The organism is Amycolatopsis sp. VS8301801F10, assembly GCF_046195355.1.
Taxonomy (GTDB): domain Bacteria; phylum Actinomycetota; class Actinomycetes; order Mycobacteriales; family Pseudonocardiaceae; genus Amycolatopsis.
The window spans coordinates 3,623,414-3,681,084 of record NZ_CP176065.1 but is presented as its reverse complement, the minus strand read 5'-3'; the positions used below and the strand labels follow the sequence as shown (position 1 = coordinate 3,681,084).

Here is a 57,671-nt window from a genome sequence, read left to right as displayed (position 1 = left end):
CGCCAGTTTGGCAGCAGTCGCGCCAGCGCCGACAACACAGCGCGATCAGCCCAGCGCAGATGTGGCCGCGTCACCTGACGCCGCAACACAGCCAGCTGATGACGCAGCACGAGGATCTCCATGCCCTCAGCGGCCGCAGGCCGCGCACACAGCACCAGCCACCCGTCAACCACCCGCCCACACGCCACGAACCAGCCGGTCAGAACCTATGACAGCGTCCCCGGCACCCACAGGCACCGCAACATCGCCAAGCGGAATGGTCGCCGAATTTCTCAATGACCGAACACTTCATCATTTCGTTCCATTATTTCGCGCACAGCCTTCGCGCGCCGAACAACTTCCGGCCACTGTGCACTGTTGAGGTACTCGGCGTCGGGGACGTCCCCGAGTTCGTCGATCAGCGGGCCGAGAATTTCACCGAGCTGCGCGAGAGGTACTTCCTCGTCGGCGTAGATCAATTCTCCGACGCAGCCCGGAGCAGGGGAGGGAAGTATCGGCGAGTCGTCGAAGAGAGAGTGCACTGCCAAGTCGAATTCATCGTAGTAATCCGGGCGCGGGAGTTCGTGCCGGATCCACACTCGTTCCTGGTACGCACGGTCCGACAAGCTGACGATCGCGGAGACGATCTGCGTCCTGATACCAGGGAAGCGAACTTCTTTCATGGCCGATTCCAGTACCTCCACGTGATCCACTCGTCGAGCGGAATATGAGCCTGCTCCCAAACATCAGTCACTTTTGTTCCCGGCGGGAAAACTTCGCCTCCCCGTCCGATGATCTTGCCGTTCTCGGTGACTCTAACATGATCGACCTGCTGCGAGGGATACTTGTGCGCCGGGTTTCCCTTGTCGATCCTGAGGGTCGTCCCCTTAGGGTTCGCCGGATCGAACCACCGCGTGCCGACACCCTTTTGGTTCGGAATTCCCTCACCCCAGTGGCCGGGGACGTTCTTCAGCTTGCTCTGGTCGATCCACGAACTGGCCCCCTTGCTGCCCGGTCCGGCTACCTTTCCGAGCCCCTTCGCGAGGCGGCCCAAGCCGCCGCCGAGGACCGGCCCGTTTTCGGGCCCGACAACGACCTTCCCGGGGTAGCGGCTGCTCTGCACAGTCAAGGCGTAGCCGCAGGTCCGCGGATCGAACTTGCAGTACGCCTTCAGATAGAAGGCCGGCAAGTCTTTGTCGTCAAGACTCGGCTTGCCAATGAAGTAGTCGATATTCTCGATCCATCGATCGAATCCAGCCGCGAAAGCGGTGCACGAGCCGACACCCAACCCTCCGGGCAAGGCGATGCCGTTGAGGTAGCAGACTCCGTCCGCCGTGATCAGCTGCGTCCCGTTTTCATAGGTGGCGGCATCGACATATTCTTCATCGGCCGGGCCGCCGCTGACGCGGTTTGCGCTTTCGACGCGATGCCGGTCGAGAAAATACTGCGCGGCACGCGCGGCCGCCTCTCCTGCCTTCACCGCGTCCTGGCCGGCTTCGACAGCAGCACGCCGAGCCACCCGCGCCGCATCGGCTGCCGCAACGGCAGAGGCCCGAGCCCAAGCGGCCGAGGTCCTCGCGGCAGCGGCGGAAGCCTCCGCAGCGCGGGCTGCTTGCTGAGCGGTGGCCGAGGCGTCGCGCGCGACCTTGGCGGAGGCGACGGCGTTCTTGGCCGATTCCTGTGCCTCGCGAGCGGATCGGCCTGCCGCCTCGGCGTAGCCGGCGGCGGCCGACGCGTGCCGTTCGGCTTGCGCCGCGTATCCGGCCGCCTCTGCGGCGGCGTTGCGAGCCAGTGCGGCAGCTTTTGCCGCGTTTGCGGCGGCTTCCTGCGCTTGCTGCGCGGCTTCGGACCTGTTCCGTGGTCCACTCGCCGTCCGGGTGGGTGGTCGTGCCGAGAGCGTGGACGTAACGGCTGCCGACCTCCCACACGAACAACACGTAGATCCGCTTCAAGGTGACTGCACAGTCGACCTGGAAGACGTCGCGGGCCAGCATCGTCGAGCCCCGTGTGCGCAGAAACTGCCGCAAGGTCGCGTCGTTCTGCCGGTCCGGCGCGGGAGGTATCCGCGCCCGCCGGTTCGTCGAAGAACCGACCTGGCGCCCAAGCTTGAGCAACTCACCTTGAATCCTCTTGTACCCCCAGTGCTGGCTCTCAGTGGCTATCCCGTTCGATCAACTCGGTGAGCGCCTCACCAACAGACGGACGACCCGCTCGGTGTGGATATGCCCACTTCCCGGCGACCAGACGCCGGTGCCAGCGCAGGATCGTGTTCGGGGTGACCAACCGGTGCAGCCGCAGCCCCGTGGGGCAGCCAACGCAGCGATCACTGCCAGGTCGGCCGAGTCCAGGCGAGGTTTCGGGTTGTTCCTGCGCAGCAAGGCCACCTCGTGGCGAGGCGCCAGCACCTCGACGTCCTTCCACGCCAACGAGCGCCCGAGCCACACCAGCAGACCCACCAGCCGGAGAAAGATCAGATACAACGAACGCAGCGTCACGGCTGACGATCACGCCCCGCCCGCCCCGTGCCTGTTTCTGCAAGTCGGGCGCATCAACCGATTTCTGGAACCCCACAGGCCGCGCGAAAGGGCTCGGCTGCCCGTTCGACCTTGGCGTAGCGGGCTTCCCAGTAGCCTGTTCCGCGGTCGAGGTACTTAGCCGTCGCCACGTCCGCTCCCACTGAACCGTCCAATGTTTCGCGCAGGATGTCCAGGTGACCGGCGTGGCGGTTGGTCTCGGCGAGGACGTGCACCAAGATGTTGAACAGCTTGACGTCTGGGCGAGGCCAGTGCGCGACGTGGCCGAGCGCGTCTATGGGCAACCCGGTGATTGTTTCGTCCGAGTGCGCGCTCACCCGCCGGTACCGGTCGATGATCTCCGCACGTGACTCGTCCGCCGAAACCCACTTGTCCGCGTCTTGCCCGGCCCCATCATTGTGACCGAGTACCGGTTCTTGGAAGGGCCGTCCGAACACATCGCCGAAGTATTGTGCCTCGGTCCTCGTCAAGTGTTTGACCAGTCCCAGCAGGTTCGTTCCGGTAGGGGTAAGCGGACGGCGCACATCATACTCGCAAAGTCCGTCGAGTTTCCAGACAATCACCTCTCTCGCCTCGCGGAGGTCACCGTGAAGGTATTCTTTTGCGAACTCATCGATCATGACACCCAGCATCCCAGTCAGTCCGGCGCGCCTTCGGGCAGGTGCGCTCGGAACTGATGCCATGATCCGCCCGGTTCGCGAACGCCGCCTCAACCCCGGACAACCCGGGCAACTGCGTACCAAACACGTCGATGCACACAACGTTTCACTTTCTGTTCAAGTCGGCGATCTCGAGTGCCCATTGCGGGGCGTTCGGTTGGCTTTGCATTCGGAACTTGATGAAGGATTGGAATGACCCAAACTTAGTGGCACTGCGCCAGCCCCTGCACAGTCTGCTGTCCGCCGGCGGCAACGGGGATATTGCTGAGGGGTGCGTCCGGTTGCAAACTGACGCACTCCAAGAGCGCCGCCTCGTCGATTGACCTTCTCCCGGTCATCCAGCGGAATCTGCGCGACAAGCAAGTTCTAGGTTGGAATCATGTAAGATGGAAGTCGCGTTCGAAGATGTTTGCGAAGTTCCCCCATTGCTAGAAGGGCCCCGGTGCATAGCGCACTAGTTCGATCTGGCCGCCCGGTGTCGTGCTCGCTTCCACGACCACGTCCTCCACGCCGTCGTAGGCGCGAAGCGCGGACTCTGGCTCGGCAACGCGACCCGGTATCCACGAGTCGAGACGGCTCAGATGAACGTGGACCCCGGCCTCGTCGGCGACGCGGTCGCCCGTGCGGTACCAGGCGTCGGTGTCGACGAGCCCGCGCTTGTCGTCGGAGGTGGCTGGACCGGTGAACCGTCCCCGATTGGCTCGGGGGCACAGGTAGCTGTCGAACCGCTGCGGGCCGCGCACCACCAGTTCCCCGTCGGCCGCGTCGATCTGAAACTCCAGGTGCGGGTACAACTCGCCGATTGGTACGGCCCCGTTGGACGTGGTCGGCCAATCCTGTCGCCGCTTAGGGAGCCGGTAGGCGGTCATGGCAACGGTGACTTCTGTCGGCCCGTGCAAGTCCTCCACCCCGCTGCTGGGTGCTGCGTCGCTCCACACGGCCGCCTAGCCGAGCGTGAGCTGCTCACCGGCGAACAGGCTGAAGCGCAGCGACGGCATACTTCCGGGAGTCAACAGAAACATCTGTGTATGGCGGCAACCCGGGCCAGCGCGTAGCGGCGGATGTTGAACTCGATTAACGGGTCTAAGTTCCCGTGGCGAATTGGCACGCCCTTGGGGACAGCCCGTGGAGCCGGAGGTGAAGAGCAGGTAAGCAAGGTCGTCTGGTGCCGCCGCCTAACCCGGGACGCCCTCGCGCCCCTGTTCACAGCGCGGCCCAGGCCGTAAGTCGACCCGCGGCCGCAGCAGAGGGATCGCGCTTCCACTTAGGCAGTCAGTCTCGGCGTCCGTGTCCGCCACGATAGTTCAGATCCGCCGAGCTTGCGATCTCGGCCAGACGCTCGGCGGGCGTGCCGCATCCAGTGGCACAACGACACCACCGATACGCAGGATGGCGAGGTAAGCGGCGTAAGTCCCAGCAACCGGTATGCGGGATGAGCGGATCTTGGCGGATCAGCCGTACGCGAATCGAAAATCTTGACTCCAATAGACATCCAAGTGCGGTTCGCGGCGCTCAGGCCTTCCGGCGTGCTTGCCCAGGTTCGACCTGACACTCCATGAAGCCGCCGACTCGGGGGCCTGGTACTGCCGCAGATGCCTGCGGAAACGGGGAAAACTACTCAGGCACCGGCGATGGGGCACCGATAATCTGGGCACTGTGAAGGTTTCGCACGGTGTAGTGCTGCTCGGTTGCGCGGCCTTGGTCGCGTCCTTCTGGCTCAAGCCTTCGGTCGCGGGTAACGCCGAGACGGACCGGCAGTCGGACACGCTCGCCGACGCGATCGGCTATCCGCGCCAGGCGGACGCCGCCGGGTTCGCCCGCGCCGCGCTCGCCACGCCGCTGGGGCGCAGCAACGGCTTCGGCGTCCTGGAGATCACGGATCTGCCCCACGACGACCCCCGGGATCCGATGGCCCGGCTGGTCTGGCGGATCCACCACGAGGCGCCGGACACGGACTGGAACGTCGGCTCGGCTACCTTCGACGCCTGCTACCGCGTCGAGTTCGACTACTACGGGACGTCGTCGAGACCATCGCGGATCACCTGCCCGGCCAATGCCGCCGCGGTCACCCCGCCGCCCCTGCCCAGGCGGGACATCTCGCCCGGGTTCGCCCCGGCGCTCGAGGCCGTCCTGTGGCGCCTGCCGGCCACGGCCAGCCCTCAGGAGGTCCGCGCGGCGCTGACTTCAGGGATGCCCGCGCTCCCGGTGGATCCCGAGACCCACCTGGCCGGGGTCCCGCCGGAGGTCTTCGTTCAGGTTCACGGATCCGACGTCGGCGTGGCACTGTTCGCCCGGACGGGCGTCGAGGACACGGACTGCATGATGGGCCGCCGGGTCGGCGGCAAGGTGCGAGTGTGGTCGCTCAGCGCTCGCGATCAGCGGATGGAACTTCCCTGCAGCGCCGAAGCAGCCCTGGCCGCTCCCTAGCAGGCACCGGCTCAGTCCACTCAGATGACTCAGCCCGAGGCAATCGGTTCGTCCGTGGCTAGTGCACCCTCGCCGCATCAGCCAGCCGTCCGTCCGGATGACGACGCATCGATGCCGACACCCATTCCGGTCCGCGGAGAAGCCGCAGCCGTTGTCCGAGCCGGCCGAAGACTCTCGGGAGAAGCTCGACTTCTGCCTCGCGGCTGGCCGGATCCTCGTCGCGCTTCAAGAGAAGACGGTGACCGGCAACCTGCTGACGTCTTCCCCGCGCGTGCCGGGATACGCGGACGCGATCCCTTCAACCGACGACCGAACACCAACCTTCCTCATCACCCCAGGCTCCAGACGACACGTCCGCGCCGCGAGGCAATACGGATCGGCATGAACGCGTAATGCGCATTCATGCGGATTCTCCTGGAGCAGACATGGTTCCGACGACGCCAGCCACGCACCGTTCCCCATATGCGTCGACGGAACACGAAATACCGCAGGTTCACAATCAATGGAAAACCCGATAATATTAATATCGCCCAGTCAGTTCCGTTTAGGTATTCCCATTACTCGTCGCCGAGAATGTGAATAGTTCTGAATGCTGCCTCTTGAATGAAGTTCGCATAGTCCGGTCGAGCGTCGATCGGGTTGGCCGCCCGGGACAATAGTTCTTTGTGATCGACGGGCAGTACCGTACCGATGTCTCGCTCGACAGCATCCCAGGAGCAACCCGGCTTAACCTGGCCAGTCATTGAGCGACGCGAACTATATCGCGGATCGCTCAGCGTCCGCGAGCCGACTCATGAGTTCTCCTTGGTTCGCTGGTCCGCCGTCCCTATCAGTAGCAGAACTTGACATCAACGCCCTAGCGGTAGCTTCCTCGACTTTTTACGTCGGACCAATTTACTCGAATGTACTGGTTGACAATGTTGGCCACGTCGCTAGTTCCATGGAAGCGGGCGGGCCATGAGGTGGCTGGCCTGCATGACCCCGCGCTCGTCCCCAGGGGCCTCGGTCGGTCCTGACGCGCATCCGGAAGCAGTGTCGCGACACAGACGATTCCGCTGGCCGCTCGTAGCGCCGGGTCGCCGAGGCAAGTGAAAGGTTCCATGTCCTCGTACTTGGAATCGTCGGGGGTCGAGCCGGATTCCGGGTGGGGGGTCGACTCTGGGGGCGGGTTTGTTGAGTTCTGCTTCTTTGTCGACGACGGTGCAGGTCTCTGGCCCTCCGCCGACCAGAGCGGGTGCGCGGCATTCGATGAGACCGCGGCCCGCGCGCCGTGGCCAGCAGCCGTCGGTTCGGGCAGCCGGCCAGCAGTGCCTGGTGGAACGCCGTGTGCGGCCGACCACGCGTCGCTGGGACGATCGGCATCGTCGTCGCCGAGAAACGGGGTGCGTTCGAGCACGTGATGCGCGGCCACGGCCTGTGATTCCCAGTGCATGTCGCCGTGCAGCACCGAAAGCCGCAGTACGTGCGACTCGATCTCCACTCGTGCGCGGGGACCACCGCCTCTACAACCACTCGCTCGAGAAGCACACCATTGTCGCCGACTGGTTCGCCGACCGGCTGAAAGCCGGAAGTCCGGCGACCGGCCAGTGAAGGATCACGAACGCGGACGTGCCGACGAGCCCGAAAACTCCCTGCTTCTGCCCTGTCTGCCAGTCGCCGATTCTCCTGCTGCGGCAATTCCCGCTTCGCGAACCCGGAATTCTGCAGTTCGGCTTTGAGATATTGATCATGGCTGGTTCCCATGACCGCGAATTCGCCAGAACGCTTGAACGAATGCGCGTTCCACTGTCCATTGTGGTCGGTGGCGAGCCCGAGACTTCGCGCCGACTGCCGCGGGATGATCGCCGCCCTCGGTGAATTCGATGGGAAAGCGGAGCCATCAGCCGGTCGAGTCGAGGTACCAGGCGTAGTGCGCGTCCGTGCTCGACATCGGGGTCACGGCGCTCGGCTACGTCGGCCTCGTGCGGGTGAGCGAGTTGGCGAAGGCCAGGGTGGCGGCGGCGAAGCGGGCGGGTGATTCGACCGCTGGGCAGTGGCCGGCGCCTTCGACGGTGACGAGCCGGCTGCCGGGGACGGCGTCGAGGATCTGCTGGGCGGATTGCGGGGCGGAGAGGCGGTCTCGGGTTCCCCAGATCAGCAGCAGGGGGTGGCGCACGCGGTCGAGGTGGCAGGCGTCGCGCAGTTCGCGCAGGACCAGTTGGGCGGTGCCGAGGTAGCGGGCGAAGTTCGTGCTGAAGAAACCGGTGTAGGCGTTGAGGAACTCGGGGGTGACGGCGCCGCGGTCGGCGACGGCGATCGAGGTCCAGAAGGCCGCGATGAGCTTGCGGCGGACGCGGTCGGGCAGCAGCCGGATCGGGGCCAGTGGCCAGCGCGGGAGGCGGGCGCCGAGGGCGTGCAGTGCGGTCGCGGCGAGGCCGGCCGGTGGGGCGGCGACGACGCCGAGCAGTTCTTCGGGTGCGCGTTCGGCCAGCCGGAGGGCCAGCGTGCCGCCCGTCGAGTGGCCGACGACGACGGCCGCGCCGGTTTCGGCGAGCAGCTCGTCGAGGAACTTGTCGAGTTGCGGCAGGACCGGGCCGGGGCGCAGCGGGTCGGCGTGGCCGAAGCCGGGGAGGTCGACGGCGATCGCGCGCCGCCCGGCTGCGGCGAGGTGGGCGAAGACGGGTCGCCAGAAGTCGGCGCAGTCGGTGACGCCGTGCACGAACAGCAGGGTGGGCCCGGTGCCGGCCAATTCGAGCAGGCGGGTGCGGGTGCCGGCGACGGTGACGGTTCGTTCGGCGATCGTGGTGCCTGCTTTCGGGGTGAGGATGTGGTGTTCCGGCCGGAAATGGCGGGTGCGGGCGTCGAATCGCCAGGAGAAGTCCGGCCACAGGGTGCTGTTGCGGCCGGTGCGGTCGAGGTACCAGCTTTCGCATCCGCCCTGGAGCCAGACCGAGCCCGCGCTCCGCGTCTGGATGTCGGCGGTGTAGGCGGCCTGTGCCTCGGGCCGGGGTTCGATGGTCGCGGCCGAGCGCAATGCCCGCAGGGACGCGAGGACGTAGTCGATCTGCGACTCGGCCATCAGCACCACGGAGGTGGTGAGGTTGCCGGTGTTCGGGCCGAGCAGCAGGAACAGGTTGGGGAACCCGCTGACCGTGGTGCCGAGGTAGGCGTTGGGGCTGCCGTTCCACGCCTCGTCGAGGGTGCGGCCGTCGCGGCCGCGGATGAAGTGCTGGTGCGGCGCGTCGGTGACGTGGAAGCCGGTGGCGTAGACGATGACGTCGACGTCGCGTTCGGTGCCGTCGGCGGCGACGATCGAGTGCGGCCGGATCTCGGCGATGCCGTCGGTGATCAGGTCCACGGTGGAACAGGTGAACGCCGGGTAGTAGTCGTTGGAGGGGGTGGGGCGCTTGCAGCCCAGCCGGTAGTCGGGAGTGAGCTTGCGGCGCAGTTCCGGGTCGCGGATCTGCCGGCGCAGGTGCGCGCCGACCACGGCTTCCATGGCCCTGGCCTGCCGGCGCGAGCGGGTCCAGGCGCGCACGTACAGTTCGCGCTGGTAGTACACGCCGGCGCGAGGAAGTCGTTGCGCGAACGGGGCCATCCGGTAGAGGGCGCGTTCGAGGCGGCTGGTGCGGCGCCCGGTGTGGGGTGGCACCCATGCGGCGGAGCGCTGGTAGACGTCCAGCCTTCCGGCGATCTTGGCTGCCTCGGGCACGATCTGCACGGCCGTCGCGCCGGTGCCGATGACAGCCACCCGCTTGCCGGTCAGGTCGACGTCGTGGTCCCAGCGTGCGGAGTGGAACGCCGGGCCGGCGAACGTGTCCTTGCCGGGGAAATCGGGGATCTTCGGCGCGGACAGCGGTCCCATCGCGCCGATCAGGCAGGTCGCGGTGTACTCGCCGGAGCTGGTGGCGATCCGCCACCGCTGCTCGGTGTCGTCCCAGCGGGCGCCGGTGACGTCGGTGCCGAACCGGAGGTGGCCGAGCAGGTGCTCGCGTTCGGCGAGGCGGCGCAGGTAGGCGTGGATCTCGGGCTGGCGGGCGTAGGTTTCGGTCCAGTCCGGGTTGGGGGCGAAGGCGAACGAGTACAGCCGCGACGGGGTGTCGCAGCGGCAGCCGGGGTAGGTGTTGGCGAACCAGGTGCCGCCGACGTCGGTGGCGCGTTCGAGCACCGCGAAGTCGTGGATGCCGTCGCGTTTGAGCCGGATCGCCATGCCCAGCCCGGAAAACCCGGCGCCGACGATCAGCGTGTGGAAGTGGTGCCGCTCGTCCGGGATGGCCGAGGGGTTGCGGCGCGGCCCGAGCTTGGCGCCGAAGATCGTGGTGGGGACCGGGTTCCTGGGCGTGGTCATGTGCTGGCTCATTTCTGGGTCGCGGCGAGGTACGCGGTGCGCAGGAACGATCGGCCGGCAAGCCTGCCCGGGTGCCCAGCTGCTCGCTCAGCGCCGCCTTGGCAATGCGGTTGGGCAGCGCGGTTGGGCAGGATGAACTTCTCCCCGAGCATGCGCGGCCCCCTCGGCTAACGGGGAACGACGATCTGCGACGCGGCCGCCTTGGCGAGCGTGGCGATCGCGCGCAGCGCGGTGCCGTAGCCGGCCCGCACCTGGGGGGCGCGTCCGGCCGCGATCCGGTGGAACTGGTGGTTGTGGACCGCCAGCTGCACATAGCCGTCGATCGGGCGGTAGCCGGTCGGCTTCGGGCCGGCGGGCAGCAGCGGCTCGGGCTCGCCGGCCAGCAGCCGCGCCGGGTAGTCGGGCACGAACGCCATCGGCCGGGCGAGGCCGACGACGTCGATCCCGTCGGCGACGAGCCTTTCCATCGCCGCCCGCGTGCGCAGGCCGCCGGTGAGCATCAGCGGGATCGCCGCGCCGGCGCGGACCTTCTCGGCGTAGCGGGCGAAATACGCCTCCCCGTCGGCACGGCGGCCGGGGTGGTGCACGCCCTCCATGGCCGGTTCGGCGTAGGTGCCGCCGGAGATCTCCAGCAGGTCGATTCCCTCGTCGGCCAGCGCGCGGGCCACGTCCAGCGACTCGGCCTCGGACAGCCCGCCCCGCTGGAAGTCGGCCGAGTTCAGCTTCACCGACACCGGCGTCTCCGGGCCGGCCGCGGCGCGGGTGGCGGCGACGATCTCCAGCAGCAGACGGCGGCGCCCCGCGGCGTCGGCGCCGTAGTGATCGGTGCGCGTGTTGGCGAGCGGGGACAGGAACTGCGACAGCAGGAATCCGTGTGCGGCGTGGATCTGCACCCCGTCGAACCCGGCCGCGACGGCCAGCTCGGCGGTCCGGGCGTAGCGGGCGATCAGCTGCCGGATGTCGGTCCCGGACAGCTCGCGCGGCTTGCGCAGGTTGAACCCGGGCACCGGTTCGCGGGTCGCCGAGGGCGCCACCGGCCGCCGGTTCGCCGGCACGGTGCCGACCCGCCCGGGGTGGTTGACCTGCATCCAGATCCGCGCGCCAGTGGCGTGCACGGTGTCGGTCCAGGCACGGAATTCGCCCAGCGCCCGGTCGTCGTCGAGGATGACGTTGCGCGGCTCGACCAGGCTGCGCCGGTCGACCATGACGTTGCCGGTGATCAGCAGGCCCGCGCCGCTGCGTGCCCAGACGGCGTACAGCCGGCGCAGCGCGTCGGTCGGCGTGCCGTCGCGCGCGGCGAGCTGTTCGCTCGTCCCGGCCTTGGCGATCCGGTTCGGCAGCACCGCGCCGCAGGGAAGTTTTACTTGCTGGGAAAGGGTTTCCGACATCACTTCACCTTCTTGTACACGGTGCGCAGGATCGGCCCGGCCAGCCCGCGCGGGCCGTACAGGCCGCCGAGGGTCTGCACTTTCGCGAACGCGCCGGGCACCACCCGGCGCTTGTTCTGGGCCAGCCCCTCGACGGCCAGTTCCGCGGCGCGCTCGGCGGTCACCCACAACGGGCCCGGCACGAGCTTGTCGACGCCGGGTGCGTCCGCGACCGCGGTGAACTCAGTGCGCACCGGTCCGGGCGCGAGCAACGTGCAGCCGACCCCGGTGCCCTTCAGCTCCGCGTGCAGCGACTCGGCGAAGGTGTTGGCGAACGCCTTGCTCGCCGCGTAGGTGGCATTGCGCGGGCTCGGCTGATTGCCCGCGGTCGAGCCGGTGATCAGGATTCCGCCCGCCTTGCGCTCCAGCATCCCGGGCAGCACGGCCAGCGTCAGGTCCTGGACCGCCGTCGCGTTCAGCTCCAGCTGCTCCCGCTCCCGCGCCGGGTCCAAAGCAGACAGCAGGCCGTAGGTGGCGAACCCGGCGTTGTTGCACAGCACGGAGACGTCCCGCTCGGCCAGTTCGGCGGCCAGCTCCGCCCGCTCGCCCCGGTCGGCCAGGTCGCGGGCCCGCACCTCGACCTCGACCCGGCAGCTTTCGGACAGCTTTTCGGCCAGGGCCTTGAGCCGGCCCTCGCGGCGGGCCACCAGGACGAGGGCGTGGCCGCGGCGGGCGAGCGACTCGGCGAGCGCCTCGCCGATGCCGGAGGACGCGCCGGTGATCACCGCCCGGGTGCGGGGCGTGGGCGGGGGCAGGCTCATGCGACCTTCTCCTCGATCTCGCGGAGCGCTGACGGGACGGGGGCGGCGGCGCGGCGCGCGCTCCAGCCGGCGAGCCCGCCGCCCAGCAGCCGGGCCCGGCGGGCATGGCCGCGGACTACCCGGCGCAGCAGCCGGAGCCGGGCCAGCAGCTCGGCGTTCCCGGCCAGGATCGAGCTGCGGGCCGGGACCCGGCGGGCGACCAAAGCGGACAGCGGGACCGGGAACATCCGCTGCGCCGGAGCGATCTCGGCGAGCACGTCCGCCCCGAGCGAGATCATCTTTCCGGCGCCGGAGCGGGGCGCGACCAAGCCGAAGACGTAGATGTTGGCGTAGCCGGGAACCAGCGAGTGCTCCAGCAGCAGCGGCTGTCCGTGCTCCCAGACGAACATCGACTCGTCCAGGAACGGGAAGCGGGTGCGGAAACCGGTCGCCCACACGATGGTGTCGTACTCGCCCGAACTGCCCTCCACGAAGTGCACGGTGCGGCCGTCGAACCGGTCGATCTGCTTGCGCGGCCGGATTTTCCCGTGCCGCAGGTGGTACATCAGCGTCGAGTTGACGGTGACGTCCTTGGCGAACAGCTTGTGGTCCGGCTTCTCCAGCCCGTAGCGGCGGTAGTCGCCGTGGGACAGCCACAGCAGCACCCGGAACGCCGCCCGCTGCACCGGCAGCGGCACCCGCGCGCGGTCCCACTCGGAGCTGGGGATCCCGAAGATCGTCTTCGGGATGAACCAGTACCCGCGGCGCATCGAGATGTCCGCGCGGCCGAAGGTCGCCGCGGCCTCCACCGCGAGGTCGCTGGCCGAGTTGCCGCCGCCGACGACCAGGACCCGGCCGCCCTCGCCGAAGTCGGCCGGACGCCGGTAGTCCTTGGAATGCAGCTGTTTCCCGGCGAACGTGCCCGGATGCGCCGGGATGTTGCGCTCCCAGTAGTGGCCGTTGGCGACCACGACCCCGGCGTACTCGCGGACCTCGCCGCCGGACAGCGTCACCAGCCAGCCCGCCATCCCGGTGCGGTCCACCGGTTCCGCCCGGACGACCTCGGTGTCGAACTCGATGTTCTCGCGCAGCCCGAAGCAGTCGACGTAGTCGTTGAGGTAGGCCAGCATCTGCGCCCAGCTCGGGAACGTCGGATAGTCCGCGGGCATCGGGTGCTCGACGTACTGGGTCGAGTCCTTCGAACTGATCAGATGCGTGGAGTCGTAGACCCCGTGCGCCCAGTTGCCGCCGACGTGGCCGGTCGCCTCGAAGTGGTCGTACCCGATCCCCGCCTGCGCGAACGCCCGGGCCAGCCCATTGCCCGCGTATCCGGCGCCGATGATGCAGAACCTGCCTGAGGCCCCTGTCGCCATGCCCGCCTCCTCCGTGAAAGCTTCACTACTGTAGCTACACAAGTGAAGCTTTGGCAAGCTAGGATTGCCCCATGGCTTCGCCGACCACGCCCAAGCGGCCCTACGCACCGCGCCTGCCCCCGGCCGAGCGCCGGGAACAGCTGCTCGACACCGCGCTGGAGATCATCAACACCGACGGCGTGGCCGCCGTGTCCGTCGACGCCGTCGCCAGACTGGCCGGCGTCACCCGCCCGGTCGTCTACGGCCAGTTCACCGACTCCGACCACATCCTGCGCGAACTGCTCGACCGCGAGGGCCGGCGCGCACTCGCCCAGCTCGCCGCGGTGATCCCCGCCGACCTGACGACCGCCGACCCGGTCGAGACGTTCACCACCGTCGCCCGCGGCTTCTTCGACGCCGTGCTCGCCGAGCCCGCCCGGTGGCGCTCCATCCTGCTGCCGGTCGACGCCTCCCCGCCGCCGGTACGCAAGCACAAGGAACGCAGCGAAGCGCTCGTGCGCGCCCGCTTCGCCGACCTCACCCGCCACTTCCTCCGCGGCCGTCCTGGCGCCGAGGACATCGACGTCGACCTCCTGGCGCACCTCCTGCTCAACGCACTGGAAGAAGCCGGCCGCCTGCTCCTGCGCGCTCCAGGCCAGTACCCGCCGGAACGCCTCACCGCCATGGCCCGGTTCCTCGCCGAAACCCTGATCCACCGCTACCCGTAACGCGCTCCCGAAATCCGCGCCCGGCATCGTCAGGCGAGGCGTTGAAGCCGTCCCGCGGCTGGCCGTGGCTGACCGGTGCCGAACGCGGCACCTGCCGGCGCCCGCGTGGTCATGCTCGTGGACAGGTCCGCCGAGTCGATCTTCCCGGCGGAGGGCGAGGTGTTCGCCGCAGTCGGGCTGAAGGGGCCGAGGCCGGGTTCGCAGCGATGCCGCGGCAGCCAGTGCTCGGTGGTTCGGTGCCGGTTGCCATGCCGCCCGCACTCGCCAAGCGCGCAGCGGGTGGGTCTCGTTCCGGATCAGCGTGCGGTCTGGCAGTTCGGCGCAGTGCCTTCGCCCAGCGTCCGGTGATCGCGTTCCTCCGGGGCGTTCGGACCCGAGCAGCACCGCGGCTCGGGACACTGCTGCCGGAGCCGGTCGTCAGGTCCGCAACGCGGCGACGACGGCTTCGGCGACAGGGCGAGCGCTGCTAGGGTTCTGACCGGTGATCAGCCGGCCGTCGGTCACCACGTACGGATCGAACGGCTTGTCGGCGATGCTGTAGTTCGCTCCGCGCTTTTTCAGTTCGTCCTGCAAGCTGAACGGCACCGCGTCGGCGCGCTGCGCGGCTTCCTCCTCCGGCCAGGAGAACCCCGTCACGTTCTTGCCCTTCACCAGCGGGGCCCCGTCGTCCCGGACGACCTCCAGCAGGCCGGCCGGGCCGTGGCAGACCGCGGACACGATCCGCCCGCTGTCGTAGAAGCGGGCGGTCAGCTCGGCCAGTTCCTTGTCCCGGAAGTCGAACATGACCCCGTGGCCGCCGGTGAAGTAGATCGCGTCGTAGTCCTCGACGTTCACCTCACTGGCTTTCTTGGTGTTCACCAGCAGGTCCATGAACTCGCGATCGCGGTACCGCCGGTCCGTGCCCAGCTCGCCGAGGACGTCGTGGGCCAGGCTCTCGGGGTCGATCGGCACGTACCCGCCCGCCGGGCTGGCGAGGTCGAGGTCGAAGCCGCTTTCTTGGGCGCAGTCGTAGAAGTGGGTCAGCTCGCCCAGCCACAGCCCGGTCCGCATCCCGGCCTTCTCGTACTCCCGGGCGTTCGTGACGATGATCAACATCCTCTGGGTGGCCATGCTCGTTCTCCCACGATCCGTCGAACTGTCTGGCTTACCCCCGGCTACCCGCTGCGCCGCATCTCAATCGTGCGCCGCGGCGCCTGCGCGGACCGGCTCCGGAACCCCGCGGGCGCCAGCCTCCGGCTCGACCGCAAGAACGTCCAAGAAACCCCGCAGAAACGTCCTCCCTTCGCCGGGAGCCATCCCGCTACAGTTTCGGAAATCGCTGCTCAACCGGTTATTCGCGGTGCCGGCACAGTTCCCGCGCCACCTCTTTCGCGGGGGGGCCGGCGCGCTGACCGCGCACCGGATCGAATCGCCACACCGAAGGATGACGACTGTGACAACGACGTCCCACAGCGTTGAAGCCGATTACGACGCGATCGTGATCGGCGCCGGATTTTCCGGTCTCTACATCCTCAAACGACTGCGCGACCTGGGTCTGTCCGCCCGGCTCTACGAAGCCGGCAGCGGAGTAGGCGGCGCCTGGTACTGGAACCGCTATCCGGGAGCGCGGACCGACTCCGACAGCATGATCTACTGCTTCTCGGAATGGTTCGACGAGGATCTCGTGCGGGAGTGGGGCTGGCGGGAGCGCTACTCGAGCCAGCCCGAACTGGAACGTTACTTCAACTGGGTCGCCGACCGGCTGGACCTCCGGCGGGACATCGACTTCGACACGCGGCTGCGCTCCGCCGTCTACGACGAGCAGGCGGCGCTCTGGACGCTGACCACCGAGCAAGGCTCCGTCGCGACCGCGCGTTACTTCATCCCGGCCGTCGGCGCTCTGTCCGACCCGAACGTCCCGGACTTCCCCGGGCTCGCGGACTTCCAGGGGCCCTGCCACCATTCGGCACAGTTCCCGAAGGACGGCATCGACTTCGCCGGAAAACGGGTCGCGGTCATCGGAAACGGAGCCACCGGCGTCCAGATCGTGCCCGAGGTGGCGAAGACGGCGGACTCCGTCCGGCATTTCATCCGGAATCCCTGCCATCTCGTGCCGGGCCGCAACCATGTTCTCGCCGAGGCGGACGTCGAAGCGACGAAAGAGGCGATCACCGAGATCCTCGGCTATTCCCGGAACACCTTCGGCGGATTTCCCTACGATTTTCTCGGCACGGCGCTCGATACGTCCCCGGCCGAGCGGCAGGCGGCGTACCAGAAGAGCTGGGAGCAGGGCGGGTTCACCTTCCTGTTCCTGTTCGCCGACGTCCTGGCCAGCCGGGAGGCCAACGACACGACGATGGACTTCCTCCGGGAAAAGATCCGGACGCTGGTCCGCGACCCCGCGACCGCCGGACTCGTCACGCCGACCGACCCGTGGCTGACCAAGCGTCCTCCGCTGGAGCACGGCTACTACTCGGCGCTCAACCGGGACAACGTCCACGTCGTCGACATCAAGGCGAACCCGGTCGACGCCGTCACCTCGAACGCGATCCGGCTGGCCGACGGGACCGAGCACGAGGCCGACGTCATCCTGCTCGCCACCGGTTTCGACTCCTACACCGGTTCGCTGAGCAAGATCGCCATCCGGGGGCGCGACGAACTGCCGCTGACGGCCCGGTGGGCCGATCGGCCGCGCAACCACCTGGGCCTGATGAGCGCGAAGTTCCCCAACATGTTCATGCTCTACTGCGGCCCGTACAACCCCGCCCCGTTCACCAACGGCCCCACGCTGATCGAGCAGCAGGCCGAGTGGATCCTGGACTGGATCCAGTACCTCGACGCCAACGGCCACGTCGCCATGGAGCCGACCGAAGCGGCCGAGGAGGAGTTCTTCGCGCTGCATTCGGAGATCGCGAACTCGACGCTGATCCCCGAGACGTCGTCGTGGTGGACCCGCGCGGCCGGCGCGGACGAGCCGCGGCTGGTGATGTCCTGGGCTGGCGGCTTCCCCGAGTACCGGCGCTTGTGCGACGTGAACGCGGCCGGGAAGACGGACCATTTCGTGCTCCGCTGAGGATCCCGCCCCTTTCCCGTCTTCACTTCCGGCGCCCGTGCCCGCCGGACCGGACGGCGCGGCACGGCCGATCCGCACCCCCCGATGAACGGAGATGATCATGTCGCTCGACGCACGCACCGCGCAGTGGCTCGAAGGGCTCGCTGCCTCAGGTTTGCCGCCGCTGAACGAATTGCCGGTGCCCGCCGCCCGCGAGGCATTCGCCGGCGCGGTTTCGGCATACGGGATCGCGACTTCCGCAGCGGCCCGCATCGAAGAGCGGTCTGTCGAGACTCCGCACGGCGACGTGCCGGTGCGGCTGTACACGCCGGAGGGATCTGGTCCCTTCCCCGTGCTGGTTTACTTCCACGGCGGCGGGTGGGTGCTCGGGGACCTGGACACCGCGGACGGCGTCTGCTCCTACCTCGCCACGCACAGCCACGCGGTCGTCGCCTCGGTCGGGTACAGCCTTTCCCCGGAGGCCAGGGCACCCGTCGCCGCCGAGCAGTGCCACGCGGTGACCCAGTGGGTGGCCGACAACGCCGCGCTCGTCAACGCCGACCCGGAACGCATCGCCGTGGGCGGCGACAGCGCCGGGGCGAATCTCGCCGCCGTGGTAGCGCTCATGGCGCGGGAAGCCGCCGGACCGAGGCTCGTCCACCAGCTGCTGTTTTACCCGGTGGTGACCCGGCAAACCGACGCGGAATCCTATGCCGCGTACGGCGATGGCTACTTCCTGACCAAGGCCATGATGGAGTGGTTCTTCGACCACTACCTCGACGGCGGGGACGGCACGGACTGGCGGATTTCGCCGCTGGCCGCGAAATCGCTGGCGGAGCTGCCCGAAGCCCACGTGATCGTGGCCGAATGCGACCCCACCCGCGACGACGCGGAGAAGTTCGCCGCCGACCTCGCCGCAGCCGGGACCACGGTGACGTTGCAACGCTTCACCGGCCAGATCCACGGGTTCGTCTCGCTCGCCGAGGCGATGCCCGAGGGGAAGGCCGCGCTGGCGGACGCGGCGGCCCGGCTGCGCGGGACGTTCCGTCGCGGCTGGGAACCGCGGGTCTGGCTCGCCCGCTGAGATGGTCCGCTTCGCACCATCCCGTCCGACCCCCGACCACCAACCCCGGTGCCGCGCGCACCGGTCCGACGAAGAAAGGCCGTCATGGCAGCGGTAGCTACGATCGAGGGGGCCGGACCGGCACGCGTCCTGGTCCTGCACGGGTGGGCGTTGGACAGCACGGTCTGGGCGATGTCCCGCTCCTTCACCGACCTGGCGCGCTTCACCTACGCCTATCTCGACTTCCCCGGATACGGGGCGGCCAGCAAGGAAGCACCGGCCGCGGGTCTGGACGAGATGGCGCGGGACGCCCTGGCAGCCGCCGGCGAGCTGGGCTGGGACCGCTTTTCGGTCCTCGGCCACTCCATGGGCGGAGCCGCCGCGATCAGGCTCGCCACGCTGGCCCCGGACCGGGTGCAGGGCGTGGTCGCGCTGACGCCCGTGGCGGCGGGCGGAACCCCGCTCCCGCAGGACACCTACGCGGGATTCGACGCCTCGTTCCCCACTCCGGCACCGGTTCTGCAGCCCCTCGCCCCGAACCTCACCGACCGTCAGGTGGCGAACCTCGTCGCGAGGTGCCACCAAACGATGGACCAGGCGACGTGGTCGGCCTATCTGAAGAACTGGACCGGCGCCGACTTCGTGAAGGAACTCGGCGCTTTCCCGGGGCCGGTCCGGATCTGCTACGGCGCGGACGACGGGCTCGTGAACGCCGCCTACCTCGAGGAGACCGTCACCGGTCTCGCGCGGGCCGATCTGGTCCGGCTCGAGGGCGCCGGGCACTACCCGATGCTGGAGCAGCCGGAGGCCAGCGTGGCCCAGTGGGAGGATGCGCTGCGGCATCCTTAGTCCCCGGAATTCCCGGTCCCCTGGGCTGAGCCGGTCCACCGGGTCCCCGGTCGCTCGTTGCGGACGGCCGTCCGATGTGTGACGGTTGGACGTCGCCGTGCCGGGCCCCGGTGGACCGGCCGCATCGAAGCGACGGGTTCTCATCGTGGAGACGACGTGCACGCTGCCATCAAAGTCGATGAAGTGCCGCGCTGGGTGCCGGGAAAGCTGACCTTGCACAGTCCCGCGCGGGAGTGGCCCGGCCTCACGCTGCGCGGGTACTCCTATCCCGGTCATGTCGTCGACGTGCCGCCGCTGCGCGACTACCTGGTGATCGGCTACCGGCGAGGGTCGACCCTGATGCGCCGGCGGCTCGGGGGGCCGTGGAGCGAGGACGAGGTCCGCCCGGGGGACGTGACGCTGCTGACCTCCGGCGCGGAGACGCAGTGGGAATGGCCGGGCCGGATCGACGTGATCCACAGCTACGTCCGGGCCGCACACCTGGAACAGACCTGCCGCGACATGTTCGATCGCGAGATCTCCGGCATCGAGCTGACCGACACGCTCAGGGCCGGCGACCCGCATCTGTTCCAGACCCTGATGAACCTGGCCCGCGAGGCGCGCGAACCGCAGGCGGGCTGGCACCTCGTCGTGGACGCGCTCACGATCCAGCTGGGCGTGCAGCTGCTGCGCAACCACGCCAGGATCGCCTTCGCCCCGATCCGGGCCGCGCGAGGGCTGACGTCGCGCCAGCTCGACACGGTGACCGAGTACGTGGCCGCCAACCTGCACCGCAACGTGACCCTCGACGAGCTGGCCGGCTCGGTTTCGCTCAGCCGCTTCCATTTCTCCCGCCAGTTCCGCGCGGCCACTGGCAAGACTCCGCACGAATTCGTGCTGCGGCAGCGTCTCGACCGGGTGCGGCAGCTCCTCCGCCGCAGCGACCGCCCGATCTCGGCGATCGCGCACGAATGCGGATTCGCCGACCAGAGCCATCTCTCCCGGGTCTTCCGGAAGCACTTCGGCTTGACCCCGGGCGACTTCCGGGCCGGCGGGACCTGACCCCGCCCGGGCCGTTCTCCGGCGGCTAGCTGCGCCTGCCGGGGACAGGATGGTCGGCGAGGATGTCCGCGCTCGCCTTCTCGCTGGCCAAGTAGACGGCGCTGGCGATGAAAAAGCCTGGGATGTCGGGGAAGACCGAGGCGTCGACGACGCGCAGTCCCGAGACTCCGCGGACGCGGAACTGGCCGTCGAGCACGCCGTCCGGGTCGTCGCCGGCGCCGATCTTCGCCGTGCCGCAGGCGTGGTGTCCCCAGGCCTGGGTGCGGACGAACTCGGCGAGCCGGTCCCGGGTGCGGACGTCCGGGCCCGGAAGCAGTTCCCCGCGGACGATGTCGCCCGCGTGCCGTGCCACGTCCCGGGCGATCTCGATGCCTTCGACGACTCCGGCGAGGTCGTCCTCCCAGCCGGCCGAGCCGTCCTCGAAGTACCGGAAGCGGATGTCCGGGGCGTCCAGCGGGTCGGCGGAGACGAGAGCGACCGTGCCCGCGCGGTTGCGGGTGTGGCCCTTGAGCACCAGCACGGACATCCGGTTCTTGTGCGCGACGGCGTCCGGGGCATAGCCCGGGTAATAGCCGCGGAAGTCGATGGGCAGCGCGAAGACGATCAAATCCGGGTCGCCGTCCGAAACGCTCGACTTGGCGACGATGGCCGCGAGGGAACCGTTCGTGGTGTACGGCCCGTCGCGGTCGGTTTCCCATTCCGTGTACAGGGCGTCCGCGGCGGCGCTGTCCGGCGGGACGTCCAGCGGCGAATCGCCGAACACCGGGTAGTCGCGGGCCATTTCGCTCACGACCGACACCTCGTACCGGTCGTGGAGGTTCTTGCCCACGCCCGGGAGATCGGCGCGGACCTCGATCCCGAGCGACTCGAGGTGCGCACGCGGCCCGATGCCGGAGAGCATGAGCAATTGCGGTGTGTTGTAGGCGCCGCCGCTGAGGATGACTTCGCGCCGCGCGAACACCCGCCGAGGCGCCGGGTCGAACCGGGGAACGGAGTCTTCGTCCTTCCCGGTTCCTCGCTGCGCACACGTGCCGCCCGGCCGGTCGTCGGGGCCGCCGCTGGCCCGGTAGATCCTCTTGCCGGCGACGTATTCCACCCCGGTCGCGCGGTCGCCGTCGAACAGCACCCTCGTCGCGAGTGCGTTCAGCCGCACGGCGAGCCGATCCGGGAACTCCGCGAGCGTCGAGACGAGCCGTTCGCGGCTGCCGTTGCGTTCTCCGTCCCGCACGGCGACCGGGATGAAGGTCATGCCCGCGAAGCCGGCTTCGACCGTGTCGAGAGCGTTCGGGTCGCGGGGCAGCGAGACGTCCTCCGGGATGCCGAAGCGCTCCCGGGCGGTCTTCTCCATCGCCTCGATGATCCGCAGGAACATCGGTTCCCGGCCGCCGATGTCCGGCCGCGCGCGGGTGGTTCCCAGCCACCCGTCGCGGCCGTGGCCGGCCTTGCGGTCGCGGTCGGCGGGGGTGTCCCCGGGCATCGGCTCGGCGTCCTTGCCCCGCCACCGTTCCATCGCCCGGAAGTGCGCGCGCATGGCCTCCGGAGACCATCCGGGGTCTCCGGTGAGCGAGGCCAGCCGGGCCCAGTCGCTCGGATGGGGGTAGATGGTCACCATCGCGCTGATCGCGGTGCTGCCGCCCAGCGTGGCGCCGCGCGGGTACAGGATGCCGCCGCGGTGCGGAACGTACTTCTCGTCGCGGCGCTCGGCGGCGTCGTTTTCGTGGTGCCGGACGAAGAAGTTCCAGGCCATATCCGGATCTTCGCTGGCATACGCCTGCATGATCGGGATCGAGTAGTACGGGCAGGAATGGTCGTCGCCCGCTTCGAGCACCAGCACCGAATGACCCGCGCGCGCGAGGTTCGCCGCCAGCGGACCGCCGCCCGCGCCCGACCCGACGATCACGAAATCGTAGGTCTCCTCGACCTTTTCGTCCTGTCCCGCCACCCCGGGAACCGTACTGCCGCAGCCGTCCGCTCGCGACATTTCACACCGTCCGCAGGACGACCTTGCCGAGTTTGCCCGGCGAGCCCAGCCGGGCATAAGCGTCGGGCGCCCGCTCCAACGGATAAACGCTGTCGATCGGGACCGTGAGCTTTTGTGCCGCGAGGGCGGCGAAAAGCCCTTGGCGCACCCGGTGCGCGAGGACGGTCTTCTCGTGCGTGCTGCGGGACCGGATGCTCGAGCCGAGCACCCGGCCGCGGTTCTTCATCAGGTCGAACAACCGCAGCGACACCTCCTCCCCCGCGCCGACGCCGATGACCAGGATCCGGCCGTACGGCTTGAGCCACCGCACGCGCCGCAAGCAGTCCGGGCCCCCGACCAGCTCGACGATGACGTCGTAGGGCCCGTGGTCCTCTTCCTCGTCCGGAGTCACGACCGTCGCCCGCGGCGTCAGCTCGCGCACTCCCGCGTGCAGCTCCGCACGACGCACGCTCGCGACGACTTCGGCTCCCGCGAGACCGGCGACCTGCGCCATCGCGGTGCCGACCCCGCCCGCCGCGCCGGTGACCAGCACCCGCTCGCCGGGCCGCACGCCGGCCTGGTCGACGAGCCCGTCCCAGGCGGTGCTGAACGCCTCCGGAAACCCGGCCGCGTGGACGTCGTCGATCGCGTCCGGGACGGGCAGCAGCAGCCCCGCGGGGATCGCGAGCCGTTCGGCGTGCCCGCCGCCGCCCACCACCGCCATGACCCGGTCGCCCGGGCTCCATCCGGACACCTCGCGGCCGGTTTCTTCGACCACGCCGGCGATCTCCAGCCCGGGGATGTCCTCCGGCCAGCCCGGCGGGGCCGGGTAGGCGCCCCGCGCCTGCTGGAGATCCGCCGCGTTCAGCCCCGCGGCGTGCACCCGGACGACCACCTGGTCGTCCGCGGCGACGGGATCGGCCGCCTCGCCGAGGACGAACCGGCCGTCCTCGATCCTTGCTGCGCGCATGCGCGTTCGCTCCTTTCCCGTCGGCTCAGACGGCGTACACGTGCTCGACCTCGGGCGGCGCGGCGAAGTACTCGCCCACGAGTTCCCGCCACCGCTGGAAATCCGGGGATCCGCGGAATTTGACCGTGTGGTGTTCGACTGTCTCCCAGGTGACGACGAGCCGGTAGCGTGCCGGATTTTCGATACTGCGCCACAGCACGGCTGCCTGGCATCCGTCGGCGCGGTCGAAGATCGGCTTGGCCTCTGCCACTCCCTTCTCGAACTCCTGCTCCGTCCCGGGACGGACCTCGATCTGCGCGATTTCCCGGATCATCCGGATCTCCTTTTCCCTGGCTGGTTTCGGCTGGCTCGTCATCCGACGTAAGGACGCTCCCGGCGCAGTTCCTCGCGGGCGACGGAGCGGCGGTGCACGGCGTCGGGGCCGTCGACGATGCGCAAGACGCGTGCCCAGGAGTAGAAGTAGGCGAGCGGGAAGTCGTCGCTGACCCCCGCGCCGCCGAAGACTTCGATGGCCCGGTCGATGACGGCGGCGGCCATGTTCGGGGCGGCGACCTTGATCGCGCCGATCTCCGTGGCCGCCCCTTTCGCGCCGTGCCGGTCGATCAGCCAGGCTGTCTTGAGCACGAGCAGACGCGCCTGGTCGATCTCGATGCGGGACTGCGCGATCAGGTCGCGGACCACGCCCTGGTCCGCCAGCGGCCCGCCGAACGCGTGCCGGTTCCGGGCGCGATCGACCATCAGCGCCAGCGCCCGTTCGGCCATGCCGATCGCCCGCATGGCGTGGTGCACCCGGCCGGGCCCGAGCCGGGCCTGGGCGATCATGAAGCCGTCGCCCTCGGCGGCGATCCGGTTCCCGGCCGGGACGCGGACGTCGTCGAAGGCGATCTCGGAGTGCCCGTGCTGGTCCTGGTAGCCGAAGATCGGCAGGTGCCGGACGATGCGCACGCCGGGGGTGCCGCGGGGCACGAGCAGCATCGACTGCTGGCGGTGCGCGGGGGCGTCCGGGTCGGTCCGGCCCATCACGACGAAGATTTCGCAGCGTTCGTCGGCCGCGCCGGTGATCCACCATTTGCGCCCGTTGACGACGTAGTCGCCGCCGTCGCGGACGATCGAGGTGGCGATGTTGCGGGCGTCCGAGCCGGCGACTCCGGGTTCGGTCATCGCGAACGCGGAGCGGATCCTGCCCTCCAGCAGCGGTTCCAGCCATCGGCTCCGCTGTTCTTCGGTGCCGAACATCTGCAGGATCTCCATGTTCCCGGTGTCCGGGGCGGCGCAGTTCATCGCTTCCGGGGCCAGGACCGGCGACCAGCCGGAGATCTCGGCGAGAGTGGCGTAGTCGACGTTGTCCAGCCCGGACACGGCGGGCAGGAACAGGTTCCACAGGCCGCGCCGCCGCGCTTCCCGTTTGAGGTCGTCGAGCACGGGCGGCGTGGCGTGGTCGGGGTTCTCGGCCCGCCAGTCGCGGTAGGTCGCTTCGGCGGGGAAGACGTGCTCCCGCATGAAGTCCCACAGCCGTTCGGACAGCTCCGCGGCCCGGGGGGACAAACTGAAGTCCATTGTGGATTCTCCGTGGTGGTCAGTGACCGGACATGCCGCCGTCGACGGGGAGCGTGATCCCGGTGATGTAAGAGGAAGCGTCGCTGGCGAGGAACACGACGGCGGTGTCGAGTTCGCGCTGCCTGCCGAGCCGTTTCAGGCTCGCGGTGCGGTCGACGAACTCGGAGAGTTCCGCGCGGGGTATCGCCGCGGTCATCTCGCTGTCGAAATAGCCGGGGGCGACGGCGTTGACGCGGATGCCCCGCCGCCCGGACCACTGCTGCGAGAGGTCGCGGGTCAGCCCGATCAGCCCGGCCTTGCTCGCCGCGTAGGCGGCCTGCGGCGCGTAGGACTTGATCAGCCCGAGCACGCTGGCGATGTTGACGATGCTCGATCCCGGTTCCATCACCCGCGCGCAGGCCTGGGCCATCCAATACGCGCCGAAGAGGTTGACGTCGGCCACTGCGCGGAATTCTTCCGGTGTCTCCCGCAGCGCGGGCACCGCGGTGCCGAGCCCGGCGTTGTTCACCAGCACGTCGAGCCGTCCGAACTTGTCGACGACGGCTTCCGCCAACGCGGTGCAGCCGGCGGGATCGGTGACGTCGGTGCGCACGGCCAGCACCCGGCCTCCCGCCGCGGCGATCTCCCCGGCGAGCGCTTCCAGGGGCTCGGCCCGGCGGGCCGCGACGGCCACCGTCGCGCCGGCTTCGCTGAGCGCGCGGGCGAATCCGGCGCCGAGCCCGGAACTGGCCCCGGTGACGACGGCGACCCGTCCGTCGAGGCGGAAGCTGTCGAGAACGCCGGTCACCGCGCCGCCTCCAGGATGGCGAGCCCGGACTCGGCGAGCCGGACGACGTCCTCGTCGACCGTGCCGAAGTCCTGTCCGCCCATGGTTCCCGCGGCCGAGCGGGCGGCGACCCCTTGGATGATGACGGCGAACTTGAACCGGGCGAACGCCTCGTAGTACGCGACCGCGGACACGTCGCGGCCGGTGCGCCGCGCGTAGCGGTCGAGAAGGTACGACCGCGGCGGGAACCCGTCCGAGGCGGTGACGCCGGGCACGAGCGGGGTGGGCGGCTCGCCGGCTTCGGGCCAGTAGAACAACAGCATCCCGAGGTCGGTGAGCGGATCGCCGAGCGTGGACAGCTCCCAGTCGAGCACGGCGGCCACCCGGCCGGGATCGGCGGGATCGAGAAGGCAGTTGTCCAGCCGGAAATCGCCGTGCACCACGGTGGGGGCGGGGCTTTCGGGCAGCGCCTGCCGGAGTGCGAGCCCGAGCGCGTCGAGACCGGGCGTCTCCCGGGTGCGGCTCGCCTCGGACTGTGCTTGCCAGCGGCGCAGTTGCCGGGCCAGGAAGCCCTCGGGTCTGCCGAAATCCGCGAGGCCGACCGATTCCAGGGCGACGCCGTGCAGTTCCGCCAGCGTGTCGACGAGGGCGTCGGCGATCCGGTGCCGGTCGGCGGCCGTCCGCGCGTAGCCGGGCGGGAGCGCGTCGCGGATCACCCGGCCGGGAACCTTGCGCATGACGTAGAACGGCACGCCGAGCGGTTCGGGCGACGGTTCGAACAGCACGATCTCGGGAACCGGGACGCCGGTCGCCGCCAGCGCCCGCTGGACCCGCACCTCCCGCCCCATGTCGTGGGCGCTCGGCAGGAGGTCGCCCTCGGGCGGGCGCCGGAGGACCAGCGCCCCGGCGGGACAGGCCAGTTCGAAGGTGAGATTCGACTTGCCGCCCGCGATCAGCTCGGCCTCGAACGCGGTCCACCGGTCGTCGCCGAGGGCCGCGGCCAGCGCGGGCCCGAGCCGGTCCGGCCGGAGCAGGGCGCCGATCCCGCTCATCGCCGGTCCCTCAGCTCGCGGCGGAGGATCTTGCCGGAGGCGTTTTTCGGGATCTCGTCGAGGAATTCGACGAGCCGGGGGTACTTGTACGCCGCCATCCGCTCCTTCGCGTAGTCGACCAGGTCCTGCGCGGACGCCGAGGCGCCGGGGTTGAGCGAGACATACGCTTTGACCGTCTCGCCGCGGTAGGGGTCGGGAACTCCGACGACAGCCGTTTCGCGGACCGCGGGATGGGTGTAGAGCACGTCCTCGACCTCGCGCGGCCAGACCTTGTATCCGGCCGCGTTGATCATGTCCTTCTTGCGGTCCACCAAGTAGAACCAGCCGTGCTCGTCCATGAACCCGACGTCGCCGGTGCGCAGTTCTCCGCCGGGGAGCGATTCCTCGGTCGCGTCCGGCTTGTTCCAGTAGCCCGGCACCACTTGCGGTCCCGCGATCGCCAGCTCGCCGATCTGCCCGGGCGGCACCTCCGCGCCGCTTTCGTCGAGGACCCGCACCACGGTGTTGAACACCGGCACGCCAATGGAAAGCGCGCCGGAATCGGGATCGACCGGGGCGCGCACGCCGCGCGGGACACAGTGCGACGGCGAACTGGTTTCGGTGAGGCCGTAGGCGTTGTGCACCTGGATGCCGAGCTGGTTCTCGAGCGATTCCGCGACCGCGGGCGCGATGGCCGCGCCGCCGGAGTAGACCGTGGTCAGCGAGGTGAAGTCTTCCCGGCTCACTCCCGGAACGCCGGCCAGCGCGGTGAACGCGGTGATGGCGCCGATGGTGAAGGTCGGCCGGTGCTCGCGGATCGCGTCGACCATCACGGCCGGCTGGAAACGGTGTGCCAGCACCAGCGGAGCGGGCAGCAGCAGCGCGAGCAGCGCGTGCCCGACAAGGCCGGTGATGTGGAACAGCGGAGCGATGCCAAGGATCGTGTCGGCTTCGCTGATGCCCATCCAGTCTCGGTAGGTCTGTGCGTTGAAGGCCAGGTTGCGGTGGGTGTTGATCGCACCCTTGGGGACTCCGGTGGTGCCGGAGGTGTACGTCAGCACCGCCGGGTCGGAAGGCTGCGGCTTCGGTGCCGCGATCGCCCGTCCGGAGCGCTGCGCCACCAGTTGGACGAGATCGCGGACGCCCTCGTCGCGTCGCCGGGCCGCCTCGCCGAACAGGCGCGGATCGGCACGGGTCTGCCAGTCCAGCGCCGACGTGGTGACGACTGTGCGCACCGCGGTCCCGCCCTCGGCGATGACGTCGCGGGCGACCTCGGCGTACAGCTCGTCCAGGGCGAGCAGGGCGGTCGCGCCGGAGTCGGCGAGCAGGTAGCTCAGCTCGCGCGCCCGGTTCATCGGGTTGATCGACACGGCCGCGCCGCCGGCCTTCCACGCCGCGATCAATCCGATGAGGTACGCCGGGTTGTTCTGGGTGAACAGGGCCAGCCGGTCGCCGGGGGCGAATCCGTCGTCGATGAGCGCGGCCGCCAGCGCGTTCGCGGCCTCGTCCACCTCGCGCACAGTCAGCGTGCCGTCGAAGTAGCGGATCAGCACGGTGTCCGGGGCGCGGCGCACCGACGCGTCGAACAGGGCCAGCGCGGTGTCGTGCTCCGGGCGGATCTCGGCGGGGTTGCCCTCGCGGTAGAGCGAAAGCCAGGGCTTCGCGGTGTAGGCGCTCATTTCACCGCCATCGGGTTGACCGGCGAGCCGCTCGCCCGGTGGATCTTCAACGGGGCCGCGGCGTAGAAGAAGGCGTACTTGCCGTCCTCGGCGCAATCGGCGGCGAGCTTCTCCAGGTCGCAGATCTCGGTGAACACCACGCCGAGGTTGCGCATCAACGCGTTGTGCAGCACCAAAGCCACGCCGGTGTTCGGGTCGGTGGTGACCTCGTTGGCGATCGTGTCGGTGACCAGGTTCGGGATTTCCCGCCGCTGGAACCATTCGACGAGTTCCGGCGAGTAGACGAGCCCGGCTTCGCAGAACCCGTCGTAGAAGGCGTCGCCCTGTTCGAAGAACAGCCGCAGGTGGTTGGTGCGGATCAGCAGAATGTCCCGGTCCTCGATCGCCGTGCCCTGCGCCGCGGCGCACGCCTCCAGGTCCTCGTGGGTGAAGGTCTCGCCCGCGTCGAGGTAGTCCTTGCCGCGGAACCGCGCCATGTCCAGCAGCACCCCGCGGCCGGCCACGCCGCGCTCGGCGATCGGGGCGACGCTGGCCTTCTCCAGGCCGCCGACGGTGCTCCGCGCGTCGTAGCCGTTCCAGATCCGGCCGTCGTACCAGACGTGGCCCAGCGCGTCGTACTGCGTCGAGCCCTGCAGGAACGCTTCGATCTTGTCGTCGGCGTAGTGCAGGCCGCCGGGGAATTCCGGGCCGTCGCCGCCCTCGTCCCAGGCGGACTCGTCGATGACCTGCTCGCGCTCGGCGGGGCTGCGGCCCGGCCACACCGGCTCGCCCGCCGGGTCCCCGATCAGCCGCTGCAGCGTGAACACCTTGCCGGCCCCGATCTCCGCGACGCCGCGCAGGACCTGCTCCCCGGTCAGGTAGTTCAGCGCGCCGACCTCGTCGGCGGGACCCCACTTCCCCCAGTTCGACGGCGCGTTCGCCAGCAGGTCGGTCAGGGCAGGTGCGTCGCTCATCGATCATCCTCCACGTCGAGCCAATCGGTCTGAACAAAGCCGTACGAGCGTTCGGTCGTGTTCAATGCGAGGTCAGCGTGAGCCTGACCGCACGATTTGTCAATACCCTTCCCCGAAGTAGCGCAGACAACGGGACGCGCTTGAGGTACAGTGTTCAGAATGACTGAACATCTCGCGATCGAACCGGCGGTCGGCGAACCGGAGGCCGGCCCGCTGGTCCGGCAGGCCAGGACGCGGGCCGGGATGTCGCTGCGCGAGCTGGCGCGCCGGATCGGGGTCAGCGCCGGGACGCTGAGCGCGATCGAGACCGGGAAGACCGGCCTGACCGTGGAACGGCTGCGCCGGATCGCCGACGCGCTGGGCACGTCGGCGCTCGACCTGCTCGCCGCGCGGGCCGCGCCGGACGAGCGGCCCCCGGCGGCCGACCGGCCGTGGCGCACGTTCGAGCCGCTGGACCTCGACCCGGTGCTGCGCGCGGCGATCGCCACCTTCGTCCGCACCGGATACCACGGCGCGACCATGCGCCTGGTGGCGGCGAACGCCGGGATGAGCGTCCCCGGGGTCTATCACCACTACCCCAGCAAACAGCATCTGCTCGCCGCCATTCTCGACGTCGCCATGACCGAACTGCACTGGCGGATACCCGCCGCCCGCGCGGATGGCGCCACCGCGGTCGAACGCTTCGCGAACATGGTCGAGGCGCTCGCGCTGTTCCACGCCCAGCGCCGCGACCTCGCCTTCATCGGGGCCAGCGAGATGCGGAGTTTCGAGGAGCCGAACCGGTCGCGGATCGCCGCCAGCCGCACCGAAATCCAGCGGCTGCTCGATGCCGAGGTCGACGCCGCGATCCGGGACGGGGAGTTCGCCACGCGGCATCCGCGCGACGCCGCCCGGGCCGTGGCGACCATGTGCACCTCGCTCCCCCAATGGTTTCGCGCGGACGGGCCCACCTCCGCGGAACAGATCGCGGCCGAGTACGCGCGGTTCGCGGTCGACCTGATGCGCGCGAGCCGGTGAGCGCGCACCGGAGAGTCCGTTGTGGACAGTCCGGGGGCTTCCGGCCGCATCCGGAGGATCGCACCGCCCGCGGACGCGCGGCAACCAAGACTGTCGGGCAGGCCAATCCGGACTGTCCGCGGGCACAAGAGCCCGGTTCCCGGCCGAGGAGGCACCGGACATGAACACCGATCTCGACGAACTCGTCAAGCGGGCCGAGGCGCAGCTGCCCCGGCTCGTCGAGACCCACGTCGCGCGCGTGCGGGACGAGATCGACATCTACCGCCAGGACGGGCTGGTCCCGCCGGAGGACCTGCGCCGCTCGGTCGAGGCGAACCTGCGGTTCATGATCGCCGCGCTGCGCGATCCGCGGGCCGCCAACGACTTCTCCGCGCCGCGCGAGACCGGAGCCCGGCGAGCGCGGCAGGGCGCGCCGCTGCCCGAGGTGCTGCGGGCCTACCGGCTCGGGTTCACCGCGCTGTGGGACACGCTCGCCGCGTCGGCGGACTACCGGCGGCCCGCGCTGATGCGCGCCATGCTGGCCGCCGGGCGGAGCCTGTGGCTGCTCACCGACGAGTACGCGATCCAGCTGACCGAGGCGTACCGGGCGACGATGGCCGAACTGACCTTGGCGCGCGAGCGGCGCCGGTCCGCGCTCGCCGAGGCGTTGTTCACCGGGGAACCGGTCGCCGGGACGACGCACTGGGAAATCACCTCGCTGCTCGGCTTCCCGCCGGACGCCGGGCTGGTCGTGGTCATGGCCGAGACCCGCCGCGCCGACGAACCGCTGCCGGGCATCGAACAGCGGCTCGCCGAGCACGGCATGGTTTCGGTGTGGCGGCTCACGCCCGCCCTGCAGACCGGGATCGTCGCGCTCCCCGACAGCGACCCGGAGCGGCTCGTGGCGCTGCTGCGGCAGCTCGCCAAGGCCCGGGTCGGGGTGAGCCAGCCGTACCGGGCCATCGGCGAAACGCCGCGGGCGGTGCGCCTGGCCAGGATCGCGCTGGCGTCCGCGCCGGAAGGCAGCAAACAGGTCAGCACCTTCCGGGCCGGCCGGGTCGCCGGTCTCGTCGCGCACGCCCCCGCCGAAGGCGTCCGGGTGGCGCAGGCGGTGCTCGGGCCGGTCCTCGAACTGCCCGCCGAAGACCGCGACACCCTGCTCGCCACGATCCGGGCCTGGTTCGACAACGACGGCTCCGCCGAGCGAAGCGGCAAGCAGCTGCACTGCCACCGCAACACCGTCCGGTACCGGCTGCGGCGGATCCAGGAGCTCACCGGGCTTTCCTTCACCGCTCCGGCCGACATCGCCGAACTGGCTGTCGCGCTCGAAGCGGTGCCCCAGGACCGCTGAACTCGCCCGCGTTGTTCCCCGGCACAACGCGGGCAGTTCCCGGCGACAGCATTCCCCGGCGCCGGGATGCCCGGCCCGGCACGCCTCGTTCCCCCAGGCAGATGCCCGCGACGGAGGCGGGCGTCGGAACCACTGTCCGGCCTGGCGCATCGGCCGGGAAAGGAAGGCATCGTGGCACTGCCGAAGAAGGCCCTCATCGCCATTCCCGCAAAGCACTTCGAGTTCTACGACGACGGGTCGGAGACCGGCCTGTTCTACACCGAGGCGCTGCATCCGTACTCGGTCTTCGCCGAGGCCGGGTTCGAGGTCGACCTGGTCAGCGAGACCGGCAGCTTCGGGCTCGACGCGCACTCCACCGAGGACCAGTTCCTCACCGAGGAGGACAAAGCGGTCTACCACGATCCGGAGGCGCCGTTCAGCGTCAGCCTGAACAAGAACCTGAAGAAGGCCGCCGACGTCGACCCCGACGAGTACGGCGTCTTCTTCGCCGCCGCCGGGCACGCCGCCATCTACGACTACCCCAGCGCCACCGCGCTGCAGTCGGTCGCCCAGCGGATCTGGGACAACGGCGGGATCGTGTCCGCCATCTGCCACGGCCCGGCGATCCTGCCGTACGTGCGCGACAAGGAAACCGGCAAGCCGATCGTCGACGGCAAGCGGGTCACCGGGTTCACCACCCAAGGCGAGATCGACCTCGGGCTGCTCGACCGGATCAAGAAGGACGGCGCCCCGCTGATCGAGGACAGCGCGGCCGCGGCCGGAGCCGAGTACGTCGCTCCGGCACATCCGTTCGACGACCTCTCGATCGCCGACGGCCGGGTCGTCACCGGAGCCAACCCGGCCAGCGCGCACTCGGCCGCCCGCCGGGTCGTGGAGGCGTTCGGCCGGCTCTGATCCGGCGGCGGGCGGCGTCGGGCCAGCGCCGCCCGCCGGAGCGGGGTCATCCCGGGCGGCGGTCGCGCAGGGCTTGGGACACCGCGCGAGCGACCTCGGCGGTGCTCGCGGTTCCGCCGAGGTCGCGGGTGCGGACCGGCGTGTCCCGGAGCACGTCCTCGATCGCGCCGAGCACCGCCGACGCGGCTTCGGGGCGTCCGAGGTGCTCCAGCATCAAAGCGCCGGTCCAGATCTGGCCGAGCGGGTTGGCCACGCCCTCGCCCGCGATGTCCGGCGCCGAGCCGTGCACGGGCTCGAACATCGACGGAAAGCGGCCTTCCGGATTGAGGTTGGCCGACGGGGCCAGGCCCAGGCCGCCGGCGACCGCCGCGCCGAGGTCGCTCAGGATGTCGCCGAACAGGTTGGACCCTACGACGACGTCCAGGGTTTCGGGCCGCTGCACGAAGGTCGCCGCGAGCGCGTCGACGTGCTGCGAATCGACGCGCACCCCGGGGAAATCGGCAGCGACTTCCGCGCAGACGCGGTCCCAGAACGGCATCGTGTGCACGATGCCGTTCGACTTGGTCGCCGAAACCAGCCGCCCGCCCCGGCGCTCGGCCAGGCGGCAGGCGTAGCGCAGGACCCGCTCCACCCCGGTCCTGGTGAAGACGGATTCCTGGAGCACGGTCTCCCGCTCGGTCCCGCCCCACAGCACGCCACCGGCCTCGCTGTACTCCCCTTCGCTGTTCTCGCGGACGACAACGAAATCGATCGCGCCCCCGCGCCGGAGCGGGCTCTCGACCCCGGGGAGCAGCCGCACCGGACGCAGGTTCACGTACTGGTCGAACGCGCGCCGGACGGGATCAGCAGGCCCCACAACGACACGTGGTCCGGAACCGCCGGGTCCCCGACCGCGCCGAGGAAAATCGCGTCGGCGGGCCGAAGCTGGTCCAGTCCGTCGGCGGGCATCATGCTCCCGTGCCGCCGCCAGTGCTCGCAGCTCCACGGGTGCACGGTCCAGGAGAGGGCGAAATCCCCTTGCGCGGCGGCCTGGTCGAGGATTTCGATCGCCGGTTCCACGACCTCGCGGCCGATCCCGTCGCCGGGAATCGCGGCGATTTCGTAGCGAGGAACGGCCTGAGCGTTCACTTCCAGTCCATTCCGGACCGCACGGGCAGGGCGGCGCGGAGACTCTCCAGCACCGAAACGTCGTCGAGCGTGGAAGGAGCTTCGACGGCTTCCCCGTCGAGAAGCTGCCGGAGAACGCGCCGGAGGATCTTGCCCGACCGGGTCTTGGGCAATCCGGGCACCACGTCCGCTCCGGACAGCGTCGCGATCGGCCCGACCCGAGCGCGCACCAGCGTGGTCAGCTCCTGCTCGAGGCCCGCCGCGTCCGCGCCCTCCTTCACCACGACCAGTGCTCGCGGAAGCTGGCCCTTGAGCTCGTCGCGCACTCCGACGACCGCGCACTCGGCGACCGCCGGATGTTCGGAGACGGCGGCCTCGATCTGCCCGGACGACAACCGGTGCCCGGCCACGTTCATCACGTCGTCGGTCCGCCCGAGCACCACCAGCCGCCCGTCCTCTTCGAGACAGCCGCCGTCGCCGGTCTGGTAATACCCGGGGTACTCGCTGAGATATCCCTTCACGTAGCGCTCGTCGTCGCCCCACAGCCCGAGCAGAGTCCCGGGCGGCAACGGCAGCTTGATCGCGACCGCGCCCTCCCGCCCGGCTTCGAGAGGCGCGCCGTCGTCGTCCAGGACCTCCACCGCGTAGCCCGGCATCGGCACGGGGCCCGGCACGACCGGATCCGGCTCGATGCCTCGTGCTTGCGCGGTAATGGCCCATCCCGTCTCGGTCTGCCACCAGTGGTCGGTCACCGGCACGCCGAGGGTTCCGGCCGCCCACTCGCGAGTCGCCGGGTCGAGGCGTTCGCCCGCGAGGAAGAGCTGGCGGAGGCTGCTGGTGTCGTGCCGCCGGGCGTGCTCCCCGGCCGGGTCTTCCTTGCGGATCGCCCGGATCGCGGTCGGCGCGGTGAACAGCGTGCGCACTTTCAGCTCGGCCACGACCCGCCAGAACGCGCCCGCGTCCGGCGTGCCGACCGGCTTGCCCTCGTACAGCACTGTGGCCGCGCCGGCGAGCAGCGGCCCGTAGACGATGTACGAATGGCCCACCACCCATCCGACGTCGCTGGCCGTGAACATGACGTCGCCCGGCCCGATGTCGTAGATGTTCGCCATCGACCAGCTCAGCGCGACGGCATGCCCTCCGTTGTCCCGGACGATTCCCTTCGGTTTCCCGGTGGTGCCCGAGGTGTAGAGGATGTACAGCGGATCGGTCGCGGCGACCGGGACGCACTCGGCGGGCGGGATGTCCGCTGATGCCATCAAGTCCGCGTAGTCGAGCGCGCGGCCGCCGAAGTCCGCGGGTTTTTCCGGGCGCTGGACCGCGATCGTGGTTTCCGGCGGATGCGCGGCGAGCCCGAGCGCGGTGTCCACGAGAGGCTGGTACTCGACGATCCGGCCGGGTTCGATCCCGCAGGACGCGGTCACGAGCACCGCCGGGCGGGCGTCGTCGATCCGCGCCGCCAGCTCCGGTGCGGCGAAACCGCCGAACACCACCGAATGCACCGCGCCGATCCGCGCGCACGCCAGCATCGCGATCACCGCTTCGGGAATCATCGGCAGGTAGAGCAGCACCCGGTCCCCGCGCCGCACCCCGAGGTGCCGCAGCACCCCCGCGAACTTCGCCGTCGCCTCGGTCAGTTCCCGGTAGCTGAACCGCGTCCGCCCGCCGGTGACCGGCGATTCCCAGTGCAGCGCCGCCTGGTCGCCGCGGCCCGCTTCGACGTGCCGGTCCAGCGCGTTGTAACACGTGTTGAGCACGCCGTCGGGAAACCACCGGTACCGCGGCGCGGACGTCTCGTCCAGGATCCGTTCCGGCGGGCGGATCCAGTCGACCGCGCGAGCCGCTTCCGACCAGAACGCCGCCGGTTCGCGGATGCTGCGCTCGTAGGTGTCACGATAGGTCATTCGCTGCCTCCGCAACCCGGCCCGTCGGCCGGAACTCGAGATCTTTGGTCTCCGGTCCCCACAGGGCGCCGATGACGATCAGCACTCCGCCCAGCGCGATCAGCGGCACCGCGGTCAGCGATTCCGGCAGCAGCTGTCCCAGGCCGAGCAGGTAAAAACTGTAGAAACTGGGCAGCAGCAACGACAGGCTGTACCCCATCGCGAACCCGGACGAGCGGACGCTGGTGCCGAACCGTTCGTTGACGTACACCGTGGCGACGCCGAAAACGGAAGTGATCAGGACCTGCACCACGACCGAGGCCGCGAGCACCGAAAACGTCCCGGCGAGGTTCCCGGACATGAACACGTAGTAGGCCACGCTGCCGAGCACCGCGATCACCGCGCCCATCACCGCGAGGAACCGGCGCCGCCCGACGCGCTGGCTCACCACGCCGGAAGCCACGAAACCTCCGTACAGCACGATATTCGTCACCAGCAGCGTCCACGTCACGGTCGTCGCGTCGATCTGGTGGAAGTTCTTCAGCTTGTCCGGCACGACCGACGCGACCATCGACGAGGTGAGCCACAAGCCCGTCATGAGGACGAAAACCTGCCAGAACGACGCCCGGTCCCGGCCGAACATGACGGTGCGCAGCGGAGACCGGGTTTTCGCCGATTTCTCCCACAGATCGGATTCGGGCAGATGCTTGCGCCGGTACAGCAGGAAGGCGAATCCGCACGCCGCGCCGAAGAAGAACGAGACGCGCCAGCCCCACTGGGCATACGGGCTGCTGGTCCCGCCGGCGGGCGCGATCTTCAGCATGATCAGCGTCAGCACCGAGATGAGCACGAACGCGGCGCAGTACGCGCCGGCGAGCACGCCGCCCACCAAACCGCGTTTGCGCCGGTCGCAGTACTCGTAAGCCAGCGGAACCGCGGCCGTGTACTCGCCGCCGAGGAAAATCCCGTCCACGAACCGCAGCCCGATGAGCAGGACGATCGCCCACCCGCCCAGCGTCTGGTAGCCCGGCAGGAAGCCGATGAGCAGCGTGCACACCGAGAATCCGGTGACCGAGACCATCGTGATGCGCCGCCTCCCCACCCGGTCCGCCATCGAGCCGAACAGCAGTGCGCCGATCGGCCGTCCGATCAGCGTCGCCGCGTAGGTGACGAAATAGATCGTGGACTTGATCGCGGGCGACAGGTCGGCCGGCTGGAAATAGCCGATGGCCGGGACGAGGGCGATCACCGGCAGGTAGATGTCGATGAAATCGACCAGCAACCCTTGGTAAGCGCCGGCGATCGCCTTGCGCCGCCTGCTCGGATCCACTCTGCGCCCGGTGTCCCCGGAACTGGATACGGCTGTCATGACACGCTCCTTTGCGTGCTCAGGCCCCCGTTGACTGTTTCTTCACCCCCGGCGAAAACCCGAAACTCAGACAGTCACCAGCATCTTTCCGACGTTTTCCCCGCGCAACATCCCGAGGAACGCCGAAGGGGCTTTGCGCAGTCCGTCCACAGTGGTCTGCAGGTCCCGGATGCGGCCTTCTCGCAGCCAGGTTCCGACCTCGCGCACGAAGTCCGGCCGCAGTTCCGCGCTGTCGCTGACGATGAAGCCCTGCAGCCGCAGCCGTTTCGTCACCATCAGGAACATGTTGTGCGGACCGGGCGGCGGCTCGGTCGCGTTGTACTGCGAGATCGCGCCGCACGCGGCGATCCGCCCGCCCACGTTCAACGCGCCGATCGCGGCTTCGAGATGATCGCCGCCGACGTTGTCGAAGTACACGTCGATCCCGTCCGGCGCCGCGGCGGCCAATTGCTCCGCCACTGAGCCGTCCCGGTAGTTGAACGCGGCGTCGAAGCCCAGGGTGTCCACCAGATACCGCACCTTGTCCGCCGACCCCGCGCTGCCGATGACCCGGGGCGCGCCCCGCAGCTTCGCCATCTGGCCGACCAGGGAACCGACCGCGCCCGCCGCACCGGACACGAACACCGTGTCCCGGGGCCGGAAAGCCGCGTGCTCGAACAGGCCGACGTACGCGCTGAACCCGGTTCCTCCGAGAACTCCCAGATAGGCCGCCAGCGGTGCGTCCACTGTAGACACTGCGGTCGCGGCGGCCGCGTCGACCACAGCATACTCACGCCAGCCCAGAGAGTGCACGACTTTCTGTCCCGGCTCGAACCCTGGCGCTTCGCTGATCACCACCTCCCCCGCGGCGGCGCCGGTCAGCGTTTCGCCGACCGGGAACGGCGGCACGTAGGAGGCGCCGGCGTTCATCCGGCCCCGCATGTACGGATCGACGCTCATGATTTCGTTGCGCACCAGAATCTGTCCCGGACCGGGCCGGGCCACCGGCGCCTCGACGACCGCGAAGTTCTCCTCCGACGGCCAGCCCGAGGGCCGGGACGCGAGCCGGATCTCCGTCGCCGACCCGGGAACGTTCTTGCTCATCACCGTTTTCTCCCTGTCTTCCTCGCTCCGCTACGCGTGCGGAAGCACGACACCGCGGATGTTCTTGCCCTCGCGCAGATCCCGGTAGCCCTCGTTGATCTGGTCCAGCGGGTATTTCGCGGTGACGAGTTCGTCGAGCTTCAGCACGCCCGCCTCGTAGAGGCCGAGGAGCTTGCCGATGTCGTGCTGCGGGTTGGCCGAGCCGAACATCGAGCCCCGGATCGTCTTCTCGTACAACGTGATCATCTGCCCGGGGAGCCGGACGTTGACGTCCTCCCGCCCGGCCATCCCGGTCAGCACCATGGTTCCGCCCTTGCCGAGCGCCTCGAACGCGGCAGTCACCACCTCCGCGTCGACCACGCCCGGCGTCACCAGCGCCTCGTCGGCGCCCTGTCCGCGGGTGAGGTCCACAATGGCCGCGTGCGCCGCCTCGGCGGTCTCGAACGCGTGCGTGGCACCGAGTTTCAGCGCGGTGTCCCGTTTGAACGCGACCGGATCCACGGCCACCACGTTCTTCGCGCCGGCATGGGCCGCCCCTTGCACCGCGTTGATCCCGATGCCGCCGATCCCGTACACCACCACGGTGTCGCCGGGACGGACGCCGCCCGCGTAGACCGCGGTGCCCCACCCGGTCGGCACGCCACACCCGACCAGCACCGCGCTTTCCAGCGGCAGATGCGGTTCGACCTTCACCACCGAACTCTCCGAGACCGTGCCGTACTCGGCGAAGGTGCCGAGCATGCACATCGCTCCGTAGTCCTGTCCCCCGCGATGCAACCGGAACGAACCGTCGGGCATGCTCCCCTCGGTCAGCGTCGCGCCGAGATCGCACAGGCTCTGGCGTCCGGTCGAGCAGTAGCGGCAATGCCCGCAGCTGGGGATGAAACTGCACACGACGTGGTCGCCCGGCCGCACCTTGGTCACCGCCGGGCCGACTTCCTCCACGACGCCCGCGCCCTCGTGCCCGGGCACGATCGGGAACCGGGCGTCGATGATGCCGTCGGGCAGGTGCAGGTCCGAATGGCACAGCCCCGCCGCGGTGTAGCGAAGCAGCACCTCGCCCTCGCGCGGCCCGTCCAGGTCCAGTTCCATGACCTCGAACGGCCGCCCCGGCCCGGTCAGCACCGCTGCCTTGGTCTTCATGCTGGGTCTCCGTTTCCCGCGCCGCTCAGAGCGCGATGTTGACGGCTTTGGTCTGGGTGTAGAGGTCGATGGCGTCCGGCCCGAGTTCGCGGCCCCAGCCGGATTGCTTGTAGCCGCCGAACGGGAGCGCGAAATCGGTGGCGTTGTACTGGTTGACCCACACCGATCCGGCCTTGATCCGCTGGGCCATCCGGTGCGCGCGGGACAGATCGCGGGTCCACACCCCGGCGGCGAGCCCGTAGACAGTGTCGTTGGCAGCGCGGACAATCTCGTCCAGCCCGTCGCGGGTCGAGAACGGCAAGGCGCAGACGACCGGCCCGAAAATCTCTTCGCGGACCACGCTGAACTCCGGCCGGACGTCGACCAGGACAGTCGGTTCCACGAAGAAACCGCGCTCGCCCCAGCGTCCGCCGCCGGTCAGCGCACGCGCCCCGTCGGCCGCGCCTTGGGCGAGATAGCCGGTGACGCGGTCCAGCTGCTCCTGCGACACCAGCGGCCCGACCTGGGTGCGCGGATCGAGTCCGGGCCCCAGCCGCGCCTTCGCCGCTTCCTCGGCCACCGCCGCGGTGAACTCGTCGAAAATCTTGTCCTCGACGAAAAGCCGGGTCCCCGCCACGCAGGCCTGGCCGTGGTTGCTCAGCCACGCGTTCACCGACCCCGGCACCGCGGTTTCGAAGTCCGCGTCGGCGAAGACGATGTTCGGGCTTTTGCCGCCGAGTTCGAGCGACACCTTCTTCAGATTGCCCGTCGCGGCGGAAACCACCTTCTTGCCGACCGCGGTCGACCCGGTGAACGCGATCTTGTCCACCCCGTCGTGTCCGGCCAGAGCGGCGCCGGCGTCGCCGAACCCGGTGACGATGTTGACGACGCCGGGCGGGAATCCCGCTTCCTCGAACAGCTCTCCGAGCAGCAACGCGGTCAGCGGAGTCTGTTCTGCGGGTTTGAGGATCACCGTGTTGCCGGTCGCGAGCGCCGGCGCGAGCTTGAACGCGGCCATCAGCAGCGGGAAGTTCCACGGGACCACCAGCCCGCAGACACCGACGGGCTCGCGCAAGGTGAACGCCTGGAACTCGCCGCCGGGGCTGCGGGTCATGGACACGTCCACGGTGCGGCCCTCGAGCTTCGTGGCCCATCCCGCGTAGTACCGGAACAGCTCCGCGGCTCGCGCGACATCTCCCTTTTCCGCGATCAGCGCGGATTTGCCGTTGTCGAGCGATTCCAGCTGCCCGAACTCCCCGGCCCTGGCCTCGATCAGGTCGCCGACTGTCCACAAGAGACGTTCGCGGGCGTTCGGCCGCATCCGCGACCACGGGCCCTCGAACGCCGTCCGCGCCGCGCGCACCGCCCGGTCGACGTCGGCGGCGGTTCCGCGCGGGACCTCGCACAACGTCTCCCCGGTCGCCGGGTCGACGGTGCCGAACGTCTCCCCCGACACCGCGCCGGTCCAGCCCCCTCCGATCAGCATCTTCTTCGGCGCGGCCAGAAACTCGCGGACCGCGGGCGCCACCTCGGTCGTCGTCGTCGTGGTCACTGCTGTCCCTCTCGGATTTTCGGTCGCCGCCGCACGGGCGGGGCGGAACGGTAAAGTGGCCGCATGTCGTTCGATCCGCCCCAGACCCGGGGCGAAGCCGTGCTCCGGCAGCTGCGCGCCGAGATCATCGGCGGCGCGCTCGCCCCGGGAGAGGTGCTGCGCGACGCGGAGATCGCCGCCCGGCTCAAGGTCAGCATCACGCCGGTGCGGGAGGCGATCGCCCAGCTCGCCCAGGAGGGGCTCGTCGAGGTCTCGCCCAACCGCTGGCGGCGCGTCGCGCGGATGACCCTCGAGGAGGCGCTCGCGACGATCGACGTCCAGTTCATCCTGTTCGGCGCCGCGCTGGAACGCGCGATTCCCCGGATGACGATCGGCGACGTCGACCAGATGCGCGACCACCTCGCGGCGCTCCGCACGGCCGTGGAGCGAAACCAGGCGGCCACCGCGGTCGAGGCGGTCGGCGGGTTCTTCCAGACGCCGATGGCGCTGGCCGGCAACCACGAGCTGACCGCGTTGTGGGGCTTGGTTTTCGGGCGCGGGCAGCGATTCATGGGCCTCTCCGGCGCGAGCGCGTTGTGGCCGGTCTGGCTGGACGGGTTCGCCAGGGTGTTCGCCGAGGTCGAGCGCCAGGACCCGGCCGCGGCGGCGCGGCGGGTGCGGGAGATGGCGGCCGAGGTCGACGAAAAGACGCGCGCGGCCTCCGCGTCCGACATCGTCCTCGGCCGGCCCAGCGAGAACGCCGGCGACCCCGCCTGATCACGCCGCAACGGCCGAGACCGTCCGGCGGAATCCGCGGTAGCCCTCGGCGGCGATCCGGTCGCACAGCTCGCGGTAGACGCCGACGCCGCCGACGTAGGGCATGAAGACCCGGGGTTTGCCCGGGATGTTCGCGCCCAGGTACCACGACGCCGCGTCGAGGAACAGCGTGCCCGCGGCGAGTTCGTTGACGTGGGCCACCCATTCGTTCTGCGCTTCTTCGGTCGCCTCGATGGTGTCGAATCCCTCGGCGCGCAGCCGGCCGATGCAGTCGGCCACCCAGTCCACGTGCTGTTCGATCGAAGTCATCATGTTGCTCAGCACCGACGGGCTGCCGACCGTCGCGATCAGGAACAGGTTGGGGAAGCCCGCGCAGCCCACGCCGAGATAGGTCCGCGGCCCCGCCGCCCACGCCTCGCGCAAGGATTCCCCGCCCCGGCCGCGGATGTCGATCGCGTTGACCGCGCCGGTCATCGCGTCGAAACCGGTCGCGTACACCAGACAGTCCACTTCGTACTCCGCCGCGGCGGTGCGGACGCCGTGCGGGGTGATCTCGGCGATCGGTTCCGTGCGAAGGTCGACCAGCTGGACGTCTTCGCGGTTGAACGTGGCGTAGTAGCCGGTGTCGACGCACGGCCGCTTGGCTCCGAAGGGATAGTCCTTCGGGCTGAGCAGTTCGGCGGTGCGGGCGTCCTCGACGATCTCCCGGATCTTCCCCCGGATGAACTCCGCGGCGGTCTCGTTCGCCGCCCGGTCGGTGCGCAGGTCGTTGAACAGCGACGCGAAGTTCAGCCCGCCGGCGCGCCACTGCCGCTCGTAGATCTCCCGGCGCTCCTCGTCGGTCACCTCCAGCGCCCCGATCTCCGGATCCGCCCGGGTGACCCCGCCCGAGTTGTACCGGGCGATCTCGCGGCGGCGCGGGTAGTCCCGCTTGACCTCGGCGCGGAATTCCGGCGTGAGCGGCCGATTGTGCGCGGGCAGGCTGAAATTCGGCGTGCGCTGGAAGACGACGGTGTGCGCGGCCTGCTCGGCGATGAGCGGAATGGACTGGATGGCCGACGATCCGGTGCCGAGCACGCCGACGCGCTTGCCGGCGAAGTCGACGCCGTCGTGCGGCCAGTCCCCGGTGTGGTAGGTCTCGCCGCGGAACGCGTCCCTGCCCGGCAGATCCGGGACGTTGCCCGCGGACAGGCAGCCGGTGGCCAGCACGACGTAGCGGGCGACGATCAGCTCGCCGAGGTCGGTGCGCACGTGCCACCGGCCGGCCGCCTCGTCGAACTCGGCGGACAGCACCTGCGCGCCGAACTGGATGTCCCGGCGCAGGTCGAACCGGTCGGCGACGTGGCCGGCGTAGCGCAGGATCTCCGGTTGCGCGGCGTAGCGCTCGCTCCATTCCCACTCCTGCTCCAGCTCCGGGGAGAACGAGTAGGAGTAGTCGACGCTTTCGATGTCGCACCGGGCGCCGGGATACCGGTTCCAGTACCAGGTTCCGCCCACGTCCTCGCCGCGCTCGTAGACGCGCGCGGCGAGGCCGAGCCCGCGGAGCCGGTGCAGCAGGTACATGCCGGAGAAGCCCGCTCCCACGATGAGCGCGTCCAGTTCCCGCGTGCTCGTGGTCTCGGGAACCGAAGCGCGGGGGCGCAGCAAGCTCATGAGGTCTCCTTCGCTGATTTCGGGCGGAGCAACGGATCGAGCTGCCGGGCGACGAAGCCGATTCCCTCCGCGCTGCCCGGGAGCACGCCCGCCAGGGTGAAAAAACCGTGCATCTGGTCGGCGAACCGCTTGGCCCGCACCGGGACTCCCGCGGCTTCGAGACGGCGGGCGTATTCCTCGCCCTCGTCGCGCAGCGGGTCGTGGCCCGCGGTCAGCACGATCGCGGGCGGCAGTCCGGCGAGGGTCGCGGCACGCAACGGAGCGGCGGCGGGTTCGGTGCGCCGGGCCGGATCGGGCAGGTAGTGGTTCCAGAACCAGACCATGCTGTCCCGGCTGACCAGCAGCTGGTTCTCCGGCTCCCGATAGGACGGACGGTCCAGGTCCGCGTCGGTCGCCGGATACACCAGCACCTGCGCGGCCAGCTCCGGACCGCCCTCGTCGCGGGCCCGCTGCGCCACGACCGCGGCGAGATTTCCGCCCGCGCTGTCGCCCGCGACGACGAGCGGCGCGCCCGCCCCGGCCAGGCTTTCCGTCCGTTCCGCCGCCCAGACCAGCGCGGACCAGGCGTCTTCCGGCGCCGCCGGGTAGGGATGCTCCGGCGCCAGCCGGTACTCGGCGACGACCACCGCGCACCCGGTTTCGCGCGCCAGCAGCCTGCCGAGCAGTTCGTACTGCTCGAGTTCGCCGATCACCCAGCCGCCGCCGTGGTAGTAAACGAGCACGCCGCGCACCGCTCCTCGCGGAACGAAGACGCGAACGGCGAATCCTCCGCCGGGGGCCGGCACGTGGTGGTCTTCGGCCCGCGAAACCGGCGGAAGCGAAGGCGGTTCCGCCGCGGCGGCCAGGTCCTTCGGCAACGCCCGCGCCTCGGCGACGGTCATCTCGTGCAACGGCTTCCAGCGCTGCGCGGCCATCCGTTCGCACAACGCCCTGGTCGCTTCATCAAGGGCCACGGTGCCCCTCACAGATCCGTAGGGATGAACGACCAATGAATACAGGATGCATTTGTCACCCGTCAACCGCCGAGGGCCGACTCCACCCTCCCCGAACCCCGGCAGCTGCCGGTCTTGCAGGGGATATCCGACCGGAGTCGACGTGGCCAGGTCGACGAGCGGCACCGTTCCGGAGAGCCAGGTGCGAAGTTCCCCTTGCCAATCGGTATACCGTATGCCCAGGATGTATACCGATCGCTCACCGAACGAAGGGAGTTGGGCAGTGGACGGACCGGTGCGCTACGAATCCGGCGACGGGATCGCCGTCATCACCCTCGAACGTCCCGGCAAGCTGAATGCCATCGACCAGGCCGCCGCCACCGCGCTGGAGGAGGCGTGGCGCCGGTTCGACGAGGGCCCGGACTCCGTCGCGGTGCTGACCGGCGCGGCGGGAGCCTTCACCGCGGGCGTCGACGTGACCGACCCGCCGCGGGATTCCGGCTGGGCGCCGAATCTGGGCGTCACCACGACGAAACCGATCGTCCTCGCGGTCGACGGCTGGTGCATCGGCGCCGGGATGATCCTTCTGCAGCAGGCCGATCTCTGCGTCGCCACGGCCTCGTCGCGGTTCCGGTACCCCGAGGCGCGGCTCGGGCTGTCCCGGGGCATGGCCACCGGGCTCGCCGCCAAGATCCCGCACAAGATCGCGATGGAGATCCTGCTGCTGGGCCGGGTGACGACCGCCGAAGAGCTGTACCGGGCCGGGCTGGTCAACGCGATCGCCGAAGAGGGCGCAGCGCTGGCGACGGCCAAGGAATGGGCCGCGGAGATCGCCGCCGCCGACCAGGACGTCGTGCGCTACCTCAAGGAAGGGGTGCTCGCCACGCTCCCGCGCGGGCCGGGCGAAGCCGCCGAACAGGCACGGTGGCGGGCCGCGCGCCTCCCCGGGAATCAACGGCTGCTCGCCGGGAACCTCACCCCGGCCGACCTGAAGGGAAACCGGTGACCGGCCTCGCTCCCCCGCTGCGCGGGCTGAAAATTCTCGACCTGTCGCATTTCCTGGCCGGCCCGTTCGCCACGATGATCCTCGGCGACCTCGGCGCGGACGTCGTCAAGGTCGAGCCCCCGTCAGGGGACCCGGTGCGCACCCTCCCGCCGTACGAAATCGACGGGATGAGCACCTTCTTCTTCAGCGTCAACCGGAACAAGCGCAGCATCGTGGCCGACCTCAAGTCCGAAGCGGGCCGGGAACGGTTCCTCCGGCTGGTCGAGACAGCGGACGTGGTGTGCCACAACTTCCGGCCGGGCGTGCTGGAGCGGCTCGGGATTTCCTACGAGGTGCTCCACGAGCGCAATCCGGCGCTCGTGCTGTGCTCGGTCTGCGGATTCGACAGCGAGGGCCCGTACGCCCAGTTCCCCGCCGTCGACAGCCTGGTGCAGGCGCTGAGCGGAGTGATGAGCCTGACCGGCGACCCGGACGGTCCCCCGGCGCGGGTCGGGTACCAGATCGGCGACACCGCGGGCGGGTTGTGGGCCGCGATCGCCATCCTCGCCGGGGTGCACGGCCGGCTCGCGGACGGGAAAGGCCGCCACGTGGAGGTCTCGCTGCTGGACGCCCAGCTCAGTCTCCTGGTCTGGCAGGCGCAGGACTACCTGTCGCACGACGTGGTCTACCAGCGCATGGGCACCCGGCATCCGACGCTTCCGCCCAGCCAGGCCTTCGAATGCGCCGACGGGCGCTACGTCTACGCCACCCCCAGCGCCCTGCCCCGGTGGTGGGCGGGCTATTGCCGCGCGATCGGCGAGGAGTGGCTGCTGACCGATCCGGACTACGCGGAACTCGGCGCCCGGCAGCGCAACCGCGACGCGCTCGAGGCGATTCTCGCGAAGAAGTTCCGCAGCCGGGACTCGGCGCAGTGGATCGCCGAGTTCCGGGCCAACGACGTTCCGGTCGCCCTGGTGCAGACGGTCGACGAAGCGTTCGCCCTGCCCAGTGTGGAGCGCCGGCACATGGTGGTGACCGTCGAGCTGCCCGACGGGAGCAGCGCCAGGATGGTGGGCAACCCGGTCAAAACCGGTGCCGCCGAAGTGTTCCGCGCTCCCCCGCGGCTCGGCGAGCACGACAGCGAACCGGTTTTCGGTTCGCCTGTCGCCGGGGAAACGCCGGGCTCCCCGAGTCCCGGCGGCGGCTCGAGAGCGACTTAGCATATCGGAGGACGTGCGCACGCGAATTCGGCAGACGGGGCGATGACCAGTGGCAGGAACGGCACATCCGGAACTACCCGGCGAGGACGGGGGCAGTCTCGGAGACAGCGCCTACGAATCGCTGCGCGCCATGCTGATGGCGGGGAAGTTCCAGCGGGGCGACCGGCTGGCCGAGAACCGCGTCGGCGAGATGCTCGGCGTCAGCCGGACGCCGGTCCGCGAAGCGCTCGCCCGCCTCGCCGCCGAAGGGCTCGTGGAGGTCCGGCCGAACGGCAGCCGGGTGGTCGCCGACCTCTGGGCCAAAGTGTCCGAGGTGCTCGCCATCCGCGGCAAGCTGGAGCCGTTCGCCGTGAGCCTGGCCGCGCACCGGATGACCGGCGAGCAATTCCGCGCCCTCGAAACGCTTCAGGACCGGATGGAGAAGGTCCTCCCCTCCGCCGCCTCCGCCATGGACGAACTGCTGGACCTCAACCAGCGGTTCCACTGGACCATCGTCACCTACTGCGGGAACGCCTCGCTGGTCGAGGTACTCGACCGGTTCCGCCCGTTCACCATTTTCCCGCGCATCCTCACCCGCTACCCCCCAGCCGAACTCGAGCTCGCGATCGGCGAGCACCGAGCCATCATGGACGCGCTCTGGCACCGCGACGCCGCGAAATCCGAGCTGCTCGCCGCCGCCCACCTGGAACGGGGGATCGCCGCCGTCCGCGGCGTGCTCGACTCCAGGTGACGCCCGGGCGCGCACGAAACCGGGAGCTGAAAAGCACATGACGACCGAACGCGACCTCGTGCTCTACGAACGCGACGGCAAGATCGCCACCATCACGCTCAACCGCCCCGAAGTGCGCAACGCACAGAACGGCAAGCTCCTCTACGCCCTCGACGCGGCATTCGAAAAGTTCGCTTCCGACGACGACGCGGCCGTCGCGATCGTCGCCGGAGCCGGACCGCACTTCTCCTCCGGCCACGACCTCGGCCCGGCCAGCGACCGCGACGTCACGTTCGACCGCCGTTCGCTGTGGTGGGACCACGTCGGCAAAACCGGGGCCGAAAACCGGTTCGCCCGCGAATGCGAGCTGTATGTGGGCCTGTGCCGGCGCTGGCGCGACCTGCCGAAGCCGACCATCGCCGCGGTGCAGGGCGCCTGCATCATGGGCGGCCTGATGGTCGCCTGGTCCTGCGACCTCATCATCGCCAGCGAGGACGCCTTCTTCGCCGACGCCGCCGTAGATTTCGGGATTCCCGGGGTCGAGATCTTCGCGCACCCCTGGGAACTCGGGCCGCGGCAGGCCAAGGAATTCCTCTTCACGTCCCAGCGGCTCAGCGCGGCCGACGCCCACCGCATGGGCATGGTCAACCATGTCGTGCCGCGCGAACAGCTGACGGCCGCGGCGCGGGAACTCGCCGGACGGATCGCGCAGCGGCCGCGCCTCGGCCTGGCGCTGGCGAAGCAAGCGGTCAACCAATGCGAAGACCTCATGGGCAAACGCAGCGGAACCGACTCGGTCTTCGGCCTGCACCAGCTCGCCCACGCGCACAACGCCGAGGTCATGGGCGACATGAACGGCGGCGGCTCGCCGGACGTGGTCCGGCGGGCGCTCGCCGGGCAGCCCAAGGCCTGACTCTCTTTTTCTGGCGCACCCGAATCCCACCGTGCCTTTCGCGCGGGTATTCCGCCTGCCCGGAATACCCGCGCCTTCGCAGAACAGGAAACCACCGTGCAACGTTTTACCGGCCAAGTCGTCATCGTGACCGGCGGCGGCAGCGGAATCGGATCCGCGTGCGTGCACCGTTTCGCCGCGGAAGGCGCGAGCGTCGCGGTAGCCGACCGGAACGGCGACGCCGCGGCAGAGACCGCCGCGCGGGTCCGGCGCGACGGCGGCATCGCGGAGCCGTTCACCGTCGACGTCACCGACTCGGAAGCGGTCGACGCCACCGTCCGCCGGATCGTTGCGGAACTGGGCGAAATCAGCGTCCTGGTGAACAACGCCGGAATCCATTCGACCCACCTCGTCCACCGGCTCACGAACGCCGAATGGCAGCGCATGCTGGACGTGAACCTTTCCGGCAGTTTTTACTTCGCCCGCGCGGCACAGGAATCGATGGTGCGCCGGAGGTCCGGCCGCATCGTCAACCTCACCTCGCAAGCCGCCATCGGCACCGAACGCGGATTCGTCCACTACGCGGCAGCGAAAGCCGGGGTGATGGGCCTGACGCGTTCGCTGGCGCTCGACCTCGGCCGCTTCGACATCACGGTCAACGCCGTCGGCCCGGGCCACGTCGAAAGCCCGCTCACGCACCACCTCGCCGAAACAGCGGGAATTCCGTACGAGGACATCAAAGCCGAGCAGATCCGGCGCAACGCCCTGCCGCGTGTCGCCCAGCCCGAAGACCTCGCCGGGGTCATTTCCTTCCTCGCGTCCGAGGACGCCCGGCACGTCACCGGCCAGGTCATCTGGGTGACCGGCCGCCCGAACGGAGCGTGAAACCGTGACCGGCCCTGAACTTGCTCCCCGCCGCGTCATCCTCGCCGCGTCCGCGGGAAACATGCTCGAGTGGTACGACTACTTCATTTACGGCACCGCCGCGGCCCTCGTGTTCCCCAAGCTGTTCTTCCCCGCCCTGCACGGCGCGACCGCCACCATCGCGTCCTTCCTCACCTTCGCGAGCGCCTTCGTCGTCCGGCCCGTCGGCGCCGCGGTCTGGGGGCATTTCGGCGACCGGCTCGGCCGCCGGAAAGTGCTCGTCTCCACGTTGGTCATCATGGGGCTCAGCACGATCGCGATCGGCTGCCTGCCGACCGCCGACCGGATCGGGACCTGGGCCCCGGCGCTGCTGGTCGTGCTCCGGACCGTTCAGGGGCTCGGCGTCTCCGGCGAGTACGCCGGGGCGATGAGCATGACCGTCGAGATCGCGCCCCGGGAACGCCGGGCCTTCTACGGCACCTGGCCGAACGTCGGGAACTCGGTCGGCCTGCTGGCGGCGACCGTGGTCTTCAGCCTGCTCGCGCTGCTTCCCGAGGACCAGTTCCTGGGGTGGGGCTGGCGGATCCCGTTCTGGCTGAGCGCCGCGCTGCTCGGCGTCGGGCTGTACCTGCGCACGCGGATCGGCGAATCGCACGTGTTCGAGGAAGCGCGGCGGCGCGACCTTCTCGTGCGGGCCCCGTTCGCCGAGCTTCTCCGGCGGCACAAGGGCAGTCTGCTGCTCGGGATCGGCGTCCGGTTCTGCAACGACGTCCTCGCCTACCTGGTCCTGACCTACACGGTTTCCTACGTCACCACGACTCTCGGCATGCCGCCGTGGCTGTCGACCACCGCCGTCGCGGTGTCGGCGGCGTGCTCGACGATCGTCATGCCGCTCGCGGGCCGCCTCGCCGACCGGATCGGGCGCAGACCGGTGTTCGCGGGCTCGGCGATCCTGGCGATCGTGCTCGCCGTCCCCTATTTCTCCCTGCTGAACACCCGGAACCCGGTGCTGGTGATCCTCGCGATCGTGCTCCTGCACTGCGGCGTGGTGGAGACCTCCTACGCGATCATCGGCACTTACCTGGCGGAGCTCTACCCGGCCAACATCCGGTACTCCGGAATCGGCGTGACCTACAACGTCACCTCCATCATCGGCGCCGGCTTCGCCCCAGTGATCGCCGTCGCGCTGTACACCGCCGCCGGCAACAACGCCTACGCTGTCTCCGGGTACATCGCGTTCGCCGCGATCGTCACGCTGATCGCGGTGCGCTTCGGCCGGGAAACCCGCGGAACCGACCTGCTGGCCCCGGAACGAGCGAGCGTCGCATGACTATCGGCATCGGAGAACTCCTCGCGGGCAGCCCGGACAACTGGGGACGCTGGGGGCCAGACGACGAGGTCGGCGCGCTGAACTACCTGACCAGGCAAGAAGTCCTGCGCGGCGCGGCCGAGATCAAAACCGGCGAAACCATTGTGCTGCAACGCCTCATCGGCGATCCGGACGGCGACCCGGTGTCCCCGAGCCGGACCCCCGCCCGGCACACCATGACCGTCGACGAATCGTCCTGGGACCCCGGCGGCACCGGGCCGGCCTTTCCCGGCGGCCTGCACTACGCCGACGACAAAATCGACGCCTACCTTCAGGGTTCGACGCAATACGACGCCCTCGGCCACGTCTGGTACGACGGCAGGCTGTGGAACGGATACGACGCCCGCACCACCGTCGGCGGCCTGCGCAAAGCGGGCATCGACCCCATCGCCCGCCGCGGCGTCGCCGGCCGGGGCGTGCTCCTGGACCTGCCGCGGTGGCGCGGGAAACCCAGTCTCGATCCGGGCGAACTGTTCGACCACCACGACCTCGAAGCCTGCGCCGAGTCGCAAGGAACGGTGATCGAGCGGCACGACATCCTCGTTCTGCGCACCAATTACCTGTCCCGAACCCCAAGGCAGCGCAACGATCCGGGACTGGAGTTCACCTTCGCCCTGCTCGACTGGTTCCAGGACAAGGAAATCCCGAACCTCGTCACGGACACCTTCGCGAACGAACCCCCGGTCGACCGGCGCAGCGGCTGCGCGTTGCCGTTGCACTGCTCGCTGATGCGCAATCTGGGAGTGGTGTTCGCCGAACTGTGCGATCTCGAAAGGCTCGCGTCCGCGTGTGCTGCCGACCGGCGATATGAGTTTTTCTACGTGGCCGCGCCGTTGCGCGTGCACCGAGCCGCGGGGTCGCCGGTGAACCCGGTCGCCATCAGGTGACCGGCTCCGTCAGGAGCGATCGGGCCGGCATTCTTCATCTGAAGATCGAACTCGCCACGACAGGACTGCGGGCATTGAGCCGATCAGGTGATTCTCGTCCGCGCGGTTTTCGGCCAGCTTCTGGTCCGGCAAAGTCGAGCCGTCGCCCGACCCGGCTCAGGAGCGCAGCACGTGCCTTTCGACCCGAACCAGCCCAGAGGCCCCGACGGAAAATGGATCAAAACAGGCGGCGTATTCGCCGCGGCCGCCTTGGCAACAGCCGTGGCGGCGGCAAGCGGCGGAGACGCAGTCACTTCGGTCGGCGCCGGACTCGACGCCGCGACGACCAAGAGCGTGTCCGACACGGACATGGCCAACAGCAAGAAGGCCGCACGAAAGGGCAACCGCACCGAGGCATGGCGACGGCTGGCTCTCAAGGAAGCCAGGAAGAAAGTCGAGAAAGATCTGCGCTGCGCCGTGCAATCGTACGGTCAGGTTCAGCAGTTCTTCCTTCGCCACCCGTGCAAGAAGCTCGATCAGCTGCTGTTCGTCGTGCAGGACAGCAGCGGTAACACGATCGCCGGATCGGTCAGCTGGGTGACAATGCCGTCGGCCGAATCAGCCGCACAGCTCCGCACATTGGAAGACACCTACGGATCCGGTGACGTCACCCCCTTCGGAACGGAGATTCTCGAAGCGAACGGCTTTCGGTTCACCGGAAAGCACTACCGGTCACGGCTGGACGGGAAGCTGGTCGTCATCGCCGAAACAGACCCGATCACGGGCCACCCCTCCGACGCGTTCCTCAAGCAGGTCGCCGACGTCGCGGACGTCCTCCCACCACCATGACGACGTGGTCTGGTCCGCGTGGATGCCGACCGATGGTGCCTCGGGATCCCGTCGAAATCGCCGATCTGCCGTCCCTCGACCTCCACCTCGTCGAGCGGCACCGGTAGGCGTTCGTCAGGCCGTTCTTCACCGTGGTCAGAAACGTCGCGCTGACAGCCGTGTATCCGTCGCTGAACCGCCACCCGCAACCGACGGAGCTGGATGCCTTGTCCGTCTCAGGATGGCTCAGCTGCAACGCGGACAGCTGCGCCGGCGTCAGCATGTATCGGGCTGCCGTCCCCCGCGTCGGTTCGGAACATCCGCTGACCGCGACGACCAGCACACCAGCGCTACCGGCCAGGGCAAGACCAAATCGAGAGAAATTCACCGGCATCCTATTGCCAGGAGGCGGATCTCGCCCTGTGACGATCCCCTCGCAAGCCGTCATCGCGTCGTCGTCAGGCCGAGGCCGTGAGTTGAGAACGGAAGCGGGCGAGAGCCCCTGATCACCCGAACACACCCCTATCAACTCCCCCTCCAACGGCGCTGAACGCGATCCTTGGTCGCTCACCACCATTGGAGGGAAACGTGCCCAGATACCGATTACTAAGCAGCGCATTTCTGCTCACCGCAGCCTTGCTCCTCCCAACCCCAGCCGCATCCGCCGCTGCGGGCTGCACCTGGCATCCCACGGCACTTCCTGTGCCGGGCCAAGGTGGGCTGCCGACTGCGACCGATCACCAGGGCGGCTTCGCCGGCACCGCCGAGACCGCCGACGGTTTGCGGGCCATTACCTGGAAGAACGGCTCCTACTCCGTGTTCCCCCGGATCGGCACCTTGACCGACTACGAAGTGGCCGACGAGAACCGCGCGGGCACGATTGTCGGGACTGCGCGGGTCAGCTTTCCCGGGGTGTCCGTGAGCACCGCGTTCCGCTCTCGGGGCGGCGTGCTCGAAGAACTGCCGAAGCTGGGCAGCAACACCAAGGCCGCCGCGCTCGGCATCAATGACGCGGGCGACATCACCGGCTACGTCTGGGGCGACAGCAGCGGCCTGACCACGGTGGTGCGGTGGCCTGCCGCGCAGCCGGGCGCCGTCACCACGCTCCCGGGGCTGGCTCCGGATCCCACCTCGCCTCAGGCGGTCGACGAGGACGGGTCGGTGTTGTTGCTGCGCGACTCCGGTCTCGCGATCTGGCGGGCAGGCACGATCACCCGCCTCGGCACGCTGCCGGGCCTGCGGTTTCCCGACGGCACAGCGTTCTCCAACGGCCGCGTAGTCGGCCACGCCACGTACAACGGCAAGAACGTCGGCGTCTACTGGGACCAGCAGGGCGCCGCGCACGTGCTGCCCAACTCGAGCTACAACCTGTCCAACGGCAACCCGGACTTCGACCTCAATCGCGACGGCCTGATCACCGGCCGGATCGACGAGGCGCACGGCGGCAACGACCTCAACGGCACCGGCTACGGCGTGTGGCGGCAGGGTGCCTGGGTGTCGAACTTCGGCGACCTCAAGCTCGACCTTCCGTCCCGGGTCGGCGACGACGGCACGGTGGGCGGGGCGCGCATGAACGCCGACCAAACTTTCCGTCCGTACACCTGGCGCTGTTCCTGACCGCAGTGCGCGCGTCGGCCCCGGTCGCCTTCTCGGCAGCCGGGGCCGATTCGCGACGGCTCCACTGTGGACGGCCGGACTGGCTATGCCTGGCTCGGCATCGAGACGACCGCAATGGGCATTGGACACGCATCTGGCCCGCGCCACATGCTGGTGCCGCGCACATTTCAACGGCGAAAGGGTACCTTCCGTGACCGCACCGTACGTCCTCGTCCACGGCGCCTGGCACACCGGCGACCACTGGGAACCGATCGCCGACCGGCTGCGGCGGGTCGGTCACACGGTGCACACCCCCACCGTCGCGGGATTCGGCGAGGGCGCGGACCCGGACGTGACCCATGCCGACGGGGTCGATTCGATCGTGCGTTACGTCGCCGACCGCGGCCTGCACGACTTCGTCCTGGTCGGCCACAGTTTCGGCGGCACGATCATTTCCAAGGTGGCCGAGGCGATGCCGGAACGCATCCGCAGGCTGGTGTTCTGGAACGCCTTCGTGCTCGAAAACGGAAACAGCATCAATGACGAATCGCCGGCCAGCTACCGGGAAATGGTGCGCGGCTCGGCGGTGGACGGCAGGTTCTCCCTGCCGTGGCCGGTCTGGCGCGAAGCGTTCCTCAACGACGCCGACGAGCCAACGGCCCGCGCCGCGTTCGAAACGTTGTGCCCCACTCCGGTTTCCATGCTGGAGGACAAACTGGACCTGGCGAAGTTCCACGAGTTGATCGCGGCGGGCCGGCTGCGGTGTTCCTACCTCAACTGCACCGAGGACATCGCGATGCCGCACGGCGAGTACGCGTGGCACCCGCGCTTTTCCTCCCGCCTCGGGCTGTGCCGGATCGTGCAGATGCCCGGCAGTCACGAAGTTCTCTTCACTCAGCCGGATGCCTTGGCGGCAAAGATCATCGAGGCCGGCCGCGACTGAACGACCGCACCGGCAGTTGCCCGTCGCAGATCCTCTCCCCGGAGCGTCCTATGTGTCCTGTCCCTGGTTCGACGGCGGCTGCTGCCGCTTCCGCTTCGGTCACCCGCCGCTCGCTGATCGGCGGGGTGGGCGCCCTCGCCGCTTCGCTCGGCGTGGCCGCCGCCGGCGGTCCCGCGACGCAGGCCGCGGCGGCGTCGGTCGCTTCGCCCGTGCGGTCCCGGCTGGAGGTGATCCTGTTGGGCACCCAGGCCGGGCCGCCCGTGTCGTCGGACCGCAGCGGGATCGCCACGGCGCTGGTGGTGGACGGGCGCACCTACCTTGTCGACTGCGGCCGGGGCGCGACCACCCAGTTCGTGCGGGCCGGGTTGAAATTCCGGTCGCTCGAAGCCATTTTCCTCACCCATCTGCACGCCGACCATGTCGCCGATTACTACGACTTCTTCCTTCTCGGCGGCAGCGTGCCGGTCTACGGCGGGGACAACGTGGCGCGGCCGGTCAAGGTGTACGGGCCGGGACCGGCCGGCGGCCTGCCGCCGAAGTTCGGGGGCGGCGAGGCGCCCACGGTCTCCCCGGAGCATCCCACGCCGGGAACCGCTGACCTGACGCGGCGCTGTCACGACGCCTACGCCTACAGCAGCAACGTTTTCCTGCGGGACATGGGAATCGCGGACATCCGGACGCTCGCCGACGTCCGCGAGATCGCGCTTCCCGAGGTGGGAGCCAGCTTCCGCCGCACCCACCCGGCGATGCGGCCGTTCCTGGTGCTGGAGGACGAACGGGTCCGGGTCACCGCGACGCTCGTTCCCCACGGGCCGGTGTTCCCCTCCTTCGCCTTCCGTTTCGACACCCGGTACGGCTCGGTGACGTTCTCCGGCGACACCACCTACAGCGACAACCTCGTCACCCTCGCCAAGGGTTCGGATCTGCTGCTCCACGAGGCCATCAACCTCGAAGGCATGAACCTCTCCCCGGTGTTCCGCGACCACCTGCTGGAGTCCCATGTGGAAGTGCAGAAAGTCGGCGGAATCGCGGAAAGCGCCGAAGCCAAGCACCTCGTGCTCACGCATTTGGGCAGTGCGAACGGCTCCCGGATCAATCCGGCACAGTGGAGGAAATGGGCTCAGCGCGGATACGGCGGCCGGGTAACCGTGGGCGAAGACCTGCAACGGATCATCGTGGCTTAACCGACGTTTCGAGCCAGCCCGACGTACTCGTAATACCCGGTCCCGGCAACGGGTTGGCCGTTGTGGGTCCCCTCGTAGTCCATTCCCCCGAGCCAGCCTCGACCCAAGCCGTAGATCACGTGGGAATCGGTGACGACGGACAATTCGGTGGGCGAACCCGAACCCGCCGGAATGAACCAGCGGAACCGGCGCGGCAGCCTGGTCCGGGCGCCGTCCGGGGCGATCACCGGTTCGTCGTGGTATTCGAGCACGTCCAGGCGCACTCCCCGGACCTGCCGCCGGTCTTCGCCGTCGAGGTCCTTCAGGTAGGCGGCCGGCGCCATCCGGCCACCCATTCCCATGCCCGCCAGCATCAGCAGGGTGCGCGGCCCGAGTTTGATCACCTGCCAGGTGAAGACGTCGATCGGCATTTTCAGCGCGCGGGGAACCGGGCGGTCGGCGATCGCGGTGGTCGAACTGACCCGTGCGTATTCCAACGACAACAGCCCTTCGACGGGGCGGGATTCGCCGTGCCAGCGCAGCGTTCCCCGGTAGGTCGCCGGGTATCCGAGATGGTCGTAAACCGGGCTGCGAATGAACCGGGTGATCCGGTCGGCGCATTCGGCCTCGAGGTCGAGGGCGAAATCCGGCCGGCGGATCTGTATCCGATAAGAGGGGAACCGTCCGGCGATGGTCAGCACGTCGGCGACGCGGAGCCGGGAACCGTCGGGGAGCAGATCGCAATCGTCGAAGACGTGGTAGGCGGAAAACCAGTCCGGCGCGGTCGCCGCCGTGCCGACCGCGAGAGTCAGGGTGGTGCGCGGCGACCCGGCGACCGCGTGGTCGATGTCGAACGCGCGCATTCCCGGGCGGCCGACGAGGGTCGCGCATCCCAGGAAACGGTGCGGCGCGGGCAGATCCGGGATGACCACGTTCCAATGCGCCGCGGTGTATCTGCGCCCGGTCGTGTGCGGACGCAGGAATTCGCGGTGCGGGAAGGGCGCGTCGGTCTCCGCTCCCCCGTTGAGGAACCGGCGTGCCGCCGCGATCAACGCCGCCGCCGAGCGACGGCGAACTGCTCCGCCCATCCGTTCCGCCCTTCTTTCGCGCCCGCGGCGGACCGCGTGCGCGTGGTTCGATTTTCGAACCACCGTATAGTGAGCCCGTGAGCGAAGCAAGACCGCCGATCCCGGGCCAGCCCGTCCGCGGGTCCAAGACTGGACAGCCGCTCATGGCGGCTTTCGATCTCCTCGGGCGGCGCTGGGCCATCGTCATCCTGTGGCAGCTGCGCACCGAACCGGTTGGATTTCGAGATCTGCGGCGGGCTCTGCCGGACATCTCCTCCAGCGTGCTCAGCACGCGCCTGCGGGAACTGGCCGGCGCGGGCGTCACCGAAACCGCCGCGGACGGCAAGTACACGCTCACCCCGATCGGTCTCGAACTCCTCTACGCCCTCGCGCCGCTCAAGGCCTGGTCGCACAACTGGGCCAGGCACCTCGGAGTCAGCACCTTCGCCCTCGGCCATCCGCCGGAGAAGGACGGACTGATGTGACCGGCGCGCGGCTTCATCGCGCCGGACGCGGCGGCAGCGTGCCGAGCGGGCTGCGGCCGGTGCAGCCGCTGGCTCCGCATTCGCAGGCCCAGCGGTAGGGCGCGGTAGTGCTGCCGGGAATCACGTCGCGCCCGGTGGCCTTTGCCCAGAGCCGTCCTTGCCGCGCCGCGGCGTCGTTTTCGAAGGCTCGCTGCTCCGCCAGTTCGCGTCCTGGAGCGAGCTTGCCCGCGATGCCGGGTTCGAGAGCGGAGCACACGGCGTCGTACGTCGCTGACCAGTCCGGGTTCTCGGGCACCTCGATCACCGGACGACCGGCGGCGGCGGCCTCGCCGCGGACCCGGTCGGCGAGCACGGTGTCGCGGGCGACGAGGCGTTCGAGACGCTCCGGGCCAGCGTCCGACCGAGACGCGCGCGCCGCACGGGTGCGCCCCGGCGTGGGAAGGAGGAACACCGCGCTTCCGACGGGCAGCGGGGCGGCCATCGACGGCATCAGCTGCGGCCCCTCGACCAGGACCGGCACGGGATCCGCGGCTCGGGCGCGCACGTCGGAGAGGACGAGCGGCAGGCGCGCGTGCGCGGTCGCGACGAATGCGGCCGCGGCGTGCTCGGGGCCTCGCGCGAGTTCCTCGTCGAGTGTCGTGCTCGCCGCGGGGAGCCGCTCCTGGTGGTCGTAGGTCCACAGGTCCACTGGGTGCAGTGGCAGGTCGAGATGCCGGCTCGCCAGCCACGCGATCGTGGACTTGCCGGATCCCGGAGCGCCGCCGATCCAGAGCATGGCCGGCCACGAAATCTCCCCCACCGGTTCGACCATACCGGCCGCCGAAGGTCACGAAGGGCGGATGAGGCGGCTTTCGTAGGCGAAGATCACGGCCTGGACCCGGTCGCGGAGTTCGAGCTTCTGCAGGATTCGCCC

The 57,671-nt window shown here is 69.5% G+C and carries 50 protein-coding genes and 1 pseudogene (2 of these 51 running past the window's edge); 22 read left to right on the top strand and 29 right to left on the bottom strand.

The window, feature by feature from the left end:
* The 5 genes from F9C11_RS17510 to F9C11_RS17490 form a co-directional block, all read right to left on the bottom strand.
* Nucleotides 1-122 carry the beginning of a hypothetical protein gene (locus F9C11_RS17510; RefSeq protein ID WP_409185941.1) on the bottom strand. It extends 133 nt beyond the left edge of the window, so 122 of the gene's 255 nt are visible here — the first part of the coding sequence; its start codon is at nucleotides 120-122; its stop codon lies beyond the left edge, outside the window.
* Between the two features lie 150 nt (nucleotides 123-272).
* A complete protein-coding gene (locus tag F9C11_RS17505; RefSeq protein ID WP_409185940.1) occupies nucleotides 273-692 on the bottom strand; it encodes an SCO4402 family protein in 420 nt (139 codons plus the stop codon).
* Nucleotides 659-1,498, bottom strand: a complete 840-nt coding sequence (locus F9C11_RS17500) for a hypothetical protein (protein WP_409185939.1) — start codon at nucleotides 1,496-1,498, stop codon at nucleotides 659-661. Before F9C11_RS17500 ends, F9C11_RS17505 begins: the two co-directional genes overlap by 34 nt.
* Before the next feature lie 1,029 nt (nucleotides 1,499-2,527).
* On the bottom strand, nucleotides 2,528-3,133 hold the full coding sequence (locus F9C11_RS17495; protein ID WP_409185938.1) for a DinB family protein: 606 nt from the start codon (nucleotides 3,131-3,133) through the stop codon (nucleotides 2,528-2,530).
* Between the two features lie 467 nt (nucleotides 3,134-3,600).
* On the bottom strand, nucleotides 3,601-4,041 hold the full coding sequence (locus tag F9C11_RS17490) for a hypothetical protein (RefSeq protein WP_409185937.1): 441 nt from the start codon (nucleotides 4,039-4,041) through the stop codon (nucleotides 3,601-3,603).
* 787 nt (nucleotides 4,042-4,828) lie between these two features.
* On the opposite strand from F9C11_RS17490, the gene F9C11_RS17485 reads away from it, so the two are divergent.
* Nucleotides 4,829-5,599 carry a hypothetical protein gene (locus F9C11_RS17485; RefSeq protein WP_409185936.1) on the top strand — a complete coding sequence of 257 codons (771 nt, stop codon included), beginning with the start codon at nucleotides 4,829-4,831 and terminating at the stop codon, nucleotides 5,597-5,599.
* Nucleotides 5,600-7,547: 1,948 nt separating this feature from the next.
* On the opposite strand, the gene F9C11_RS17480 is transcribed toward F9C11_RS17485, so the two are convergent.
* The 4 genes from F9C11_RS17480 to F9C11_RS17465 all read right to left on the bottom strand — a co-directional run bounded on the left by F9C11_RS17480 (nucleotide 7,548) and on the right by F9C11_RS17465 (nucleotide 13,466).
* On the bottom strand, nucleotides 7,548-9,926 hold the full coding sequence (locus tag F9C11_RS17480) for an alpha/beta fold hydrolase (RefSeq protein ID WP_409185935.1): 2,379 nt from the start codon (nucleotides 9,924-9,926) through the stop codon (nucleotides 7,548-7,550).
* Between the two features lie 167 nt (nucleotides 9,927-10,093).
* Nucleotides 10,094-11,314: an NADH:flavin oxidoreductase gene (locus F9C11_RS17475; RefSeq protein ID WP_409185934.1), complete on the bottom strand. Its 1,221-nt coding sequence runs from the start codon at nucleotides 11,312-11,314 to the stop codon at nucleotides 10,094-10,096.
* Entirely contained in the window at nucleotides 11,314-12,114 is an 801-nt protein-coding gene (locus F9C11_RS17470; protein WP_409185933.1) for an SDR family NAD(P)-dependent oxidoreductase, read from the bottom strand. The genes F9C11_RS17475 and F9C11_RS17470 overlap by 1 nt, the downstream gene beginning before the upstream one ends.
* A complete protein-coding gene (locus F9C11_RS17465) occupies nucleotides 12,111-13,466 on the bottom strand; it encodes a flavin-containing monooxygenase (RefSeq protein WP_409185932.1) in 1,356 nt (451 codons plus the stop codon). Before F9C11_RS17465 ends, F9C11_RS17470 begins: the two co-directional genes overlap by 4 nt.
* A 71-nt stretch (nucleotides 13,467-13,537) precedes the next feature.
* Here F9C11_RS17465 and F9C11_RS17460 point away from each other — a divergent pair, with 71 nt between their 5' ends.
* Entirely contained in the window at nucleotides 13,538-14,173 is a 636-nt protein-coding gene (locus F9C11_RS17460; protein ID WP_409185931.1) for a TetR/AcrR family transcriptional regulator, read from the top strand.
* Between the two features lie 417 nt (nucleotides 14,174-14,590).
* Here F9C11_RS17460 and F9C11_RS17455 read toward each other — a convergent pair whose 3' ends face one another.
* Entirely contained in the window at nucleotides 14,591-15,283 is a 693-nt protein-coding gene (locus tag F9C11_RS17455) for a type 1 glutamine amidotransferase domain-containing protein (RefSeq protein WP_409185930.1), read from the bottom strand.
* A 322-nt stretch (nucleotides 15,284-15,605) separates the two neighbouring features.
* Here F9C11_RS17455 and F9C11_RS17450 point away from each other — a divergent pair, with 322 nt between their 5' ends.
* From F9C11_RS17450 to F9C11_RS17435, 4 genes are all read left to right on the top strand, one after another.
* Nucleotides 15,606-17,225: a flavin-containing monooxygenase gene (locus F9C11_RS17450; RefSeq protein ID WP_409185929.1), complete on the top strand. Its 1,620-nt coding sequence runs from the start codon at nucleotides 15,606-15,608 to the stop codon at nucleotides 17,223-17,225.
* 100 nt (nucleotides 17,226-17,325) lie between these two features.
* On the top strand, nucleotides 17,326-18,288 hold the full coding sequence (locus F9C11_RS17445; RefSeq protein WP_409185928.1) for an alpha/beta hydrolase: 963 nt from the start codon (nucleotides 17,326-17,328) through the stop codon (nucleotides 18,286-18,288).
* 84 nt (nucleotides 18,289-18,372) lie between these two features.
* The gene (locus F9C11_RS17440; protein ID WP_409185927.1) at nucleotides 18,373-19,116 is read left to right on the top strand and encodes an alpha/beta fold hydrolase; all 744 of its coding nucleotides are present in this window, start codon (nucleotides 18,373-18,375) and stop codon (nucleotides 19,114-19,116) included.
* A gap of 156 nt (nucleotides 19,117-19,272) precedes the next feature.
* Complete coding sequence (locus F9C11_RS17435) at nucleotides 19,273-20,157, top strand: helix-turn-helix domain-containing protein (RefSeq protein WP_409185926.1); 885 nt, start codon at nucleotides 19,273-19,275, stop codon at nucleotides 20,155-20,157.
* A 25-nt stretch (nucleotides 20,158-20,182) separates the two neighbouring features.
* On the opposite strand, the gene F9C11_RS17430 is transcribed toward F9C11_RS17435, so the two are convergent.
* The 8 genes from F9C11_RS17430 to F9C11_RS17395 are packed head-to-tail and all read right to left on the bottom strand — an operon-like array spanning nucleotide 20,183 to nucleotide 29,073.
* Nucleotides 20,183-22,099, bottom strand: a complete 1,917-nt coding sequence (locus tag F9C11_RS17430) for a GMC family oxidoreductase (RefSeq protein WP_409185925.1) — start codon at nucleotides 22,097-22,099, stop codon at nucleotides 20,183-20,185.
* A 40-nt stretch (nucleotides 22,100-22,139) separates the two neighbouring features.
* Nucleotides 22,140-23,087 (bottom strand): alcohol dehydrogenase catalytic domain-containing protein, encoded by a 948-nt coding sequence (locus F9C11_RS17425; RefSeq protein ID WP_409185924.1) that lies wholly within the window; start codon nucleotides 23,085-23,087, stop codon nucleotides 22,140-22,142.
* A gap of 25 nt (nucleotides 23,088-23,112) precedes the next feature.
* A complete protein-coding gene (locus F9C11_RS17420; RefSeq protein ID WP_409185923.1) occupies nucleotides 23,113-23,400 on the bottom strand; it encodes an antibiotic biosynthesis monooxygenase family protein in 288 nt (95 codons plus the stop codon).
* A gap of 38 nt (nucleotides 23,401-23,438) precedes the next feature.
* Nucleotides 23,439-24,644 carry an acyl-CoA dehydrogenase family protein gene (locus F9C11_RS17415; RefSeq protein ID WP_409185922.1) on the bottom strand — a complete coding sequence of 402 codons (1,206 nt, stop codon included), beginning with the start codon at nucleotides 24,642-24,644 and terminating at the stop codon, nucleotides 23,439-23,441.
* A 19-nt stretch (nucleotides 24,645-24,663) separates the two neighbouring features.
* Nucleotides 24,664-25,431: an SDR family NAD(P)-dependent oxidoreductase gene (locus F9C11_RS17410; protein ID WP_409185921.1), complete on the bottom strand. Its 768-nt coding sequence runs from the start codon at nucleotides 25,429-25,431 to the stop codon at nucleotides 24,664-24,666.
* Nucleotides 25,428-26,462, bottom strand: a complete 1,035-nt coding sequence (locus tag F9C11_RS17405) for a phosphotransferase family protein (RefSeq protein ID WP_409185920.1) — start codon at nucleotides 26,460-26,462, stop codon at nucleotides 25,428-25,430. Before F9C11_RS17405 ends, F9C11_RS17410 begins: the two co-directional genes overlap by 4 nt.
* Entirely contained in the window at nucleotides 26,459-28,120 is a 1,662-nt protein-coding gene (locus tag F9C11_RS17400) for an AMP-binding protein (RefSeq protein WP_409185919.1), read from the bottom strand. Before F9C11_RS17400 ends, F9C11_RS17405 begins: the two co-directional genes overlap by 4 nt.
* Nucleotides 28,117-29,073 (bottom strand): cyclase family protein, encoded by a 957-nt coding sequence (locus F9C11_RS17395; RefSeq protein WP_409185918.1) that lies wholly within the window; start codon nucleotides 29,071-29,073, stop codon nucleotides 28,117-28,119. Before F9C11_RS17395 ends, F9C11_RS17400 begins: the two co-directional genes overlap by 4 nt.
* A gap of 159 nt (nucleotides 29,074-29,232) precedes the next feature.
* On the opposite strand from F9C11_RS17395, the gene F9C11_RS17390 reads away from it, so the two are divergent.
* From F9C11_RS17390 to F9C11_RS17380, 3 genes are all read left to right on the top strand, one after another.
* Nucleotides 29,233-30,090 (top strand): TetR family transcriptional regulator, encoded by an 858-nt coding sequence (locus F9C11_RS17390; RefSeq protein WP_409185917.1) that lies wholly within the window; start codon nucleotides 29,233-29,235, stop codon nucleotides 30,088-30,090.
* Nucleotides 30,091-30,250: 160 nt separating this feature from the next.
* A complete protein-coding gene (locus tag F9C11_RS17385; protein ID WP_409185916.1) occupies nucleotides 30,251-31,420 on the top strand; it encodes a PucR family transcriptional regulator in 1,170 nt (389 codons plus the stop codon).
* Between the two features lie 171 nt (nucleotides 31,421-31,591).
* Nucleotides 31,592-32,314: a DJ-1/PfpI family protein gene (locus tag F9C11_RS17380; RefSeq protein WP_409185915.1), complete on the top strand. Its 723-nt coding sequence runs from the start codon at nucleotides 31,592-31,594 to the stop codon at nucleotides 32,312-32,314.
* A gap of 46 nt (nucleotides 32,315-32,360) precedes the next feature.
* Here F9C11_RS17380 and F9C11_RS17375 read toward each other — a convergent pair.
* The 6 genes and pseudogenes from F9C11_RS17375 to F9C11_RS17350 all read right to left on the bottom strand — a co-directional run bounded on the left by F9C11_RS17375 (nucleotide 32,361) and on the right by F9C11_RS17350 (nucleotide 40,364).
* Nucleotides 32,361-33,442 (bottom strand): annotated as a pseudogene (locus F9C11_RS17375) (tartrate dehydrogenase).
* Entirely contained in the window at nucleotides 33,439-35,325 is a 1,887-nt protein-coding gene (locus F9C11_RS17370; RefSeq protein ID WP_409185914.1) for an AMP-binding protein, read from the bottom strand. The pseudogene F9C11_RS17375 and the gene F9C11_RS17370 overlap by 4 nt, the downstream one beginning before the upstream one ends.
* Complete coding sequence (locus tag F9C11_RS17365; protein WP_409185913.1) at nucleotides 35,312-36,673, bottom strand: MFS transporter; 1,362 nt, start codon at nucleotides 36,671-36,673, stop codon at nucleotides 35,312-35,314. The genes F9C11_RS17370 and F9C11_RS17365 overlap by 14 nt, the downstream gene beginning before the upstream one ends.
* 66 nt (nucleotides 36,674-36,739) lie before the next feature.
* Complete coding sequence (locus tag F9C11_RS17360; protein ID WP_409185912.1) at nucleotides 36,740-37,756, bottom strand: NADP-dependent oxidoreductase; 1,017 nt, start codon at nucleotides 37,754-37,756, stop codon at nucleotides 36,740-36,742.
* A gap of 30 nt (nucleotides 37,757-37,786) precedes the next feature.
* Nucleotides 37,787-38,899, bottom strand: a complete 1,113-nt coding sequence (locus F9C11_RS17355) for an NDMA-dependent alcohol dehydrogenase (protein WP_409185911.1) — start codon at nucleotides 38,897-38,899, stop codon at nucleotides 37,787-37,789.
* Between the two features lie 25 nt (nucleotides 38,900-38,924).
* Nucleotides 38,925-40,364, bottom strand: a complete 1,440-nt coding sequence (locus F9C11_RS17350) for an aldehyde dehydrogenase family protein (RefSeq protein ID WP_409186924.1) — start codon at nucleotides 40,362-40,364, stop codon at nucleotides 38,925-38,927.
* Nucleotides 40,365-40,493: 129 nt separating this feature from the next.
* On the opposite strand from F9C11_RS17350, the gene F9C11_RS17345 reads away from it, so the two are divergent.
* Nucleotides 40,494-41,186: a GntR family transcriptional regulator gene (locus F9C11_RS17345; protein ID WP_409185910.1), complete on the top strand. Its 693-nt coding sequence runs from the start codon at nucleotides 40,494-40,496 to the stop codon at nucleotides 41,184-41,186.
* On the opposite strand, the gene F9C11_RS17340 is transcribed toward F9C11_RS17345, so the two are convergent.
* The gene (locus tag F9C11_RS17340) at nucleotides 41,187-42,839 is read right to left on the bottom strand and encodes a flavin-containing monooxygenase (protein WP_409185909.1); all 1,653 of its coding nucleotides are present in this window, start codon (nucleotides 42,837-42,839) and stop codon (nucleotides 41,187-41,189) included.
* A complete protein-coding gene (locus F9C11_RS17335) occupies nucleotides 42,836-43,792 on the bottom strand; it encodes an alpha/beta hydrolase (RefSeq protein ID WP_409185908.1) in 957 nt (318 codons plus the stop codon). The genes F9C11_RS17340 and F9C11_RS17335 overlap by 4 nt, the downstream gene beginning before the upstream one ends.
* 262 nt (nucleotides 43,793-44,054) lie before the next feature.
* Between F9C11_RS17335 and F9C11_RS17330 the strand changes: the two genes are divergently transcribed.
* The 11 genes from F9C11_RS17330 to F9C11_RS17280 all read left to right on the top strand — a co-directional run bounded on the left by F9C11_RS17330 (nucleotide 44,055) and on the right by F9C11_RS17280 (nucleotide 55,227).
* Entirely contained in the window at nucleotides 44,055-44,777 is a 723-nt protein-coding gene (locus tag F9C11_RS17330) for an enoyl-CoA hydratase/isomerase family protein (protein WP_409185907.1), read from the top strand.
* Nucleotides 44,774-45,976, top strand: a complete 1,203-nt coding sequence (locus F9C11_RS17325; protein WP_409185906.1) for a CaiB/BaiF CoA transferase family protein — start codon at nucleotides 44,774-44,776, stop codon at nucleotides 45,974-45,976. The genes F9C11_RS17330 and F9C11_RS17325 overlap by 4 nt, the downstream gene beginning before the upstream one ends.
* Before the next feature lie 49 nt (nucleotides 45,977-46,025).
* Entirely contained in the window at nucleotides 46,026-46,706 is a 681-nt protein-coding gene (locus F9C11_RS17320; protein ID WP_409185905.1) for a GntR family transcriptional regulator, read from the top strand.
* Between the two features lie 37 nt (nucleotides 46,707-46,743).
* Nucleotides 46,744-47,598, top strand: coding sequence for an enoyl-CoA hydratase (locus F9C11_RS17315; protein WP_409185904.1), 855 nt, complete (start codon nucleotides 46,744-46,746; stop codon nucleotides 47,596-47,598).
* 96 nt (nucleotides 47,599-47,694) lie between these two features.
* On the top strand, nucleotides 47,695-48,462 hold the full coding sequence (locus tag F9C11_RS17310; protein ID WP_409185903.1) for an SDR family NAD(P)-dependent oxidoreductase: 768 nt from the start codon (nucleotides 47,695-47,697) through the stop codon (nucleotides 48,460-48,462).
* Nucleotides 48,463-48,466: 4 nt separating this feature from the next.
* On the top strand, nucleotides 48,467-49,771 hold the full coding sequence (locus F9C11_RS17305) for an MFS transporter (protein ID WP_409185902.1): 1,305 nt from the start codon (nucleotides 48,467-48,469) through the stop codon (nucleotides 49,769-49,771).
* Nucleotides 49,768-50,697, top strand: coding sequence for a cyclase family protein (locus tag F9C11_RS17300; RefSeq protein WP_409185901.1), 930 nt, complete (start codon nucleotides 49,768-49,770; stop codon nucleotides 50,695-50,697). The genes F9C11_RS17305 and F9C11_RS17300 overlap by 4 nt, the downstream gene beginning before the upstream one ends.
* 171 nt (nucleotides 50,698-50,868) lie before the next feature.
* Complete coding sequence (locus F9C11_RS17295) at nucleotides 50,869-51,525, top strand: hypothetical protein (protein ID WP_409185900.1); 657 nt, start codon at nucleotides 50,869-50,871, stop codon at nucleotides 51,523-51,525.
* 681 nt (nucleotides 51,526-52,206) lie between these two features.
* Nucleotides 52,207-53,121: a hypothetical protein gene (locus tag F9C11_RS17290; protein ID WP_409185899.1), complete on the top strand. Its 915-nt coding sequence runs from the start codon at nucleotides 52,207-52,209 to the stop codon at nucleotides 53,119-53,121.
* Between the two features lie 190 nt (nucleotides 53,122-53,311).
* Nucleotides 53,312-54,043, top strand: a complete 732-nt coding sequence (locus F9C11_RS17285; protein WP_409185898.1) for an alpha/beta fold hydrolase — start codon at nucleotides 53,312-53,314, stop codon at nucleotides 54,041-54,043.
* A gap of 50 nt (nucleotides 54,044-54,093) precedes the next feature.
* A complete protein-coding gene (locus F9C11_RS17280) occupies nucleotides 54,094-55,227 on the top strand; it encodes an MBL fold metallo-hydrolase (protein ID WP_409185897.1) in 1,134 nt (377 codons plus the stop codon).
* On the opposite strand, the gene F9C11_RS17275 is transcribed toward F9C11_RS17280, so the two are convergent.
* Nucleotides 55,224-56,294: a DUF6670 family protein gene (locus tag F9C11_RS17275; protein WP_409185896.1), complete on the bottom strand. Its 1,071-nt coding sequence runs from the start codon at nucleotides 56,292-56,294 to the stop codon at nucleotides 55,224-55,226. The two genes, F9C11_RS17280 and F9C11_RS17275, sit on opposite strands and share 4 nt — an antisense overlap.
* A gap of 77 nt (nucleotides 56,295-56,371) precedes the next feature.
* Here F9C11_RS17275 and F9C11_RS17270 point away from each other — a divergent pair, with 77 nt between their 5' ends.
* A complete protein-coding gene (locus F9C11_RS17270) occupies nucleotides 56,372-56,758 on the top strand; it encodes a winged helix-turn-helix transcriptional regulator (protein WP_409185895.1) in 387 nt (128 codons plus the stop codon).
* A 13-nt stretch (nucleotides 56,759-56,771) separates the two neighbouring features.
* Here the strand turns inward: F9C11_RS17270 and F9C11_RS17265 are convergent, their stop codons facing one another.
* Nucleotides 56,772-57,557: a hypothetical protein gene (locus F9C11_RS17265; RefSeq protein WP_409185894.1), complete on the bottom strand. Its 786-nt coding sequence runs from the start codon at nucleotides 57,555-57,557 to the stop codon at nucleotides 56,772-56,774.
* A 27-nt stretch (nucleotides 57,558-57,584) separates the two neighbouring features.
* Nucleotides 57,585-57,671 carry the 3' end of a response regulator gene (locus F9C11_RS17260; RefSeq protein ID WP_409185893.1) on the bottom strand. 576 nt of this gene lie beyond the right edge of the window, so only the last 87 of its 663 coding nucleotides appear in the window; its start codon lies off the right edge, out of view; the stop codon is at nucleotides 57,585-57,587.

Excerpts from the sequence above, each read along its gene's own strand:
- F9C11_RS17415 (WP_409185922.1), bottom strand. The coding sequence starts at position 24,644 with ATGGACTTCAGTTTGTCCCCCCGGGCCGCGGAGCTGTCCGAACGGCTG.
- F9C11_RS17345 (WP_409185910.1), top strand. The coding sequence starts at position 40,494 with ATGTCGTTCGATCCGCCCCAGACCCGGGGCGAAGCCGTGCTCCGGCAG.
- F9C11_RS17470 (WP_409185933.1), bottom strand. The coding sequence starts at position 12,114 with ATGAGCCTGCCCCCGCCCACGCCCCGCACCCGGGCGGTGATCACCGGC.
- F9C11_RS17480 (WP_409185935.1), bottom strand. The coding sequence starts at position 9,926 with ATGACCACGCCCAGGAACCCGGTCCCCACCACGATCTTCGGCGCCAAG.
- F9C11_RS17280 (WP_409185897.1), top strand. The coding sequence starts at position 54,094 with ATGTGTCCTGTCCCTGGTTCGACGGCGGCTGCTGCCGCTTCCGCTTCG.
- F9C11_RS17465 (WP_409185932.1), bottom strand. The coding sequence starts at position 13,466 with ATGGCGACAGGGGCCTCAGGCAGGTTCTGCATCATCGGCGCCGGATAC.
- F9C11_RS17350 (WP_409186924.1), bottom strand. The coding sequence starts at position 40,364 with ATGCTGATCGGAGGGGGCTGGACCGGCGCGGTGTCGGGGGAGACGTTC.
- F9C11_RS17300 (WP_409185901.1), top strand. The coding sequence starts at position 49,768 with ATGACTATCGGCATCGGAGAACTCCTCGCGGGCAGCCCGGACAACTGG.
- F9C11_RS17445 (WP_409185928.1), top strand. The coding sequence starts at position 17,326 with ATGTCGCTCGACGCACGCACCGCGCAGTGGCTCGAAGGGCTCGCTGCC.
- F9C11_RS17370 (WP_409185914.1), bottom strand. The coding sequence starts at position 35,325 with ATGACCTATCGTGACACCTACGAGCGCAGCATCCGCGAACCGGCGGCG.
- F9C11_RS17455 (WP_409185930.1), bottom strand. The coding sequence starts at position 15,283 with ATGGCCACCCAGAGGATGTTGATCATCGTCACGAACGCCCGGGAGTAC.
- F9C11_RS17395 (WP_409185918.1), bottom strand. The coding sequence starts at position 29,073 with ATGAGCGACGCACCTGCCCTGACCGACCTGCTGGCGAACGCGCCGTCG.
- F9C11_RS17495 (WP_409185938.1), bottom strand. The coding sequence starts at position 3,133 with ATGATCGATGAGTTCGCAAAAGAATACCTTCACGGTGACCTCCGCGAG.
- F9C11_RS17365 (WP_409185913.1), bottom strand. The coding sequence starts at position 36,673 with ATGACAGCCGTATCCAGTTCCGGGGACACCGGGCGCAGAGTGGATCCG.
- F9C11_RS17390 (WP_409185917.1), top strand. The coding sequence starts at position 29,233 with ATGACTGAACATCTCGCGATCGAACCGGCGGTCGGCGAACCGGAGGCC.
- F9C11_RS17360 (WP_409185912.1), bottom strand. The coding sequence starts at position 37,756 with ATGAGCAAGAACGTTCCCGGGTCGGCGACGGAGATCCGGCTCGCGTCC.
- F9C11_RS17440 (WP_409185927.1), top strand. The coding sequence starts at position 18,373 with ATGGCAGCGGTAGCTACGATCGAGGGGGCCGGACCGGCACGCGTCCTG.
- F9C11_RS17315 (WP_409185904.1), top strand. The coding sequence starts at position 46,744 with ATGACGACCGAACGCGACCTCGTGCTCTACGAACGCGACGGCAAGATC.
- F9C11_RS17425 (WP_409185924.1), bottom strand. The coding sequence starts at position 23,087 with ATGCGCGCAGCAAGGATCGAGGACGGCCGGTTCGTCCTCGGCGAGGCG.
- F9C11_RS17460 (WP_409185931.1), top strand. The coding sequence starts at position 13,538 with ATGGCTTCGCCGACCACGCCCAAGCGGCCCTACGCACCGCGCCTGCCC.
- F9C11_RS17490 (WP_409185937.1), bottom strand. The coding sequence starts at position 4,041 with ATGACCGCCTACCGGCTCCCTAAGCGGCGACAGGATTGGCCGACCACG.
- F9C11_RS17275 (WP_409185896.1), bottom strand. The coding sequence starts at position 56,294 with ATGGGCGGAGCAGTTCGCCGTCGCTCGGCGGCGGCGTTGATCGCGGCG.
- F9C11_RS17420 (WP_409185923.1), bottom strand. The coding sequence starts at position 23,400 with ATGATCCGGGAAATCGCGCAGATCGAGGTCCGTCCCGGGACGGAGCAG.
- F9C11_RS17400 (WP_409185919.1), bottom strand. The coding sequence starts at position 28,120 with ATGAGCGCCTACACCGCGAAGCCCTGGCTTTCGCTCTACCGCGAGGGC.
- F9C11_RS17340 (WP_409185909.1), bottom strand. The coding sequence starts at position 42,839 with ATGAGCTTGCTGCGCCCCCGCGCTTCGGTTCCCGAGACCACGAGCACG.
- F9C11_RS17405 (WP_409185920.1), bottom strand. The coding sequence starts at position 26,462 with ATGAGCGGGATCGGCGCCCTGCTCCGGCCGGACCGGCTCGGGCCCGCG.
- F9C11_RS17385 (WP_409185916.1), top strand. The coding sequence starts at position 30,251 with ATGAACACCGATCTCGACGAACTCGTCAAGCGGGCCGAGGCGCAGCTG.
- F9C11_RS17475 (WP_409185934.1), bottom strand. The coding sequence starts at position 11,314 with ATGTCGGAAACCCTTTCCCAGCAAGTAAAACTTCCCTGCGGCGCGGTG.
- F9C11_RS17355 (WP_409185911.1), bottom strand. The coding sequence starts at position 38,899 with ATGAAGACCAAGGCAGCGGTGCTGACCGGGCCGGGGCGGCCGTTCGAG.